Annotated in this window: 54 protein-coding genes (1 of these 54 running past the window's edge); 34 read left to right on the top strand and 20 right to left on the bottom strand. The window is 36.4% G+C overall.

Going from position 1 to position 57,671, the window contains the following annotated elements; translation table 11 throughout:
• Window positions 1-115: 115 nt before the first annotated feature.
• From GN157_RS01915 to GN157_RS01960, 10 genes are all read left to right on the top strand, one after another.
• A complete protein-coding gene (locus tag GN157_RS01915; protein ID WP_157481445.1) occupies window positions 116-724 on the top strand; it encodes a flavin reductase family protein in 609 nt (202 codons plus the stop codon).
• Window positions 724-3,036 carry an oxidoreductase gene (locus tag GN157_RS01920; RefSeq protein ID WP_157481446.1) on the top strand — a complete coding sequence of 771 codons (2,313 nt, stop codon included), beginning with the start codon at window positions 724-726 and terminating at the stop codon, window positions 3,034-3,036. Before GN157_RS01915 ends, GN157_RS01920 begins: the two co-directional genes overlap by 1 nt.
• 15 nt (window positions 3,037-3,051) lie before the next feature.
• Entirely contained in the window at window positions 3,052-4,668 is a 1,617-nt protein-coding gene (locus GN157_RS01925) for an AMP-binding protein (RefSeq protein WP_157481447.1), read from the top strand.
• Window positions 4,669-5,097 (top strand): acyl-CoA thioesterase, encoded by a 429-nt coding sequence (locus GN157_RS01930; RefSeq protein WP_052123202.1) that lies wholly within the window; start codon window positions 4,669-4,671, stop codon window positions 5,095-5,097.
• A 14-nt stretch (window positions 5,098-5,111) separates the two neighbouring features.
• Window positions 5,112-6,083 (top strand): carbon-nitrogen hydrolase family protein, encoded by a 972-nt coding sequence (locus tag GN157_RS01935; protein ID WP_157481448.1) that lies wholly within the window; start codon window positions 5,112-5,114, stop codon window positions 6,081-6,083.
• Between the two features lie 26 nt (window positions 6,084-6,109).
• Window positions 6,110-7,213 carry a cupin domain-containing protein gene (locus tag GN157_RS01940; protein WP_157481449.1) on the top strand — a complete coding sequence of 368 codons (1,104 nt, stop codon included), beginning with the start codon at window positions 6,110-6,112 and terminating at the stop codon, window positions 7,211-7,213.
• A gap of 21 nt (window positions 7,214-7,234) precedes the next feature.
• On the top strand, window positions 7,235-8,152 hold the full coding sequence (locus tag GN157_RS01945) for a fumarylacetoacetate hydrolase family protein (protein ID WP_157481450.1): 918 nt from the start codon (window positions 7,235-7,237) through the stop codon (window positions 8,150-8,152).
• A gap of 26 nt (window positions 8,153-8,178) precedes the next feature.
• Complete coding sequence (locus GN157_RS01950; RefSeq protein ID WP_157481451.1) at window positions 8,179-8,934, top strand: maleate cis-trans isomerase family protein; 756 nt, start codon at window positions 8,179-8,181, stop codon at window positions 8,932-8,934.
• A 63-nt stretch (window positions 8,935-8,997) separates the two neighbouring features.
• Window positions 8,998-9,579: a GDP-mannose pyrophosphatase NudK gene (gene nudK, locus GN157_RS01955; protein WP_157481452.1), complete on the top strand. Its 582-nt coding sequence runs from the start codon at window positions 8,998-9,000 to the stop codon at window positions 9,577-9,579.
• A gap of 85 nt (window positions 9,580-9,664) precedes the next feature.
• Window positions 9,665-10,885 (top strand): DUF763 domain-containing protein, encoded by a 1,221-nt coding sequence (locus tag GN157_RS01960; protein ID WP_157481453.1) that lies wholly within the window; start codon window positions 9,665-9,667, stop codon window positions 10,883-10,885.
• Here GN157_RS01960 and GN157_RS01965 read toward each other — a convergent pair.
• The gene (locus GN157_RS01965; RefSeq protein WP_157481454.1) at window positions 10,882-12,408 is read right to left on the bottom strand and encodes a DEAD/DEAH box helicase; all 1,527 of its coding nucleotides are present in this window, start codon (window positions 12,406-12,408) and stop codon (window positions 10,882-10,884) included. The two genes, GN157_RS01960 and GN157_RS01965, sit on opposite strands and share 4 nt — an antisense overlap.
• Before the next feature lie 162 nt (window positions 12,409-12,570).
• Here GN157_RS01965 and nfi point away from each other — a divergent pair, with 162 nt between their 5' ends.
• Window positions 12,571-13,281: a deoxyribonuclease V gene (nfi, locus tag GN157_RS01970; RefSeq protein ID WP_157481455.1), complete on the top strand. Its 711-nt coding sequence runs from the start codon at window positions 12,571-12,573 to the stop codon at window positions 13,279-13,281.
• Here the strand turns inward: nfi and GN157_RS01975 are convergent, their stop codons facing one another.
• On the bottom strand, window positions 13,282-13,794 hold the full coding sequence (locus GN157_RS01975) for a DUF6155 family protein (RefSeq protein WP_157481456.1): 513 nt from the start codon (window positions 13,792-13,794) through the stop codon (window positions 13,282-13,284).
• A 135-nt stretch (window positions 13,795-13,929) separates the two neighbouring features.
• Between GN157_RS01975 and GN157_RS01980 the strand changes: the two genes are divergently transcribed.
• The 3 genes from GN157_RS01980 to GN157_RS01990 all read left to right on the top strand — a co-directional run bounded on the left by GN157_RS01980 (window position 13,930) and on the right by GN157_RS01990 (window position 15,984).
• The gene (locus GN157_RS01980; RefSeq protein WP_035131016.1) at window positions 13,930-14,304 is read left to right on the top strand and encodes a hypothetical protein; all 375 of its coding nucleotides are present in this window, start codon (window positions 13,930-13,932) and stop codon (window positions 14,302-14,304) included.
• 129 nt (window positions 14,305-14,433) lie between these two features.
• Window positions 14,434-14,721: a DUF3817 domain-containing protein gene (locus tag GN157_RS01985; RefSeq protein WP_157481457.1), complete on the top strand. Its 288-nt coding sequence runs from the start codon at window positions 14,434-14,436 to the stop codon at window positions 14,719-14,721.
• The gene (locus GN157_RS01990; protein WP_157481458.1) at window positions 14,722-15,984 is read left to right on the top strand and encodes a mechanosensitive ion channel family protein; all 1,263 of its coding nucleotides are present in this window, start codon (window positions 14,722-14,724) and stop codon (window positions 15,982-15,984) included.
• Here GN157_RS01990 and GN157_RS01995 read toward each other — a convergent pair.
• From GN157_RS01995 to GN157_RS02010, 4 genes are all read right to left on the bottom strand, one after another.
• Entirely contained in the window at window positions 15,981-16,373 is a 393-nt protein-coding gene (locus GN157_RS01995) for an acyl-CoA thioesterase (protein ID WP_035131030.1), read from the bottom strand. The two genes, GN157_RS01990 and GN157_RS01995, sit on opposite strands and share 4 nt — an antisense overlap.
• Before the next feature lie 331 nt (window positions 16,374-16,704).
• The gene (locus tag GN157_RS02000; RefSeq protein ID WP_157481459.1) at window positions 16,705-17,646 is read right to left on the bottom strand and encodes a cation diffusion facilitator family transporter; all 942 of its coding nucleotides are present in this window, start codon (window positions 17,644-17,646) and stop codon (window positions 16,705-16,707) included.
• A 79-nt stretch (window positions 17,647-17,725) separates the two neighbouring features.
• The gene (locus tag GN157_RS02005; protein WP_157481460.1) at window positions 17,726-18,070 is read right to left on the bottom strand and encodes a hypothetical protein; all 345 of its coding nucleotides are present in this window, start codon (window positions 18,068-18,070) and stop codon (window positions 17,726-17,728) included.
• An 11-nt stretch (window positions 18,071-18,081) separates the two neighbouring features.
• Complete coding sequence (locus GN157_RS02010) at window positions 18,082-18,279, bottom strand: hypothetical protein (protein ID WP_157481461.1); 198 nt, start codon at window positions 18,277-18,279, stop codon at window positions 18,082-18,084.
• 291 nt (window positions 18,280-18,570) lie between these two features.
• Here GN157_RS02010 and GN157_RS02015 point away from each other — a divergent pair, with 291 nt between their 5' ends.
• Entirely contained in the window at window positions 18,571-20,871 is a 2,301-nt protein-coding gene (locus tag GN157_RS02015; RefSeq protein ID WP_157481462.1) for an acyl-CoA dehydrogenase family protein, read from the top strand.
• A 24-nt stretch (window positions 20,872-20,895) separates the two neighbouring features.
• On the opposite strand, the gene GN157_RS02020 is transcribed toward GN157_RS02015, so the two are convergent.
• Genes GN157_RS02020 through GN157_RS02045 form a run of 6 tightly spaced genes read right to left on the bottom strand, consistent with a single transcriptional unit; the run spans window position 20,896 to window position 26,449 of the window.
• Window positions 20,896-21,930, bottom strand: coding sequence for an o-succinylbenzoate synthase (locus GN157_RS02020; protein ID WP_157481463.1), 1,035 nt, complete (start codon window positions 21,928-21,930; stop codon window positions 20,896-20,898).
• Window positions 21,930-22,607, bottom strand: a complete 678-nt coding sequence (locus GN157_RS02025; RefSeq protein ID WP_157481464.1) for a metal-dependent hydrolase — start codon at window positions 22,605-22,607, stop codon at window positions 21,930-21,932. The genes GN157_RS02020 and GN157_RS02025 overlap by 1 nt, the downstream gene beginning before the upstream one ends.
• Before the next feature lie 28 nt (window positions 22,608-22,635).
• Complete coding sequence (locus GN157_RS02030; protein ID WP_157481465.1) at window positions 22,636-23,538, bottom strand: 1,4-dihydroxy-2-naphthoate polyprenyltransferase; 903 nt, start codon at window positions 23,536-23,538, stop codon at window positions 22,636-22,638.
• Between the two features lie 31 nt (window positions 23,539-23,569).
• Window positions 23,570-25,087: a PH domain-containing protein gene (locus GN157_RS02035; RefSeq protein WP_157481466.1), complete on the bottom strand. Its 1,518-nt coding sequence runs from the start codon at window positions 25,085-25,087 to the stop codon at window positions 23,570-23,572.
• Window positions 25,077-25,619: a PH domain-containing protein gene (locus tag GN157_RS02040; protein ID WP_157481467.1), complete on the bottom strand. Its 543-nt coding sequence runs from the start codon at window positions 25,617-25,619 to the stop codon at window positions 25,077-25,079. Before GN157_RS02040 ends, GN157_RS02035 begins: the two co-directional genes overlap by 11 nt.
• Complete coding sequence (locus GN157_RS02045) at window positions 25,607-26,449, bottom strand: 1,4-dihydroxy-2-naphthoyl-CoA synthase (RefSeq protein WP_157481468.1); 843 nt, start codon at window positions 26,447-26,449, stop codon at window positions 25,607-25,609. The genes GN157_RS02040 and GN157_RS02045 overlap by 13 nt, the downstream gene beginning before the upstream one ends.
• 248 nt (window positions 26,450-26,697) lie before the next feature.
• Between GN157_RS02045 and GN157_RS02050 the strand changes: the two genes are divergently transcribed.
• The gene (locus GN157_RS02050) at window positions 26,698-27,894 is read left to right on the top strand and encodes a serine hydrolase domain-containing protein (RefSeq protein WP_157481469.1); all 1,197 of its coding nucleotides are present in this window, start codon (window positions 26,698-26,700) and stop codon (window positions 27,892-27,894) included.
• Between the two features lie 4 nt (window positions 27,895-27,898).
• On the opposite strand, the gene ygiD is transcribed toward GN157_RS02050, so the two are convergent.
• The 4 genes from ygiD to GN157_RS02070 are packed head-to-tail and all read right to left on the bottom strand — an operon-like array spanning window position 27,899 to window position 31,923.
• Window positions 27,899-28,729: a 4,5-DOPA-extradiol-dioxygenase gene (ygiD, locus tag GN157_RS02055; RefSeq protein WP_157481470.1), complete on the bottom strand. Its 831-nt coding sequence runs from the start codon at window positions 28,727-28,729 to the stop codon at window positions 27,899-27,901.
• 11 nt (window positions 28,730-28,740) lie between these two features.
• On the bottom strand, window positions 28,741-29,574 hold the full coding sequence (locus GN157_RS02060; RefSeq protein WP_157481471.1) for a CvfB family protein: 834 nt from the start codon (window positions 29,572-29,574) through the stop codon (window positions 28,741-28,743).
• A gap of 38 nt (window positions 29,575-29,612) precedes the next feature.
• Window positions 29,613-31,268, bottom strand: coding sequence for a 2-succinyl-5-enolpyruvyl-6-hydroxy-3-cyclohexene-1-carboxylic-acid synthase (gene menD / locus GN157_RS02065; protein WP_157481472.1), 1,656 nt, complete (start codon window positions 31,266-31,268; stop codon window positions 29,613-29,615).
• A 49-nt stretch (window positions 31,269-31,317) separates the two neighbouring features.
• Window positions 31,318-31,923, bottom strand: a complete 606-nt coding sequence (locus GN157_RS02070; protein WP_157481473.1) for a glutathione peroxidase — start codon at window positions 31,921-31,923, stop codon at window positions 31,318-31,320.
• Window positions 31,924-32,010: 87 nt separating this feature from the next.
• Between GN157_RS02070 and GN157_RS02075 the strand changes: the two genes are divergently transcribed.
• Window positions 32,011-32,334, top strand: a complete 324-nt coding sequence (locus GN157_RS02075; RefSeq protein ID WP_157481474.1) for a potassium channel family protein — start codon at window positions 32,011-32,013, stop codon at window positions 32,332-32,334.
• A 37-nt stretch (window positions 32,335-32,371) separates the two neighbouring features.
• Here GN157_RS02075 and ccsA read toward each other — a convergent pair whose 3' ends face one another.
• Window positions 32,372-35,593 carry a cytochrome c biogenesis protein CcsA gene (ccsA, locus tag GN157_RS02080; RefSeq protein WP_157481475.1) on the bottom strand — a complete coding sequence of 1,074 codons (3,222 nt, stop codon included), beginning with the start codon at window positions 35,591-35,593 and terminating at the stop codon, window positions 32,372-32,374.
• A gap of 314 nt (window positions 35,594-35,907) precedes the next feature.
• On the opposite strand from ccsA, the gene GN157_RS02085 reads away from it, so the two are divergent.
• The 7 genes from GN157_RS02085 to GN157_RS02115 all read left to right on the top strand — a co-directional run bounded on the left by GN157_RS02085 (window position 35,908) and on the right by GN157_RS02115 (window position 45,094).
• Window positions 35,908-37,839: a M1 family metallopeptidase gene (locus GN157_RS02085; RefSeq protein ID WP_157481476.1), complete on the top strand. Its 1,932-nt coding sequence runs from the start codon at window positions 35,908-35,910 to the stop codon at window positions 37,837-37,839.
• A gap of 63 nt (window positions 37,840-37,902) precedes the next feature.
• Complete coding sequence (locus GN157_RS02090) at window positions 37,903-38,661, top strand: Rossmann-like and DUF2520 domain-containing protein (protein WP_157481477.1); 759 nt, start codon at window positions 37,903-37,905, stop codon at window positions 38,659-38,661.
• The gene (locus GN157_RS02095; protein WP_157481478.1) at window positions 38,645-39,172 is read left to right on the top strand and encodes a KdsC family phosphatase; all 528 of its coding nucleotides are present in this window, start codon (window positions 38,645-38,647) and stop codon (window positions 39,170-39,172) included. The genes GN157_RS02090 and GN157_RS02095 overlap by 17 nt, the downstream gene beginning before the upstream one ends.
• A 40-nt stretch (window positions 39,173-39,212) precedes the next feature.
• Window positions 39,213-40,121 carry a geranylgeranylglycerol-phosphate geranylgeranyltransferase gene (locus GN157_RS02100; protein WP_157481479.1) on the top strand — a complete coding sequence of 303 codons (909 nt, stop codon included), beginning with the start codon at window positions 39,213-39,215 and terminating at the stop codon, window positions 40,119-40,121.
• Entirely contained in the window at window positions 40,114-40,701 is a 588-nt protein-coding gene (locus tag GN157_RS02105) for a Maf-like protein (protein WP_157481480.1), read from the top strand. The genes GN157_RS02100 and GN157_RS02105 overlap by 8 nt, the downstream gene beginning before the upstream one ends.
• 27 nt (window positions 40,702-40,728) lie before the next feature.
• Complete coding sequence (locus tag GN157_RS02110; RefSeq protein ID WP_157481481.1) at window positions 40,729-43,218, top strand: PIG-L family deacetylase; 2,490 nt, start codon at window positions 40,729-40,731, stop codon at window positions 43,216-43,218.
• A gap of 169 nt (window positions 43,219-43,387) precedes the next feature.
• On the top strand, window positions 43,388-45,094 hold the full coding sequence (locus GN157_RS02115) for a sodium:solute symporter (RefSeq protein ID WP_157481482.1): 1,707 nt from the start codon (window positions 43,388-43,390) through the stop codon (window positions 45,092-45,094).
• 46 nt (window positions 45,095-45,140) lie between these two features.
• On the opposite strand, the gene GN157_RS02120 is transcribed toward GN157_RS02115, so the two are convergent.
• The gene (locus GN157_RS02120) at window positions 45,141-45,995 is read right to left on the bottom strand and encodes a DUF2911 domain-containing protein (RefSeq protein ID WP_157481483.1); all 855 of its coding nucleotides are present in this window, start codon (window positions 45,993-45,995) and stop codon (window positions 45,141-45,143) included.
• 153 nt (window positions 45,996-46,148) lie between these two features.
• Between GN157_RS02120 and GN157_RS02125 the strand changes: the two genes are divergently transcribed.
• The 7 genes from GN157_RS02125 (at window position 46,149) to GN157_RS02155 (ending at window position 50,482) form a co-directional block, all read left to right on the top strand.
• Window positions 46,149-46,613: an SRPBCC family protein gene (locus GN157_RS02125; protein ID WP_317163500.1), complete on the top strand. Its 465-nt coding sequence runs from the start codon at window positions 46,149-46,151 to the stop codon at window positions 46,611-46,613.
• A 6-nt stretch (window positions 46,614-46,619) separates the two neighbouring features.
• Window positions 46,620-47,903, top strand: a complete 1,284-nt coding sequence (locus GN157_RS02130; protein ID WP_157481485.1) for a cryptochrome/photolyase family protein — start codon at window positions 46,620-46,622, stop codon at window positions 47,901-47,903.
• 60 nt (window positions 47,904-47,963) lie between these two features.
• Window positions 47,964-48,830 carry a bestrophin family protein gene (locus GN157_RS02135; RefSeq protein ID WP_157481486.1) on the top strand — a complete coding sequence of 289 codons (867 nt, stop codon included), beginning with the start codon at window positions 47,964-47,966 and terminating at the stop codon, window positions 48,828-48,830.
• A 63-nt stretch (window positions 48,831-48,893) separates the two neighbouring features.
• A complete protein-coding gene (locus tag GN157_RS02140) occupies window positions 48,894-49,073 on the top strand; it encodes a hypothetical protein (protein WP_157481487.1) in 180 nt (59 codons plus the stop codon).
• 73 nt (window positions 49,074-49,146) lie between these two features.
• Entirely contained in the window at window positions 49,147-49,437 is a 291-nt protein-coding gene (locus tag GN157_RS02145; protein ID WP_157481488.1) for a hypothetical protein, read from the top strand.
• A 45-nt stretch (window positions 49,438-49,482) separates the two neighbouring features.
• Window positions 49,483-49,677, top strand: a complete 195-nt coding sequence (locus tag GN157_RS02150; protein WP_157481489.1) for a hypothetical protein — start codon at window positions 49,483-49,485, stop codon at window positions 49,675-49,677.
• Between the two features lie 103 nt (window positions 49,678-49,780).
• Window positions 49,781-50,482 carry a hypothetical protein gene (locus tag GN157_RS02155; RefSeq protein ID WP_157481490.1) on the top strand — a complete coding sequence of 234 codons (702 nt, stop codon included), beginning with the start codon at window positions 49,781-49,783 and terminating at the stop codon, window positions 50,480-50,482.
• Between the two features lie 60 nt (window positions 50,483-50,542).
• Here the strand turns inward: GN157_RS02155 and GN157_RS02160 are convergent, their stop codons facing one another.
• Window positions 50,543-52,171 carry an ABC-F family ATP-binding cassette domain-containing protein gene (locus tag GN157_RS02160; protein ID WP_157481491.1) on the bottom strand — a complete coding sequence of 543 codons (1,629 nt, stop codon included), beginning with the start codon at window positions 52,169-52,171 and terminating at the stop codon, window positions 50,543-50,545.
• Window positions 52,172-52,299: 128 nt separating this feature from the next.
• On the opposite strand from GN157_RS02160, the gene GN157_RS02165 reads away from it, so the two are divergent.
• Complete coding sequence (locus GN157_RS02165; protein ID WP_231749033.1) at window positions 52,300-53,709, top strand: TlpA family protein disulfide reductase; 1,410 nt, start codon at window positions 52,300-52,302, stop codon at window positions 53,707-53,709.
• 7 nt (window positions 53,710-53,716) lie between these two features.
• On the opposite strand, the gene GN157_RS02170 is transcribed toward GN157_RS02165, so the two are convergent.
• Window positions 53,717-54,190: a GyrI-like domain-containing protein gene (locus GN157_RS02170; protein ID WP_157481492.1), complete on the bottom strand. Its 474-nt coding sequence runs from the start codon at window positions 54,188-54,190 to the stop codon at window positions 53,717-53,719.
• A 140-nt stretch (window positions 54,191-54,330) separates the two neighbouring features.
• On the opposite strand from GN157_RS02170, the gene GN157_RS02175 reads away from it, so the two are divergent.
• Entirely contained in the window at window positions 54,331-54,888 is a 558-nt protein-coding gene (locus tag GN157_RS02175; RefSeq protein ID WP_157481493.1) for an acetate uptake transporter, read from the top strand.
• Window positions 54,889-54,987: 99 nt separating this feature from the next.
• On the top strand, window positions 54,988-57,671 hold the 5' portion of the coding sequence (gene uvrA / locus GN157_RS02180) for an excinuclease ABC subunit UvrA (RefSeq protein ID WP_157481494.1). 148 nt of this gene lie beyond the right edge of the window; the window shows 2,684 of its 2,832 coding nt (coding positions 1-2,684); the start codon lies at window positions 54,988-54,990; its stop codon lies off the right edge, out of view.

The following is a 57,671-nucleotide window of genomic DNA, read 5'->3' on the forward strand; positions in this document are numbered from 1 at the left end:
AGTCTAATAAAACGTAAATATTAGATATTTATCTATAAAACATATTTTTATAACATAAATCTGTAAAATTTGATAATATTTTTTTCTTTTATTTGCAGTAAATATTACACTTCTAATGATAATTGATCCTTTAAATATAACCCAAAGCGAAGTTTATAAAATACTAAGCGGATCGGTAATACCAAGACCTATTGGCTGGGTTTCCACAATAAGCGAAAACGGTGTCCCAAACTTAGCGCCTTTCTCCTTTTTTAATGTAGTGGGTGAAGATCCGCCACATGTTATGTTTTCTACCGTAAGACCCGGAGATTCTAATAAGGATACTTTAAATAATGTGTTGACTACAAAACAGTTTGTGGTTAATATGGCTACTGAAGATTTGGCTGAAGCAGTAAACAACAGTTCGGCAAGCCTTCCACCTGATATAAATGAGTTTGATTATGCCGGAGTGACTCAGGCTCCCTGCTCTAAAGTTAAAGCTCCCAGAGTGTTAGAAAGTCCTATAAGTTTTGAATGTGAACTGGTACATCATTACTCGCTTGAAGACCATAAACATGGCGGTGCTACTATTATGATAGGCCGCGTAGTAATGTTTCATATAGATGAAAGCGTATTGCTTGATAATTATAAAATTAACCCGGAGACATACAGACCTATTGCCCGACTGGCAGGTTCTAATTATGCAAAACTGGGTGAGATATTCTCAATAAAAAGACCTCAATAATGAAAATAACAGTTGTAGGCGGAGGCCCCGGAGGCTTATATTTTTCGATACTTACAAAAAAGGCAATCCCCGATTGTGATATAACAGTTTACGAACGTAATAAGGCTGATGATGCATTTGGTTTCGGAGTAGTGTTTTCTGATGAAACCCTTAGTGAGTTCCTTACCCGCGATCCGAAATCTTATGATTTAATCAGAAACCGTTTTGCGTATTGGGACGAACTTGATGTTGCCCGAAACGGTGAAAAAGTACGTATTACCGGTAACGGTTTTTGTGGTTGTTCCCGTAAAACATTATTACAGCTTTTGCAGCAACGATGCCTTGAAGAAGGTGTTAACCTTAAGTTTGAAGCCAATGTGGATGATATATCCCAGTTTAAGGATTCAGATATTATAGTAGCTGCCGATGGTATTAACAGTGCGATACGTGAGCAGTTTGCTTCTGATTTCGGTACGAATATAGAACTGCAAAGCAATCGCTTTGTGTGGATGGGATCTACAAAGCCACTGGATGCTTTTACTTACTTCTTTAGAGAAACACCTCATGGTACCTTTGTAGCACATACCTATCAGTATGAAGAAGGAATGAGTACCTGGATTTTTGAAACGACTGATGAAACCTGGAAGAAAGCTGGTTTTAGTGTTACAGATGAGGAGGATACCATCAACAAGATATCTGAGATTTTTAAGGAAGAATTAGACGGTCACGCTCTAATAACTAATAGGTCGCACTGGAGGCAGTTCCCTGTTATAACTAATAAAAAATGGAGTGCAGGTAATATTGTTTTACTGGGTGATTCAAAAGCTACGGCCCACTACTCCATTGGGTCGGGAACTAAACTGGCAATGGAATGTGCCATAGCACTTGCCGATTCGGTAATAAAACATAAAACAGATACCAAAGCTGTTTTTGAGAACTACGAGAAATTACGCCGCAACCGTGTTGAAGTGATTCAGCATGCTGCTAATGTATCTCTGGAATGGTTCCAAAACATGGACAGGCACATACAGCATGATTTTATGCAGTTTGCTTTTAGTGTAATGACTAGGGCTAAAAAGGTAACTTTTGAAAACCTTGCACTACGCGATCCTTCTTTCCCTAAAAAAGTACTGGCAGAATTCAATACCAATGCAGGAAACGAAAACCTGCAAACATCTCCGGCTTTTACATCTTATAAATTAAGGAATGTAAAACTGGAAAACAGGATTGTTATGAGCCCTATGGAACAGTATTCTGCTGTTAACGGACTTGTAAACGACTGGCATCTTATGCATTATGGTTCAAGGGCTGTAGGTGGTATCGGTCTAATTTTAACTGAAGCCACAGCTATTTCACCAACAGGTAGGATTACACCAGGCTGTCCCGGTATTTGGAACAATGAGCAGGTGGAAGCATGGGAAAGAGTAACCGATTTTATTCATCTGAACAGTGCTGCTAAAATCGGAATTCAAATAGGACATTCAGGAAGAAAAGGAGCAGTTAAATTTCCTTGGGAAGGTAATAATGAACCTCTTGATAATGCATGGGGACTAATGTCAGCCTCCCCTATTCCGTTTAACGATAAAATGGCTGTACCTGTAGAAATGACTCAGGAAGATATGGATATCATAACTTCAGAGTTTGTTACGGCAGCCCAAAATGCCGATAAGGCAGGGTTTGATATGATTGAACTACAGGCGCATCATGGTTTCCTGTTGGCTTCATTCCTTTCTCCTTTAACCAATATCCGTACAGATGAATTTGGCGGTAGTATAGAAAACAGACTAAAGTTTCCTTTAAGAGTGTTTAAAGAAATGAGAGCTGCTTTTAACAGTGATAAGCCCATGAGTGTACGTATTTCGGCCTGTGACTGGGCTGAAAACGGTATAACAGAAGCTGATGTAATCGCTATTTCAAAGGCATTTAAAGATGCAGGAGCCGATATAATTAATGTATCTACAGGGCTAACAGTTGCTAATCAAAAACCGGTTGTGGGCAGAATGTGGCAAACACCATTCTCTGACATGGTTAGGAATACAGTACATGTACCAACTATTACAGCCGGATACATTCAGGATATAGACCAGATCAATACTATACTTTTAAACGGACGTGCAGATTTGGTTGCACTGGGAAAAACATTATTGTTAGATCCGTCATTTGTTAGGAATGCACAGGCGTATGAACAGCATAAAGCTGATAATCTTGAAGCTTTAGGCATACCTAAGCCCTACTCTTTTGCAACATCACACTTATATCCATACCGCGGAGGAGAACGTAAAATGCTGGAGGGGATGAAAAAGGCACTAAAACCATTAACGCATAAAAAGTAATTAAGCATTACAGCAATGAAACATTACGAAGATAATTTTGCACACGACCATTTACCAGCTGCTGAGCTACAGGCACAATGCTTTACAGGACATCCTGATTTTGAGTTTCCTGAAGATTTAAATTGTGTAGAAAAACTGCTTGACAGGCATATTACTGAAGGAAATGGCGATAAAATAGCCATTAGGACTTTTGATATGCAATGGACTTATAAAGACCTATATGAAAAGTCTAACCAGATAGCACATGTTTTAGTTGAAAATATGGGACTGGTTCCCGGTAACAGGGTACTTATCAGATCGGCAAATAATCCTATGTATGTAGCATGCTGGTTTGCTATACTTAAAGCGGGTGGTATTGTAGTTGCAACTATGCCCCTACTACGTGAAAAGGAACTTAGTGTAATGGTTGAAAGCGCCGAGATATCGCATGCTTTTTGCGATTATCGCCTTGAAGACGAAATGATGGCAGTTAAGAGTCCGTTCCTGAAACAGGTTATTACTTTTGACGGTTCGGGGAAAGGAGTTTCCAAGTTGGAAACGCTAATGGCTCAAAAACCAAAAGAATTCAGTAATTACAAATCAAAAGCAGATTCACTTTCTATTATAGGCTTTACGTCGGGCACTACCGGAAGACCAAAAATGACTTCACATTACCACAAGGATATATTATTGATATGTGAAGCATTCCCAAAATACTCCTTACAACCTACTCCAAATGATGTTTTTATTGGTAGTCCGCCATTAGGGTTTACCTTTGGTTTGGGTGGTTTGGTATTATTCCCGTTTTACTTTGGGGCATCTACATTTTTAATAGAGAAACCGTCGCCTGATTTGCTCCTACAGGCTATTCAGGATTATAAGGTAACAATATGTTTCACTGCTCCTACTGCATGGAGGATACTTACACAAAAAGCAAACGAATATGATATTTCATCGCTTAGAAAATGTGTTTCTGCAGGAGAAACCCTTCCTGCTAAAGTATGGGAAGACTGGTATAATGCTACCGGACTGAAAATTATAGACGGTATAGGTTCTACAGAAATACTTCATATCTTTATTTCATCTAATGAAGAGAACATGCGTGTTGGTGCTACAGGACTACCTATAAGGGGGTATGAAGCCATGATTGTTGACGAAGACGGGAATGAACAGCCTAACGGAACTCCGGGAAGGCTTGCTGTAAGAGGTATAACCGGATGTAAGTATCTTAATAACCCTGAAAAACAACAGCAGTATGTTCAAAACGGCTGGAATATTACAGGAGACATCTTTAAAAAGGATGACGACGGTTATTTTTGGTTTGTGGCTCGTGGAGATGATATGATTATATCATCAGGATATAACATTTCGGCTATTGAGGTTGAAAACGTACTTATTACACACAGCGATGTTGCCGAATGTGCTGTAGTAGGATTACCCGATGAAAACAGAGGTATGCTGGTTTGTGCCTATCTTGTTCTAAAAGATAAAAATAAAGCCTGTAACGAACTTACCAAAGCCATACAGGATTGGTTTAAAGAAGTTGCAGCTCCTTATAAATACCCAAGAGAAATAAAGTATGTCGATGTGTTACCTAAAACAGAAACAGGTAAAATACAGCGATTTAAATTAAAAAATACAGTTCAGGCTTAAATGGAAAAAGCATTTATTAAGAAAGAGAAAGTACGTTTTCAGCATGTAGATTATGCAGGTATCGTTTTTTACCCGCGTTTTTTAGAAATGCTAAACTGTCTTGTGGAAGATTTTTATGAAGAAGCATTAGAGCTTCCGTTCAAAAACATACATAAAACAGGTGGTATACCTACTGTTGATTTAAAAATACAGTTTAAAAAAGCTGCCCGTCTTGGCGATGAACTTACCAAATACCTTTGGCTAAAAAACATTGGCGGATCATCTATGGTATGCGGATTTAAGTTTGAACATGAAGATGGTTCTACCTGTCTTGAAGGCGAGGTTACACTTGTAAAAGTTGATTTCCTAAATGACAGAGGTGATATAAAAGCGAGTCCGTTTACAGATGCTATGCGAACTGTATTAGAGAGATATAAATCAGAGAATTAATAATTCGAAATATAATGTTAGAATTACCAAAATTTAAAGCTGCTGCCGTACAGGCTGCTCCCGTGTTCCTTAATGTGGAAGCTACGGTAGATAAGGCTTGTTCTATTGTTGCAGAGGCATCGGGTAACGGAGCATCATTAGTTGCTTTTCCTGAAGTGTTTGTTGCAGGTTACCCTTACTGGAACTGGATAATGACTCCGGTACAGGGAAGCAAATGGTATGAAGTTTTATACAAAAACTCTATCGCAGTACCAGGACCTGAAGTAGCCCGAATTTGTGAAGCAGCAAAAGAGCATAACTGCCATGTGGTTATAGGTGTAAACGAGCGCGGACAAAGCCTTGGCGAATTATATAACACCAACCTAATTATAGATAACAAAGGTAACCTTGTAGGGAAACATAGAAAACTGGTGCCTACCTGGGCTGAAAAACTTACCTGGACTGGTGGAGACGGTTCGTCCCTTAAAGTATACAATACAGAAATTGGACCTATAGGTACGCTTGCCTGTGGAGAAAACACCAATACACTAGCACGTTTTACACTGCTTACTCAGGGAGAACTTATACATATAGCCAATTATATTTCGCTACCTGTTGCCCCGCCTGATTATAATATGGCAGAAGCTATTAAGATAAGGGCTGCTGCACACTCATTTGAAGGGAAGCTGTTTACCATTGTATCGTGTTCTACCATTACTCAGGAAATAATGGATGTAATGAAAGAAGATGTTCCAAATGTAGAAGAACTCCTAACAAGAAAGAACAGTGCATTTTCGGGTATTATAGGGCCTAATGGTGCTGTAATAGGAGAGCCGCTGATTGATGATGAAGGTATTGTTTATGCTGATATCGACTTATCAAAATGTATTCAGCCAAAACAAATGCATGATATATTAGGGCACTATAATCGCTTTGACATATTTGATTTAAAGGTAAATACTGCTCCTAAAAAGAATATAACTTTTACCGATAATCTGGAAGAATAAACATTCAACTTAAAAACTATATTAGTATGGATACAAAATACGATGACAGTGTACTGGGCCGTGCAAGAGTACAGGACACTCCGGAATTAGAAGCCTACTATGCCGAACTGAACAAACTTGGCGCCGGTGCTTTATGGACCGTAGCAAACGATATTGAACCATGGGAACCAAAACCTTCGTCGGTACCTATGTTATGGCGTTATGAGGATTTAAGAGAATTGGTTTTAAAATCATCAGAACTCGTAACTCCCGAACAGGCAGGAAGACGTGTAGTTTACCTTGTAAACGATAAACGCAGGGATGTAAGTGCTGCTGTAGGATGGCTTTACACCGGTATTCAGGTAACAAGGCCGGGAGAAAGCACCTCGGCTCACCGCCATAAAGCCTCTGCCCTTCGTTTTATTATGGAAGGAGAAGGTGGTTACACAGTTGTAGATGGTAATAAGATAATGCTGGAAGTCAACGATTTTGTTATTACTCCAAACAGTACATGGCATGAGCATGGCGTTGAAGAAGGCGGAAAAACCTGTATTTGGCAGGACGGACTTGATATTCCGCTTGTAAATGCACTTGAAGCTAACGACTATGCTGTTCTTGACGGTAAACAACCTCTTGAAAAACCGGTTAATTTTTCTCCGCTAATGTATGGCGGTGCAGGACTTGTACCGGCAGATCAGGAGTGGAATAAACCCTACTCTCCCCTTTTCAAATATTCATGGAAACAGGTATACCCTGCCCTGCAGGAAGCTGCAACAGTTAATGAAGGTTCGCCTTATGACGGTGTGCTGATGCATTATAGCAACCCTGTAACGGGTGGCCATGTAATGCAGACTATGGGTGCTTCGATACAAATGTTACGCCCTGGTGAGCATACCAAAGCCCATAAACACACCGGTTCGTTTGTATATCAGTGTGCTAAAGGTAAAGGTTACTCTATAATAGGCGGAAAACGTTATGACTGGAAAGAAAGAGATATTTTCTGTGTACCTTCGTGGGTTTATCATGAGCATGTTAACCTTTCGGAAACAGAAGATGCGTGCCTGTTCTCATTTAATGACCTTCCGGTGATCGAATCACTGGGGCTATATCAGGAAAAAGCACATCCTGACGGGTTCCAGACAGTTGAATAATAATATTACAAACAAACAATAATGAAATTAGTTACTTACAGAATAAACCATACGGCCTCAAGCCTTGGATTTATTGAAGATAATATGATAGTTGATGCCGAAAAACTAGGGCATTTAAAACAGAGTCCGCTTCCTAACAATATGCTTGATTTTATTGATTTAGGTGAAAACGGAATTAAGCAGGCTGTTCAGTTATTAAATACTGCTACTAAAGAGGAACTGGAAGAGTGTTCTATACCAGTGGCAAATGCTACTCTGCTTGCTCCTATTCCAAGACCTAGAAAAAATATATTTGGTATAGGGCTTAATTATACCGAACACGTAGCTGAATCGGCTCGTTCACTGGATACTTCAAAAGATCTTCCGCAACAGCCGGTTATTTTCTCTAAGCCTACAACAGCCGTAACCGGACCTGAAACAGATATTATCCACAACCAAAAAGTAACTCAACAGCTGGACTATGAAGTAGAACTTGCTGTTATTTTAGGTAAAGGCGGGAAAAACATAGCTAAGGAGAACGCTCTTGATTGTGTTTACGGTTATACCATAATTAATGACATTAGTGCAAGAGACTGCCGCCGTGCAGGGCAATGGATTGTCTCTAAAGGTCAGGACACCTTTGCTCCTATGGGGCCTGTACTGGTAACTAAAGATGAGATAAAAGATCCGCATAACCTTAATTTATCTCTTAAACTTAACGGAGTTGAAAAACAAAACTCAAATACTAAATTCATGTTGTTTAATATAAACGACCTGATTCATGATTTGAGTACGGTGTTTACACTTGAAACCGGAGACATAATCGCTACAGGTACACCAGCCGGTGTTGGTGCAGGAAGAACTCCGCAGGAGTTTATGTGGCCGGGTGATGTTGTAGAAGCAACAGTTGAGGGAATTGGTACGCTTAAGAATACCATTGTAGATTCTGAAAGCTTATAATTAAACTTAAAGTATAACTTTAGATAATGAGTAATAAAGTATATAGAATAGGTCAGATAGTTCCAAGTTCAAACGTAACAATGGAGACAGAAATACCTGCCCTGTTACGTTCTCGTGAAACTATAGCACCAGAACGTTTTACATTCCATTCCAGCAGAATGAGAATGAAAAAAGTAACTAAAGAAGAACTGGAAGCAATGGATGCCCAGAGCTTAAAATGTGCTCAGGAACTATCTGATGCACGTGTGGATGTTATGGGATATGCCTGCCTTGTAGCTATTATGAGTATGGGACGTGGTTACCATTGTGTATCGGAAACTAACTTGCATGAAGAGACCGTTAAAAACGATGCCCCTGCCCCTGTTGTTACCAGTGCAGGAGCATTAATAAACGGACTAAAAGTATTAGGTGCTAAAAAAGTAGCAGTTATTACACCATATATGAAACCACTTACCGAAATGGTTGTTGATTATATTGAACATCAGGGATTTGAAGTGGTTGATTATATAGCTCTTGAAATACCGGATAACCTTGAGGTTGCTGCACAAAACCCTAAAAACCTTTTAGATATTTATAAAAGGCTTAATCTTGAAGGTGTAGATGTTATTGTAGCATCTGCATGTGTGCAAATGCCTTCTCTTGAGGCTATTGATGCTATTGAGAAAGAAAGCGGAATCCCGGTAACATCGGCAGCAGTATGTACTACATACGAAATGCTTAAAAAATTGGGATTAGATACCAAAGTGCCTATGGGTGGTGCTTTATTAAGCGGGAAGTACTAAATTTTATCAGTATATTTGAAATGGATTTTCCCCTCCTAGTGAGGGGAATTTATTTTTAGGTATATGGAAGAAAAAAATGTAAAAGTAATATCCTCTGAACTTTTATCAGATAACTGGGGAGTATTACGTAAAGTAAAATACGATTTTAAGCTGCAGGACGGCAGTTGGCAGCAACAGGAGCGCGAAGTATACAATCGTGGTAATGGAGCTGTAATACTTCTTTATAATAAGGAAAAAGGTACTGTTATACTTACGCGCCAGTTACGTATACCTACTTGGTTTAACGGTAATGCAGACGGGATGATGATTGAAGCCTGCGCTGGGCTTTTAGACGAGAATGATCCGGAAGAATGTATTAAACGTGAAACGCAGGAAGAAACGGGTTACAGGATTACCGAGGTTAAAAAGATAATGGAGGTATATATGTCTCCGGGGTCAGTAACCGAAATAATATATTTCTTTACAGGAGCCTATTCTGCAGATATGAAAATCAGTGAAGGCGGTGGTGTTGAAAGTGAGCATGAAAACATAGAAGTGCTTGAAATGCCGTTTACACAAGCCATTGATATGATTAAGAATGGTAAAATAAAAGACGCTAAAACTATAATGCTGTTGCAGTATGCCCAAATTAATGGTTTAGTGTAAAAACAGTATAACTTTAAACAAACAGCCGTGTTTAACATTTTTAAGCACGGCTGTTTTGTATTTTTACATATTCATAATTTATAGCATGAAACACTCCGGATCAGCAGATTTACCATTACATAACGGACATGTGCCTCTTTGGCTTTCCGAAAGGATGTCAAAATTGGGGCTTTCCATTATGGAAACTATTGTAATGGAATTTTCTGCGGCCGAGGCTGTAAATAAATTATCTAATCCGTTTTGGTTTCAAAGTTTTGGTGCTGTTATGGGTATGGATTGGCATTCATCGGGTATAACCACTTCTGTATTGGGAGCTTTAAAACGTTCGGTAAATCCACACGCTAAAGAGTTGGGTATTTACATTTGTGGCGGTAAGGGCAAACACTCCACTAAAACTCCGGAAGAATTACTTGCCGTAGGCTATAAAACCGGACTGGACGGTTCTCAACTGGCTAATTTCAGTAAGCTTACTGCTAAGGTAGATAATACTGCTATACAGGATGGGTATCAGCTTTATCAGCATAATTTTATAGTTACCGATAAAGGAGATTGGTGTGTTATACAGCAGGGAATGAATGACAGTAATGCTATGGCGCGCAGATACCATTGGCATTCAAAAGACTTGCAATCGTTTATTGATGAACCCCATACGTTTATATATGGTAAGAATAAAGGAGAAATTTTAAACCTTACAGCCCATAATGCAGCTTCGGCAAGGGAAAAATCACTGGTTATTGCAAATGAGAATCCCGAGAGGATATTGAAGGAAATAAACCATTTGGTAATGCCCAGTCATCATGATGTACGTATGAAAGACGTAAACATGAAACGTTTAGGCGCCATGCTTTGGGTAGCTCATGAAAATAAGCCTGAAGATTTTGAAAGTCTGTTAATGCTTAAAGGAATGGGGCCACGTTCATTACAGTCGTTGGCATTGGTGAGTGAGGTAATTTATGGCACCCCTACCCGATTTGAAGATCCTGCCCGTTTTTCTTTTGCTCATGGTGGTAAAGACGGACATCCGTTTCCGGTGCCTGTAAATACCTTTGATGAAACAATCAATACGCTACAGACAGCTATTCAAAAAGCAAAAATTGGCAACAGCGATAAAATGCATGCTATCAGGAAACTTTCTGAAATATCATGGGAAGCCGAAAAAGGTTTTAGCCCTAATGAGAATTTTGATGCTTTAGTTCAAAAAGAAAGAGATGAATCGTATAAATATGGTGGCAGAACTGTTTTTGGAGAAGCGCAGCCTCCTAAAAAAGACAAACCTTCTTCAGGAGGACAGCTGTCGTTATTTTAATCTTCTTCCATAGCATATTTCCTAAACAGCTTACCTATGTTAGTACCAAGTCGGGTTCTGTAATCCTCCATAAGCCATTCACGGTAATTTTTTGTAGTTCTTGTAAGAAGGTTAGAATACTGTTTAACCCTGTATTCAATATCAGGTTCCAATAATTTTGCCAGTTTACGGGCTTCGGGTATAGTTTCGCTGTTTTCAACACACATTTGTGCATGTTGCATGATAGACTTATCAATAACCGCTTTCGGTTTCATTTTTAACTCGGCAGCGACTTTAAATTCGTCCTCTACATCAAATTCTACATCGTCAGAATTAGGAAATTTATTCCTTATCTCCTCAGACATAGTGTAAACGTGAAGGCTTTCTATTTCAGCGTCGGTACGAATACTATCCAGGAATAATTCAGGATTTTTAAAAATGTAATGCCAGTCTACCGGGTCACTCCATAAACCGAATCGCTGTGCGTTATTACCTAAATCGATTACAGTAAATGTATCTTTCCCCGGGAGTTTACGTGAGCCACGCCCTATCATCTGGAAATACAACGTTAGCGAACGTGTCGCTCTGTTAAGAATAATAGTTTCTACTGTAGGCTCATCAAAACCGGTTGTTAAGATAGAGACCGACGTTAATATAGCGTCTGGAGTGTTTTTAAACCAGCTTAATATCTTTTTACGCTCCATTTCGGGCGTTCTGTTATCAAGGTGTTTAATAGGTAATCCGGCAGCTTTAAAGGTTTCATATACATATAATGATGTATATATACCGTTGTTAAATATCAGTGTTTTTTTACCTTTTGAGCGATAATCATAAGCCTGTAGCAGCAAATCCTGCATAACGGCACGCGAATACAGTTCGTCAGACGAAGCTACCGTATAGTCACCATTAATACCAAGCTTTAAAGATGTAAGTTCTACATCATAATCATACATTGCTGCTTTAGCCAGATAACCTTTATCAATAAGCGACTGAATAGGTTCTCCTGTTATCAGTTCGCTATAGGTTTCATACATCGGTAAATCGATGTTTGAACTTAGCGGAGTAGCTGTTACTCCCAAAAACAAAGACTTTTTGAAAAATGAGAACAGTTTTCTAAACGAGTTGTAGTGTGCCTCATCAACAATTACAAGCCCTACGTCGTCCATATGGAATTTTTTATCCTTAAGCCTGTTGTTTAAGGTTTCTACCATGGCTACATAGCACGAGTATTCATTGTCATGCGGCAGCTCTTTTACGCTGCTGTCTATAACAGTGTTTTTAACCCCAAAGCTTTTAAGCATTTTTGAGGTTTGTTTACTAAGCTCTATTCTGTGCGTAAGTACTAAAACCTTACGCTTATATTGTTCTAAGTATCTGCGGGCTATCTCAGAAAAGATTACAGTTTTCCCTCCACCTGTAGGTAACTGGTACAACAGATGATAGTTATCAGGCTTGCCTTCAAACTTTTCGAAAATCGTATCTATATCGTTTTTCTGATATTGGTACAGCTCTTTCCTGTCTACTTCCTTAACTTCTCTTTCCATACAGTTCGATAAATACCAAAAATAAGGTGGTTGGAGCCTTATTTTGTGTTTAAAAAATCTTAAACTTTTGCAATCCCTTAATTTAAGGAAACATTAGCAATATACACTATTAAACGGGGAATTTTAATTTGTATTTTAGAAGTTCTTCTTTAAAGGTGTGATATGCTAAATTATAATGCCATTTCGATTGCAGAAGCTACTGCTGTCCAAAATGAACTAAGTCAAAAGTTGATTTTGCAAACATACGATAAAAATATTACTACTATAGCAGGAGGCGACATTTCACATAATAAAGATAGTGATACTGTTTATGCAGGTATAGTTATACTAAGTTATCCGCAAATGGTTTTACAGTCCTATTCATTAATAGAAACCAAAACGAAATTTCCCTATGTACCACAGTATTTAGGTTTTAGGGAGGTGCCGGCATTAATGGAAGCATGGGAACAGATACCTGTAAAACCCGATATGTTGGTTTTGGACGGACAGGGAATTACTCATCCAAGACGTATGGGAATTGCTTCTCATTTTGGTGTTTTACAAGATATTCAAACAATAGGCTGTGCTAAAAGTATGCTTTATGGTCGTTATGATCCGTTAGCAGATGATAAATTTAGCACCAGCCCCATTTACAACGGAAGCGAATTATTAGGTTATGCGCTGCGAACTAAAACAAATGTAAAGCCTGTTTATATTGCCCCGGGGCATAAAGTATCTGTAGAAGATTCATTAAGAATAATGAAACAATGTACCATAAAGCACCGTATCCCCGAGCCCACACGTTTGGCGCATGAAAAAGTTAATCTATTCAGGGTAGGAAAACTCAGAGCAGGATATCATTTAGCAGATATACAAACCAACCTGTTTATGTAGTTATTCGAAATTATCGTAAATACGTTCAAACTCCTTGCGGTTTTCCCATTTTTGCTCAAAAGCTTCGTCATGTATGTTTTTCAGGCGGGTTTTAAAATCAGGAGCCATTCCGTTAGCTACAATATAATCGGCAGCCTGTTTATAGGAGTTAAGCATGCTTTTATAAAATGTAGCCTGTTTTACAAACTTCTCGGCAGAATAACTTTGGGCTATTTCAATATTAAACAGCATAACATCGGCTACCATAAACGGATCAGCCCCCAGTGTAACAAAATGCTTAATATATTTTTGAGCAACCGACCTTCTCATCTTTGCTTTTTTTCCTTTTACAGGAAAATATTCGTTAGATATTTTCAGTTTAGCCTCCTGTTCCAGTTTATCTTCCTTAGGGTTAAAAACAAAATCGTAGTAGGTTTTAACATCACTAAACTTGTCATAAATTTCTAAAAACTGTTCTTCAAGCTGATTTTTAGTAAGTTGAGAGAGGTATTTTTTAAGGTCGCGTTTGCTCATATGTAGGTTTATATCGCTCAAAAATAAGGTTTAATAAGGCTTTTGGCAATTATTTAAAAAAAAGATATGGAAAAATTAGATAAAATAGTATTTTTGCAATCCTTAAACAAGTTCAAAACTAAATCACTTTAAGCTGTGGAGAATCCGAGTGCACAAAAACTGATCAAGAAAATTCAGGTTGATTTGTTTAAAAACGGTTTTGTTGCTGAGACGCTAATAACCGACCTGAAAAAACTGCGTGAATATGCGCTTGAAGAGCAAGTACCTGTATTAGTAAAGGCAATACGTTTAACGTATGAACACCTTGAAGCAAACGGTGCGTTTTTAATACCAATACCTGACGATGAGCCTGTAGATGAAGAAACAGAACTTATTACAGACGGTAACACCGTGAGTACAGAAAACAACATGGAAAGCTTAGAATACCTTATTTCCCTATTTACTGATTTAGGCAACAAAAACAACATGCTTGACTTAAGGGAATACAACAAAGCATTACAGGAATTTTAATAATTTACATCGGTTATATAATTAGGGCTGTTTGGAAACAAACAGCTTTTTTTATTTATACTACACAATTAACTTTTACAGTTTTTTAGAATAATTCTTAATTACTACCTTTGCCGAAAATTAAGCATTATGATCAAATTCTTTAAAACTATAGCTACCCTTGAGGGTATTTCTTTTTTAGCACTTTTATTTATTGGTGTACCTTTAAAGTATACTATGGATATGGAACAGGTTGTGAAAATAATGGGACCTATACATGGTTTTCTTTTTATTGCTTACATAGTTCTTGCCATTATGCTTAACAGCGAGCACAAATGGCCTACAAAGAAATTTGTTATAATTTGTTTGGCTTCTGTTATACCTTTTGGTACCTTTTATATTGAAAACAAATATTTTAAAGAATCTGCTAATTCATAAATGGAAATATTCAACTGGGCATATAAATTATTCAGGGATTTAGATTTTAGTCGTACATCGGCTAGTTATGGCAATCTGGTAGTTAATATTATTGTTATAATAATAGTAGCGTTTATCCTTGATTTTATATCTAAAAGGATACTTGTTGCTGCTTTTACCGTTTTTGCAAAGCGTACTAAAACTGCCTTTGATGATATTTTAGTAGAAAATAAAGCTACAAAGTACGTTGCCCATTTAGTACCTACTTATTTTGTTTATGTAACCATTCCAATTGTATTAAAGAGTTTTGCCTACTGGGAGAAGTTTTTTGAAAAAGGAATGAGCATATTCATGATTTTCCTTTTCCTATGGATTATACGTAGTGTATTACATTCGTTAAAAGATTATCTTAAAACCAAACCTGCATATAGTGACAAACCAATTGACAGCTATATACAGGTATTAATGATTATCCTTTGGATATTTGCCGGTATTTCAATAATACTTACACTGTTTGGTCTTAAAATAGAAACTCTTCTGGGGGCTTTAGGGGCTATTTCAGCAATTATATTATTAATATTCAGGGATACTATTCTTGGTTTTGTTGCCAGTATACAGGTTAGTGTGAATGATATGGTTCGCATTGGTGACTGGATTACTATAGACAAGTATGGGGCAGACGGTGATGTGATTGAAATTAACCTTGCTACAGTTAAGGTTAGAAACTTTGATAATACCACCACTACCCTACCTACTTACAGTCTAATTTCCGACTCGTTTAAAAACTGGAGAGGGATGGTCACTTCAGGAGGTAGAAGGATAAAAAGAAATATTCTTATAAAAACCAATTCAGTTAGATTTGTTTCCGGAGATGAGATTGAAGAGCTTAAAAAGATTCAGCTTATAAAATCCTATATAGATCATCGTCAGGCGGACATTGATAAATTTAACAGTCAGAATTCTGTTGATAAGAGCATACAGATAAACGGTCGTAATATGACTAACTTGGGCTTATTTAGGAAATATATCAATCAGTATATTGAAAACCATCCGGCTATTAATAAGGATATGACCATGATGTGCAGGCACTTGCAGCCCACAGAAAAAGGCATACCTATTGAAATTTATGCCTTTACTACAGATAAACGCTGGGTGAATTATGAATATATTATGGCCGATATATTTGACCACGTTATTGCTGCCGTAAAATACTTTGATTTGGAAATATTTGAACTTCCGTCAAATAACAATACCGTATTTGTAGAGACGGATGGCGACCATTAACGGTTCGCTATCCTGTCTTTTACATATTCTATTTTGGTTTTACCATGTGGACTTGGTCTCCCAAAGCTATCCAGGTTAACCATAGTAATGTTATCTACTGTAATAATCTTTTCGTGAGTCATTTTATTACGCACCTCACATTTTAGTACTATTGATGAATTACCAAACCTTACTACATCAATACCAATCTCTACAATATCACCCTGCTTGGCAGAACTCATAAAATTGATTTCCGACATGTGCTTGGTTACTACACGTTGATTTTCTAACTGTACAATAGAATATAAAGCAGCTTCTTCATCAATCCATGCTAGTAATTTTCCTCCAAACAAAGTTCCGTTTGGATTTAAATCTTCGGGTTTTACCCATTTTCTTGTGTGGAATCTCATTATGGTAATTTTTTACTTAAACAAATTTATAATTTATACTGTTTTAACATCTGTAAAAAACAATATTTAACCGAAAAGCTTTTCGTTGAAACTAACTGTATTGAATCTGTTAATTTTGCACTGCAAAGATACGTATACATTGACTTTTGGCGGTTATAATGCTAAAGGTTTTTCCTATAATGTTATAAGTTTAAATCATGGCTTTACGACTTATAATATTATAATTCTTCGTATATAAAATAAATTACATTCCATGTAAAGGATACAAAAGCAATTGGGAGAATGGAGCTGGTGAAGTGTATTTGAAAAAGAATGATTTATATTTTGATTTTTAACCCATCGTGTCAATTATCCATGGGCGATCCTGTCCGCCAAAGTTCTTGGCCTCTATATATATTTTCTTGACTGTAGGGAATTTTTCCTTTATTTCGTCTTCAAGTTCTTTTATAGTAATAAATAGGTTGTCTACCGTCATGTCACTTTGAAACTCCACATCAAGAGCCAGTAAAATTTCATCGGGAGCAAGATGCATAGTTAAAGGGAAATATAATGTTTTTACCCTTTTATCATTACTAACCAAATCATATATACCTTTTACAATAGTACTGTTAGCACTCTCCCCTACCAGCAACCCTTTACTTTCCCTCACCATAATAATCGCTACAATTATAAGTACAGCGCCAATAAACATAGATGCAAGTGCATCAAAAAACGGATTATTGTAATAATGTCCCAGAAATACACCCAGCAGTGCTATTACCAGTCCGGTTATGGCGGCACTTTCTTCATATATTACAGCAAACAGTCCGGGGTCTTTACTAAGGCTTAGTTCTTTCCAAAAGCCTCTTTTTCCGCTATTCTTATTAAACTGCCTGATGGCATAAATTAAAGAAGTTCCCTCAAAACCTATTGAAGCAAATAATACAATATAATTCCAAAAAGGATCTTTTAGTTCTACAGGATGTTGTAAATGAGTAATCCCTTCGTAGATAGACATACCACCACCAAGTGAAAAAACTAATATAGCAACGATTAGTGTCCAAAAATAAATTTCCTTACCATGTCCGAAAGGATGTGTTTCATCTGCCGGTTTCTGGCTTCGCTTTATTCCTAAAAGCAGTAGTAATGAATTACCGCTGTCTACCGTACTGTGTATACCCTCTGACACCATAGCTGAACTCCCTGTAAAAGAAGCTGCAATAAATTTTACAACTGCAATGGCAAGGTTTGCAGCTAAAGCACCATAAATAGCTATTTTAGAATTTCCTGTCATTAATTGGTTTGGTTTATTATGAAAAATCCCCAATATTATTACAATATAGGGGATTGATATAAAAGGATTACTTGGATTCTTAATTGGTATATCGTTCGTTAGATTCTTCAAAATCGTCATCATCACTGGAAACCGACTTATTTTGATCTTCATCCAAATCGATATTATCACTTAAAACGGAATCATCCTGGTTAAAAGCCTCAGAGTATATGCTGTTTCCTCCTTCTTCGTCCCATTCATCCCTACCGTTAAAATCGTCAGGATTAATATTGTCAGAATCAGTTTCAGTATGCTCTTTGGTGTAAGAAACTCCCGGCTGTTCCATAGCAAGGTACTTATTTGGATTTCCTACAGTTTCAGATTCGTTTTGTTTGTTTTCCTCAGGTTTTTCATTCTCATTATGTTTTCTCTCTTCATTTCCCATAGCAACATTTTTTAGAAAAGTAAAATAGCTGTTATATCATTAATTTTTAAAAGTCTCAAATTCGTTTTAATAAGATTTTTGAGTAGCAGATTACAAGACAGAACTTCATTTACCTGTGCTTCTTTCTCCTGTTGTGCGGCAGCCTCTTCATAAGAAACGGTTCTCATGGCCCCAACACCTCCCGACTGTGTCATAATTATGCGTTCCATGGCAATTTAATTTAATAGATGATTACTCTTTTATTGTTTGTTTTATATAGTCCTAAGTTATTAACTTATTTTCTAATTATTGTGCAATTCAGCATTAAATAATTGCCAATTAGCAAACTTTAACTTTAATACAGTCATTCACACAATGTTATAAAAAAACTTTAACATAATCCCTTTGTTTTTAATGAGTTAAATAATAAGTTTTAACCTGTTTGTTGAGTATACAATTAACACTATTTTAAAAGTAAAAAGTAAGGAATTGCCTATTTTTAATATTCTAATCCAATTAAAATGAATATTACATTTCTTAATGACCCTAAGCTCAATATATTACTGCCTGTTATTTACTTAGCCTGGCAGGATGATATATTAACAAAAGAAGAATATACAGCCCTTAATGATTTTATAAATAATCAGGATAATTTCTCTAAAGCCGAAAAGGATTTTCTAAAATCAAAAATTGATTTGAATAATCCGCCGGGGCGATCTGAACTTTTCTTTTGGAAAGACCTTATTAACAAAGCGCTCAATAACCATAAACCTGAAAATCTTACCGAACTGGGCTTTTTTATTGCTAATGCCGACAGATCTACTTACAGTAAAGAAGATATTAAGGTAATAGAACCGCAACTCTTAAAGTTAGAAGCACAACTTGGTATTATAAGTAATGAGGCTATCTCTTCCCTATGCGAAACTCATGATACCATTACTAACAAGCTTAAAACAGTTGAGAGCTTTAGTAAGGAAAAAATGACTGCACTTCTTGACGGTGATCAGGCAGCGATAATAAACAGGGTTAAAAAAATAATAAGTCAGCCTGAATTTGCTTTCGAAACTTCAACCGATATAACCGTATATAGGGAAAAAGTACTTGAATGGTGTAAAATACTCGCTAAACAAGGTTTTGGTAGCCATGCTTACCCTAAACAGTATGGAGGAGCAGGTGATATTGAAGGATACTTTACCATAATGGAAACCCTTAGTTATCATGACCTGAGCCTTGTTATTAAATTTGGTGTTCAGTTTGGATTATGGGGAATGAGCGTTATGTTCCTCGGCACCGAAAAACATTTTGAAAAATACCTTAAAGATATCGGTACTTTAGATATACCGGGAGGCTTTGCAATGACCGAAACCCATCACGGATCTAACGTTAAAGGGCTTGAAACTACTGCTACCTACAATCATAAAAGCAGAAGTTTTACTATAAACACTCCGGTACCGTTTGCCCGTAAAGAATATATAGGGAACACGGCTTTACACGGTGAAATGGTTACCGTATTTGCTAAACTTATTATAGATGATAAGGATTATGGTGTAAATGCTTTTATTGTTCCTATAAGAGATAGACATAAAAATGTATTATCAGGCGTTCGAATTGAGGACTGCGGACATAAAATGGGCTTAAACGGGGTTGATAACGGGGTTATTTATTTTGATAACGTAGTTATACCTTATGATAATATGCTGGATCGTTTTGCTCAGGTTAATGAAAAAGGTGAATTTGAAACCTCCATACCAAGTGATAACAGGAGATTCTTTACCATGTTGGGGACACTGGTTGGCGGACGTATAGGTATACCGCGTTCGGCATTGGCTGCTGCAAAAACCGGACTAACCATTGCTATTAAGTATGGCGATAACCGCAGGCAATTTGGTCCTAACGGTGGGCTTGAAGTCCCTGTGCTTAACTATAGGATACATCAGCAAAGACTTATGCCTTATCTGGCTAATACTTTTGCGATACATTTCGGACTACAATACCTTACCAAACGTTTTATGAACCGTACCGAAGATGATATGCAGGAAATAGAAGCTCTTGCGGCCGGCATGAAGTCATATTCTACATGGAATACGCGTGATGCTTTACAGGAATGTCGTGAAGCCTGTGGAGGTAAAGGCTACCTCTCTGAAAACCGTATTGATGATTTAAAAAACGATACTGAAATATATACCACGTTTGAAGGTGATAATACAGTACTGATGCAGCTAGTAGCTAAAAATCGTTTAGGAGAATTCCGTAAACAATTTAGTGAGATGAATATAGCTACTATTTTTAGTTATGTGTTAGATCAGGCAAAAACGGCAGTTACCGAAAAGAATCCCTTTGCAACAAGAAACACCGATGACAGTCATTTAAAAGACCCGGAATTCCATTTACATGCTTTTCAATATAGAGAGAAAGAACTGGTGAGTTCTGCAGCACGTCGTTTTAAACGCTTGGTGGATGACGGACTTGATACTTTTGATGCTGCTAATATAATGCACCCACACATGCTGCAAATAGCATTTGCGTATTTGGATAGGGTATTTTTAGAGCAATTCCAGTTGCAGTTAAAATCGGCAGACGAGTCTTTAAAAGAAGTATTAACAAGGCTTTACAATCTGTTTGCTATTAATAAATTACAGGAAAATAAAGCATGGTACCTGGAACAGGGTTATATGGAAGGTGTTAAAACCAAAGCGATAAGAAAACTTTTCAGTCAGTTATGTTGGGAAATAAGACGGGATGCTGTCCCTATTGTGGAGTCTTTTAATATACCTGAAAACTGCCTTGCCCCTATTATAACTACAAATTCAGAACAAGCATAAAAAAAGAGCCGTTAGGCTCTTTTTTTATAAGTTTACTTTCCAATCAAGATCATTTCTATATGTCAGCTCTCCATTTTTCACTTCAAGCGGACAGTCAAAATTGTTGGTATATAATCCGCCGGTTCCTAATCCCTGAGGCATGGTATTACCAAGTGTATAGGTCCATTGCGCTATAGCGTTTAAGCCTACATTACTTTCCAGTGCCGATGTAACCCACCAGTCTATGCCTAATTCTTCAGCAATTTCAATCCATTCAGATGAACCCTTAAAGCCACCAACAAGACTTGGTTTTAAAATAATGTATTGAGGCTTTATTTTTTGAAGTAGTTCACGTTTGTTTTCATACCCGAAAACTCCTATTAACTCTTCATCAAGCGCTATAGGCAGTGGAGTGATTTTACACAAATCGGCCATAGTGTCTTCCTGTTTTTGTTTAACAGGCTGCTCAATACTATGTAATTGATATTTTGAAAGTTGAGTTAGTTTATTTAAAGCTTCAGTTGTATTAAAAGCTCCGTTAGCATCAACTCTTATTTCAATCTGTTCAGGAGAGAAATTCTCACGTATAAAAGCCAACAATGACAATTCTTTATCAAAATCAATAGCACCTATTTTGAGCTTAATACAATCAAATCCCTGTTCAAGTTTGGCATCAATCTGCTCTTTCATATAAGCCTCATCACCCATCCAAACCAGTCCGTTTATGGCAATATTTTTCTCCCCCTTTGTAAATTCTGATGGAAATAAAACAAAAGGATTATTAACTTCAAGAGATTTAAAAGCCATTTCTACACCAAACTGTATAGAAGGAAATTCGACCAACTCATCCCAAAGCTCGTCTACACCCAAATGAATGTTCTCACAGGTCCATTTCAGCTTTTCTTCATAATCATCCCTGTCATCAATACTAAGACTTCTTAATATTCCGCATTCGCCTATCCCCTTTTTACCATTATGTTCAATAATGATAAACCAGGTCTCCTTTTCAGTAAGAACGCCCCGCGAAGTTCCGCTGGGGCGTTTAAAATTTAGTATGTATTTTGTATAAGTAGCTTTCATTACAGCTCTAATGATCCTCCTATTTCCAATAGCATCAAATCCTTGTCCTTATCGTAGAATTTCTTTTTAGCCTCCTCGTGGTTAATTTTAATGTATCCAAAAGTATCGTAGTGATACCCTAATACTTTATCGCACTCAAGGAAATCTGAAGCTATAATAGCATCTTCCACATCCATAGTGAAGTTGCTACCAATAGGAAGTATAGCAAGATCAAGCTTTGTGCGAAGCGGAATAAGTTTCATGTCATAGGTTACAGCTGTATCTCCGGCTATGTATATGTTTTTGTGTTCGCCTTCAATTACAAAACCACCCTGGTTACCGCCATAAGTTCCGTCTGGGAAAGAGCTGGAGTGAATAGCAGTTACATATTTCACTTTACCAAAGTCAAAATTCCAGCTACCACCATGATTCATTGGGTGTGTATTGAAACCTTTTTTCTCATAATACCCAGCAATCTCTGCGTTAGAAACTATAGTTGCACCTGTGTTGTTAGCAATAGCTTCAACATCAAGAATGTGGTCACCATGTGCGTGTGTAATCAGGATATAGTCGGCTTTAAGCTTAGTAATATCAATATGTTTAGCCAGTTCGTTTGCGGTAATAAACGGGTCTACAATTATATTTTTTCCACCTACCTCAATTCCAAGGCTGGCATGTCCGTAATAGGTTATTTTCATAATTTTAAAGTTGTGAGGTTATTATATATTAAAACTGTAATACGATACTTAACAGTACTGAAAGCAGGAATGTTCCTAGTGCTACTTTTTTAAGCTCTGGATCCAATTCCCTTGGTACAGTGTTTTTACTAACTGTTTTTATATGTAGTAAAAACGGTATGTAAGCCAACAGGAACAGGTATTGCACAGGCTTAAAGTTATACAAGATAGCAAATAGCAGTGTTAAAAACAATGCGGTAAGGATTATGAAATAATGATATATTTTAGCACGTTTAGCTCCTAATTTTACTACCAGTGTGTTTTTGCCCGACATGGCATCTGAAACCTGATCCCTCATGTTATTAAGGTTAAGTACGGCTACACTAAGCAGTCCTATAGAAATAGCAGGAAGTAAAATAAGTATATCAAGTTCTTTAGAGAAAAGGAAGTAACAACCCAGTACACTTACAAGGCCAAAGAATATAAATACAAATAAATCTCCTAACCCCCTGTAACCATAAGCAGATTTACCTACAGTATACTTAATAGCTGCAGCTATAGCAGCCAGTCCTAAAAAGAAAAAGAACAATGAGTATACAAGATTATCTTTCCCAAAAGACAGGTATATAAGAGCTATTGCAGCGCCAAGGGTTAGCAACGAGGTTAGTATTATTCCTTTTTTCATTGCTTTAACTGTAATCGCTCCGCTTTGTATGGCTCGTTGCGGACCAATACGGTTTTCGTTATCGGTACCTTTCACTCCGTCTCCATAGTCATTAGCAAAATTTGAAAGTATTTGCAGTCCTAATGTGGTTAATAATGCAAAACCAAAAATACTCCAGTTAACCATTCCCTGAGAAAAAGCATAAAAACTACCTACCAGTATTCCTGATACCGATAATGGTAAGGTTCTTAATCTTGCGGCTTCAAACCACGCTTTAGCATTTGCCATTTATATAAAACTTAATTTTAATCGTTAATTATTACATCCAGTTCTTATCGGTTGTTTCAACCTGATATAACCAGTAGTTAGTAAGCTCTTTTAGCCTTGTATAATCGGTAAGTCCGAAAACAAGATTTCCTCCTGCTGTATGAAGGGTTACAATACCTATATCAGAACTTTTATGCCAAAAATACTGGGTAAGGCTAATACCCTGAATTTTATGAGGCGCCAGTATTTGGGTGTCAACATCCCATGCTCCCCCTTTTTTTATAATGAAATCGTTATTCACAAAAAGCCTGTAATTTCTAAAAGAGAAAAATACAATCAGGCCTACAAAAATAATATATATAGGCAAGAATATTATATAATCCCTCATTTCGGGAGATAAATATGAAATAAAGAAAAATACTCCAATTGGTATTACAAGCGACTTTATTATCATAAATATCAGTTTCCTGATACTTGGTTTAAGCGCTACGCCTTTCTCCGGAATTTTATTAAGGAGAAATTTAAGCAGTGTATCCCTTTCACTATCATCACATCCGGGAATTTCTATAGCCGATTGTAATTGTTTTTTATTAGTACTCTGATTAAATGCCTGACTTATTCTTATATCCTGTATTCCTAGTTTCTTTTGAAAAAAGTTTCTGCCAATAACCAGTAGCTGTACTTTTTCAGGACGTATTATAGTACTCTTAGTGCTTAACAGGCCATGAGATAAAAGCAATGAGTTTTGTTTACGGGTTATTTTGAATCCAAAATAACGTATTATGGTACGCCCAAGATTAATGAATAGTGTAAGGAATAATATGCCTACAATAATAAAGGTGATGAATCTAAGCAGTAGTTCAGGGTCGAAATAACTGTCCAGTGTATCTTCTTCGTAACCTGCGGCTTCAATAAAATCTTCAATATATTGATAAGTTGTTACTACAAAGGCAAAAAGAAGGGCAAAACTACGGGTGTAGTTTGATGTGATTCCGGTTTTAAAAAGCGTAAGAAGACTGATTTGTATAAACGGATGTTCTTTTTCAGTACTTCTCGTTTTTGCTTTTACTTGCCCTTCTTCACTGGTAACATCATCATTTGTTTCATATTCATTTTCCAGAAGTCGTTCTTTTAGCAATAAAGCCAAATCATGATTTATAGCTCTTATGGAAACTTCTTTTTTACTGCTCCCGGCAGTATCTACCTCAAGCGCATAAACATCAATTATACGCTGTATAAGCGATTGATTTATATTTACTTGCTGTATCTTATCTAAAGGAATAGCTAATCTGCTTTTGTTTAGTATTCCGTGACGTATAACAAATTCCTGATTCTTTTCGTCAAGGAAAAAAGTGAAGTTAAGATATTTAAGATAGGCTATAACTGCCACCAAAACAATGATAGCAACCGCCCCTGCTATAACAGAGAATTTATCATAGTCCTTTAGCCTGAATATCCAAACAATAAGTAAAGGCCATAGCCCTTTGATTACACCTCTAAGTGTATCGGCAAACATTACTACAACACCTACAAGTGACTGTCGTTGTGGTTTACTGAAATCACTCTTCATTAGGAGTATTCTGTTTTAATATTTTTCCAACCAAAAGCTGTTTGATGCTTTCGGCCTGTTCTTTTTCAATACCGGCTATTTTTACATCACTACTGTCACCACCTGCTGTAAAAACTTCTACAGCTGCCAGCCCGAACTTGCGTGACAAAATACCCTCATGCAGTGCAACATGTTGCACACGGTTATAAGGTATAATAGTGGTTGTGGTAGCCAGTACACCATTTTTATAAATAACATCATGCGTTCTAAAAGCATATCCCCTGTTTTTAAAACTAAGGTTTACAAACACAATAGTGATTAACAGTAGTAAAAGGTAAACAATTACTGCCGGAACTATATAGGGATGTACTTGTTCGTTAAAATAACATATTGCTCCAATAGCGATAGCCAGCATTAAATAAACAATACCAACATTAAAGTACATTATCTTTTTATAGGCAGGATGTAATGTAGTAAGTACTGCTTCCTCAAACTTAGGCAGGGAAGCAGTATCTATTACATTATTTGTAAAGTCGTTATTTATGGTATCCATTTAATTTCCCTAAAGTTAGGCTTTCTTTTTTCAAGGAAAGCATCACGCCCCTCTTTTGCCTCTTCGGTCATATAAGTTAAACGGGTAGCTTCACCGGCAAATACCTGTTGTCCCACCATTCCGTCATCGGTAAGGTTAAACGCAAATTTAAGCATCTTGATAGATGTAGGCGATTTATCCAGTATTTCCTGAGCCCATTGGTATGCGGTATCTTCAAGTTCAGCGTGAGGGATAACAGCATTAACCATCCCCATTTCATACGCTTCCTGAGCCGAGTAGTTTCTTCCTAAAAAGAATATTTCGCGAGCACGTTTCTGTCCTACCATTTTAGCAAGGTAAGCCGACCCATATCCGCCATCAAAACTGGTAACATCAGCATCGGTTTGTTTGAATATAGCATGTTCTTTACTGGCAAGTGTAAGGTCACAAATTACGTGAAGACTGTGTCCGCCACCTACTGCCCATCCAGGTACTACGGCAATTACCACTTTTGGCATAAAGCGAATTAGTCGTTGTACCTCAAGAATATTTAACCTGTGCATACCATCATCACCTACATAGCCCTGATGTCCGCGAGCCTTCTGGTCACCTCCGCTACAAAAAGAATATACACCGTCTTTAGAAGAAGGGCCTTCTGCAGAAAGTAACACTACCCCTATCGAGGTATCTTCCCTTGCATCAAGAAAAGCTTCAAAAAGTTCGCTTGTTGTTTTAGGTCTGAAAGCGTTACGTACATCCGGCCTGTTAAAGGCTATACGGGCAACGCCATTACATTTTTTATAGGTAATATCTTCAAATTCCTTTACTGTTTTCCAGTCTATAGTACTCATGTGTCTTTAATATTTCCCGTAAAAATACGGGATTTTTTGCATTTGCCAATACATTTAAACAGGCTAAAAAAATATAGTAAAAATGAGAGTTATAAATTACTTTTATTCAGTTTTTTATGCAAAACTCATGTAAAAACCTATTGTTTTAAGTGTTAACCTTTAAAGAAAACAGGGGTAATAATCTAATCTTTAGTTATATTTGCGTTTCCACCCCTATTTAAACAGTTTAGAATACACAGAATAGCATAATGAAGTTTTTAAAATTTATCCCTCTTATAGTATTACTTACCCTAGCCTCCTGTAAAAAGGAAAAACCTACATTGGCACATCATGAAGTTAAAAAAGAAGTAAAAGATACAATTTTAAGGATAAAACCACTGGATGTCACACTTAATAAGGTTCCACAGGCTTTTGTAGATTCAAAATATGAGAGTATTGATAATTTTTACAATCATATTTGGCCAAGGCAAAACCTAAGCGGAGGCTTTCTGGTTGCCAAAAACGGACAGGTACTTTATGAAACCTATGGAGGAATAGCTAACAGAAGTACTAAAGAGGAAATTAACTCCCATACTGCTTTGCATCTTGCCTCTGTTAGTAAAGTACTTACAGCTGCCGTTGTATTAAAACTTATTGATTTTAAGAAACTGGAACTCGATCAGAAAGTTAATGTAATACTGCCTGAATTTCCTTATGAGGATATTACTATAAAAATGCTTTTAAATCACAGAAGCGGACTACCTAACTATGCCTATTTTTGTGATAATGCTGAAATTTGGGACAGAAGCATGCTTAAAAATCAGGATATACTGGATTTAATGGCTAAGCATAAATTTGATTTATACTTTAAACCCGATAAGAAGTTTGGTTATTGTAACACTAACTATGCTATGCTAGCACTGGTTATAGAGAAAGTAACTCATATGAATTACAGGGATGCCATGAAGAAGATAATATTTGAACCTCTTGGCATGAATGACACTTATGTTTTTGATTATGAAAAGCATAAAGACACAGCAAGTCTTTCTTACAAAGGGAATAATGTTTTATATAAGTTTGATTTCCTTGACGATATATACGGAGATAAAAACATTTACTCTACCCCAAGAGATTTACTGAAGTTTGATATGGCAACCTATTCTGATGATTTTTTAAACCCCGACCTTGTAAAAAAAGTATTTAAAGGTTATAGTTACGAACATAAAGGGGTTAAAAATTACGGATTGGGAATCAGGCTACGTGAGTGGAAAACAGGTGAAAAGTTGTTTTATCACAATGGTTGGTGGCATGGTAACACATCGTCTTACGTTACTTTAAAGAAAGATACTGTAACTATTATAGCACTTTCTAACAAGTTTAGCTATAAGCCTTATAAAGTATCTAAGCTGGCACCTTTGTTTGGTACTTACCCTATGAAAGATGCCGACGAAGATCTATTTGATTAAGGAGTTATCCTATTTTTACCGAAGTCATATTTAATGAACCTCCTACAAGCTTATCATTAAAAAAGCTTAGTTCATCTTTATTATCCTGTAATCCCAGTATATACATTAACGGATAATAATGATCTGGTGTTGGGATTGCCAGTTTAGCCGACTTACTGAGTTTTTCATACTCCATAAGCGCTTTGTGGTCGCCACCCTGTATTTTTTGCTTGAAAATATCATTCATTTCAATAGCCCAGTCAAAACCATAGTTTGGCTCATTAAGCTTGCGCCAGTCTATCATACGAAGGTTGTGCACCATATTACCGCTACCTATAATCAATACGCCTTTCTTTCTTAATGCTGAAAGTTGTTTTGCCAGATTATAGTGATATTCAGCAGGCTTACCATAATCTATACTTAACTGTAAAACCGGAATATCAGCATCCGGATACATATGTCTTACTACTGTCCAAGTACCGTGGTCAAGCCCCCAGTCGTGATCCAGTCCAACATCTGTACTTGTGATTAAGCTAGCTGTTTCCTTTGCCAGCTCAGGACTACCCTTAGCAGGATATTCCACATCAAATAAAGCCTGAGGAAAACCACCAAAATCATGAATAGTTTTAGGTTCTTCCATAGCTGTAACGTGAGTGCCACGTGTTAACCAGTGGGCAGATACTACTATTACAGCTTTGGGCCTTGTAACTTCTTTTCCCATTTTGGCCCAGGTTTGCGAAAACTCGTTATCCTCAATACCATTCATGGGAGAACCATGCCCTATAAACAATACAGGCAGTTTTATATCTTCTTCCGTTAAACTGTCAGTCCAGTTTTTAAAGTTGTGTAGTGACATGGTAGTATGTTTTATTCTTTTATAAGATGAATACCATCTTCTTTAATCTCAATAAGTCTTTGCTTGTATAAAGAACCTATTGCCTTTTTAAATGCTTTTTTACTCATTTTAAGCACTGTTTTTATATCCTCAGGATGGCTGTTATCATTCAGCCTGATAAAGCCTCTGCTCTCACGAAGCTCTTCCAGTATATATTGAGCATTTGGCTCAATACTATCGGCACCGCCTTTTTGAAGCGTAATGTCTATTTTATTATCAGGACGAATAAGTTTTACATAACCGATAACCCTATCACCCGTACGCAAATCCTGATATACTTCATCTTTATATAAAAGACCTTTGTGTTTACCATTAATAATGACATTGATGCCCATCTCAGTAATGTGCGAAATAATTAAATCTACTTCCTCACCCTCATCAACAGTAAGTGTCTCATTATTCAGAAACTTACTGGTTCTGCTTGAACCTACTAAGCGACCTGTTTTATCATCAATATGCATATGGATTAGGTAGCGTTTGCTTTTTTCCATAGGTCTTGCCTGTTCCTTAAAAGGTACAAACAAGTCTTTTTCAAGTCCCCAGTCTACAAAAGCACCAAATTTATTGATATAACTTACTCTTAAATATGCAAAATCATTTAAAGTAATATATGGCTTTAATGTCGTAGCTACCAGCCTTTCCTCATGATCAAGATATACAAAAACAGCCAACTCATCCCCTACTTCAAATTTACGGGGTACATACTTATTAGGTAATAAAACATCCTTACTACCATCGGTTAAGTATAAACCAACGCTGGTATCTCTTTGTATTTTTAACGTATTATATTGTCCTATCTCAATCATCCTATGTGGTTTATTATATAAATGTACGAAGTTTTAGCTTAGGCTAATTCTTTAAAATATTGTTTTAATATCTGGTCGTTCTCTTTTACAGGGGTAAATACTTCAAGTAATTTCGGACTGTCAGATTTACTGAAAAATGCTTCAAGGTTTTTGTTAAGTTCTTCCAGGTTATGTGCCTCAGAATATTCAAAATCAAACATTTTGGCAAGATGTTCTCCTGTCAGGTTGTGTTCGGTCTCAAAATAGGTATTAAACACAGCTGTTTCCTTATGTCCCGGTAATATTCTGAATATACCCCCACCACCGTTATTGATAAGCAGAATTTTAAAATCTTTTGGGATATAACTGTTCCAAAGCGCATTACTGTCGTAAAAGAAACTTACGTCTCCGGTGATAAGAATATTTTCTTTACCACTGGCTACGGCAGCACCAATAGCGGTAGATGTACAGCCGTCTATACCACTGGTTCCTCTGTTGCAGAACACTTCAACCGATGGTTTCATATCAAAAAGCTGCATATATCGTACGGCAGAACTGTTACTTATCTGTACCTGCGAATTTTCGGGTAATGAAGTAAGAACCGATTCAAATACCTTGAAATCACTAAACGGAATCTGAGTCATGTATTCATCATGTTTCAGTTTCCTGTATGCTTTTATTTCCTGAGCTCTGTGATTATAACTACTCTCTACAAAATGTGTAGCCGGTAAAAAACGATTTAAAAATGGATTTGGTTCAGCTAAAAAATGCTTGGTAAGTACTCCAAAGGTATCATAAGCCCTTAATGTATCAATGTGCCAGTGATCGTGAGGTTTGTATTTTCTTAAAAAGGCTTTAATCCTTTTTGATACTACCATTCCGCCAAAGGTAACCAGGATATCGGGGCAAAATGCTTTAAAGTCCTCTTCCTTAAACGGTGTGATTATAACATCAATACTGTTTAAAAACTTTTTATGATGGATATTTGAAGTCGATTCTGTCATTACCACTACAGAAGGATCTTCTGCAAGCCGCTCCAGTATTTCTTTATCAATTGAGTTTGGTTGGTTTACACCTACTAAAACCAGTTTCTTTTTAGCAAGATTCCATTTTTCTACAAACGGACTCAAATCCTCACTAAAAGAATTTTCAAAAGAAACATCAAGTATTTTAGGCTCAACAGTAAGCTGGTCTGTAGTATCATATAAAGGCTCTTCAAACGGAGCATTTATATGTACAGGACCTTTTTCGCTAATGGCCTTTTCAATAGCTACATTAATCTTATTATCATTTTCGGCAGAAGCCTCTTCCTGAAGGTTAGCTGAATAAACGATATGATTGGCATATACATTTTCCTGACGAATGGTCTGTCCGTCCCCTATGTCAATTTTATCATGCGGCCTATCGGCAGATATTATTACAAGTGGAATTTGGCTGTAAAAAGCCTCTGCCACGGCAGGATAATAATTAAGTAATGCAGAACCCGAAGTACACAGTACAGCTACAGGTTTTTTAAGCTGTTGTGCCATACCTGTAGCAAAAAATGCTGCACAGCGTTCATCGGCTATACTATAGCACTTAAAAGCCGGATTAGTTGCAAAACCTATAGTTAGAGGTGCATTGCGCGACCCCGGAGATATTACAATATCAGTGATTCCCTTAGCACAGCATATTTCAATAATGCTTTGTGCCAAAGGTATTGTTGGGTACATCATTATGTGTATATTCTAGATTATAAATGCGGGTGTAAACTAAAACAACCCGTTATGAGTTAATCCAGTTTACAATTTCAGGATCTTTTGGAGTAGTACGCGGGCTAACCACTTTTTCCAATTCTCCGTTAGTATTGATAAGGTATTTTTGGAAGTTCCATTCCACCTCACTATCCTGAAGTCCGTTTTTATCCTTTTGTGTAAGGAACTGGTATATTGGAGCCATATCCTCCCCTTTTACAGATACTTTAGACATCATAGGGAAGCTTACACCATAGTTTTGCTTACAAAAAGTAGCAATCTCCTCATTAGTACCCGGTTCCTGGCTGGCAAAGTTATTTGCAGGAAAACCTACAATAACAAGACCTTTATCCTGATATTCTTTATAAAGAGCTTCCAGTTCTTCATACTGCGGAGTCAATCCACATTTTGAAGCGGTGTTTACTACAATTACTTTTTTACCTTTAAGTGTAGAGAAGTCAAACTCTTTACCATAAAGATCTTCTACTTTAAACTGGTATATGTTTTTTTTAGACATGTTTGTTGGATTTTCAACTGCCTGTGCAGTCTCGGTTGTTTCAGTTGTTGTATCCTGTGTGTTGTTCTTGCAGGAAGCAAAAAGTACAATTGAACAGGCTAATATTGCTATTTTTTTCATGGTTTTATTTTACTGTAAAATTAAATAAAAATTCGCTTAAGCTAAAGAATTGAGTATATTTAAAGTCTATATATAAATATACTAAATATGTTGTTTTTTAATACCATTACCAGTTTTTTAAAAAACAGGGAATACAGGGATTTACTGTATACCACAACCATAATACTGATAGTTGGTACAATATCTTACCATTTTATAGAAGGCTGGAGCCTTGTTAACTCTCTTTATTTTTCGGTAATTACCCTAACGACTATAGGTTATGGTGATTTTGCGCCACAAACCGATTTAGGCAAAATGTTCACTATAGTTTATATACTAATGGGGCTTGGTATAATACTCCAGTTTATCAATACCGTGAAAAACCATTATAGTGAAACCCGAAATAAACATCATCATAAAAAAGACCGATAAAAAAAGCCTCTTTTTAAAGAGGCTTTTTTGTTATTAATTATTTCTTAGAATAATGTTTTTTGTACTGTACAAACGATATTGCTCCTATTATTAATGCTCCAAGAGCCATCCAGAAGAAATATGCCGGTGTTCTCACCTCTCCGCTTGCATAAGAATGTAACCCTGTAAGATAGAAGTTAACACCAAAATAAGTCATTAATACAGAAGCATAGGCTAAGATACTAAAGAAGTTAAATATCCATGTTCCTCTAAGTTTAGGTACAAAACGCATGTGTATTACAAAGGCATAAACCATAATACTTACCAGTGCCCATGTTTCTTTAGGATCCCAGCCCCAGTAGCGTCCCCAGCTTTCGTTAGCCCATTGACCGCCGAGGAAGTTACCTATAGTAAGCATAACTAACCCCAGGGTTAAAACCATCTCGTTTACATAGGTAATCTCTTTTATATTTAAATCCATTTTTTGCTTATTCTTAGAGTTTGTAAAAATTATAAGCAATAATGAAATAAGTCCTAAAATCATACCTAGAGTAAACGGGCCATAACTACCCACAATAACTGCCACGTGAATCATTAACCAATACGAATTAAGTACAGGTACAAGGTTGCCTATTTGCGGGTCTGTCCAGCTTTGGTGTGCTACCCAAAGTATCATTGCAGCCACAAATGCCGATCCGGCCACTGTAAGTTCTGATTTGTTTTCTTCAGATATTTTGAACATTCCTTTAAAAGTCCAGTTTACTAAAAGCGGGCGGAAACCAAAACCAAAGGCTAAACCAAAGAACATAGTTGACCACCCTACAAAAATCACCGACTCATATGCATTGCTCCAAGGTGCGTGACCTGATATGTACCAACGTGCAATAAGTCCTGCCGTATGTAGTAAAAATAAAACCGCTATTAAAACATTAAGCACTTTAAGAGACTTAACAGTCCATTTATATGGGTTAAATATTTTAACAACAGCCAGTAACATCATCAATAAACCGGCAAGCATATAATAGCGATACAGTTTTTTGAAAATATCATACTTGTTGTAAAAAATCTCAGCTTCAACTCTTTTATCTGCCGGCATAACTTCTCCACCAAATTTATGCTGATAGTTTATTAAACCTTCAATCAGGCTGTTTGGCATAGTATAGTCATTTTTTTCTGCTGCTGCCTCAAGTGATTGTGCATAATAAGGAAGGATATTCTTTATTTTTTGTAAATCTTCATTTTGAATTTCTGAAGCTTCTAAATAAGAAACCCATTTATTATTAGGATCATTAGGTACTGGGAAAACCTTTAAAATACTTCCACTAAGTGCAGAATACAGAAGATTAATTTTTTTATCAATCTCCATATAATCAGTATCAAACTGATTTGGTACAGGTTCTCTGTAAGCTCTTTCAAGTGTGTGGGATAATTTGTAGTTACCTTGATTGTCAAAGAAATCGGCAAGAGAAGCATATTCAGCTTTCTTATCAACACCCGCAACTATACGTAAACTGTCGTTTCCTCTTCTAAGAGCGATAATAGGCACATTATACCATACTTCAGGTAAATGTGTAATTGATATAAAAACCTGATCGGCGTTCATATCCTTATACGTATCACTTTTACTTACCTTTCTTAAAAGTTCTGAAGCAAAAGTATTTACAGGCTTCATTCTACCACCTGCATCCTGAATAATAATACGACTAAATTTAGCCGCATGTTCTTTACTTACCTTATATTTCTCAATTATAGAGTCTAACTGCTTTTCAGTTGGTTTATCATGAATGTGTTGTGAATACCCGCTTAAACCAATAAATAACACCAGTACTGTTATTAGTTTAGCTTTTTTAGCTTTAATTTTTTTCAGCTTTAGCCTTAAGTCACCAAAACGGGTATTTTTATCACCAAGTATAACCATTAATCCTATGTATAAAAGAAAGTATCCTATATAACTTATCCATGTTCCCCAAAAATCATGATTAACCGAAAGATTTGTGCCCAGTTCATCAGGATCAAATCCTGCCTGGAAAAAACGGTAACCACGGTAATCCAGAATATTATTCATAAAGATACGGGCGTCAAAAGTATTGTTTTCTTCTTCATCTATAACCGTAACCTTACTTTCGAAAGCAGAATAACTAGATTCTGTTCCCGGATATTTGTCGGCAATAAAATCATTAAGTTTTACACTAAATGGAAGCTCATATGTTTTACTTCCATATATAAAAGTATATTCAAGACTACCTATTTTAATTGATTGAGGTACCCCCATTTTTTTAGCACCTCCTACAAGAGTAACTTCTTTTTCTACCCCCTCATTTTTAACTACAATAGTAAGAGCACCATCTTCTTTAGTCTTATAATCTTCGTTTGATTTATAAACCATCTTACCTTTAATAGGTGCTTCAGGGAATACAAATCGGGAACCGCCAACATTATATAATGACCTAAACATTAATGGTTGTATAGAGTCGGCATATACTGTACCCTCCATCCTATCGGCCATACGCATAAAATCACCTCCAAAAGATGACTGCAGCATATATACATCATTTACAGAAGTTATGTTTACAGCACCCTGTGTAGGCTTGTTAAAAGCATAAAGTATATTGTGAATACTTTGTACTTCACCCTCTTTAAGGTAGTGCTCATGGCGACCGCCGTCTCCGGCTTCAACCATCTTTATATAGTTAACACCATCTTTATCTTCTACTATAGTATCTTTAGCACCAAGTATATAATCTTTATACTCAATAGTAAAAGGAATACCATTAAACTCTTCGTTCATGGTAAAGTGATTACTACCCAGCATACCTATAAACCAAGGTTTATCACCTTCGGGAGTCATTAACAAATGTTTCTCAAAAGTTCTTCTTCTCATTTCACCCTGATATTCACCATCAACCATTACAGTTAAATAGGTCTTATCAGAATAAAAATGACTTTCGGTAGCACCTTCTCTAATTGGCATCATACCTTCATAGCTAATATATCTGGTTATGCCGGCACCCAAAATAATGAAGATAAATGAAAGGTGAAGTAAAAGAGTAGCCCATTTCTCTTTTTTATGTAATTGATAACGCTTTATGTTACCAATAAAGTTAATTACAAAAATGAGCATAATGGCTTCAAACCATTTTGCATTGTAAATGTATAATCGGGCTGTTTCGGTATTATAAGCATCTTCTATAAACGTGCCTATCCCCATTGCTAAAGCAAAGACTATAAAAAGGACGGCCATTAAACGCGTAGAAGAAAGAAAGGAAATAACTTTATCCATGTTGTGAAGCGGAAAAATGGTTTTTAAATTGATGCAAAAGTACTCAAAACTTCATTTTTAAACTTTATTTTAACGATTAAAAATTAAGGAAATTTCTGCCTGAGACTGTTTTTATGAAATCTCTTTAATTATTTTCGTCTTAAAGACATTCAAAAAACAAAATTCTTTAAAATTATACTGTCGCAATATTGAATTACAATGTATTGCATTAACTTTATGACTTTTTACAATTTTTTGTTTTAAAGGCATGGCTTTTGTGAAATAAAAATCAAAATTAAACACAAACTAAAAGAAAACTAAACAACCGTATTTTAATGAAAAGAATTTATTGTACTCTTTTAGCCGGCTTTTTGGGTATTACTGCTTTTGCTCAGGAAGTTGACGATAACAACCAAAATAAGTTTGACGATTTTATGTACAGGCGTGGTAATGTATACCGCTCTGCATCGGGTATTCCCGGACCTGAATACTGGCAAAACAGTGCCGACTATGTTATTGAGGCCGAACTCGATGATGTAAACAATATACTTAAAGGTAAAATGACAATGACATACCATAATAATAGTCCGCAGGAACTGGAGTATGTATGGATGTATGTAGAACAAAACCGTTTTACCGAAGATTCAAGAGGTACACTTACCACCCCTATTGCCGGAAACAGATATTCGGGCGATACTAATGGCGGACTTACAATTACCAATCTTATAGCAAAGTCTAAGGGTAAAGAATCAGGGAAATACCTGATTAGCGATACCCGTATGCAGGTATTTTTTGACAACCCAATCAAAGCAAACGGTGGTAAAGCAACTGTTTCCATGAATTTTGAATTCAAAATTCCTGAAGAAGGAATGGACAGGATGGGGCAATATAAAACCGAAGACGGTACTACATACTCTATGGCACAATGGTATCCAAGGGCTGCTGTTTATGATGATGTTGTAGGTTGGAATACCGAACCTTATCTTGGAGCTGGTGAATTTTATGTTGAATACGGTAACTTTGATTATAAAGTAACTGTTCCTTATAATTTTATCGTAGTAGGATCTGGAGAACTCGTTAATGCTAAAGATGTACTTACAAAGAACGAAATAAACAGACTTGAACAGGCTTCTAAGAGTGATAAAACAGTTTATATCATATCACCAGAGGAAGTTGGAAATACCAGTATTACACGACCTGTACAAAACGGGAAGCTAACCTGGCATTTTAAAATGGAAAACACGCGTGATGTAGCTTTTGCGGCTGCTAAAAACTTTATTTGGGATGCAGCACGTATTAATTTACCAAGCGGTAAAAAAGCAATGGCACAGTCGGTTTACACAAAAGAAAGCGATGGTAATGACAGATGGAGCCGTTCTACAGAATATACCAAAGCGTCAATAGAGCATTATTCTGCTATGTGGTATGATTATCCTTATCCAAATGCTGTTAATGTAGCCTCTAATGCAGGAGGTATGGAGTATCCTGGTGTTTCTTTTTGTCATGCAAAAAGTTGGGGAGCTGATTTGTGGGATGTAACCGATCACGAATTCGGGCATAACTGGTTTCCCATGATTGTAGGTTCTAACGAGCGTCGTTACGCATGGATGGACGAAGGTTTCAATACTTTTATAAACTATTACAGCACTGTTAATTTTAATAATGGTGAATATACTTCAGATGTAGCGAAAAGCCGTAACAGGGTAATGTGGTTTAGATGGAAAGGAAGAGAAAGTATCTCTACCTACCCTGATGTTGCAAAAGCAATGAACCTTGGTTATACGGCTTACTATAAGCCTGCAACCGGACTTATAATGCTTCGTGAATATATTTTAGGACACGAGCGCTTTGACAATGCCTTCGAAACTTATATAAGAAATTGGGCATTTAAACATCCACAACCATCTGATTTTTATAACTGCATTGAAAATGTAGCGGGAGAAAACCTAAACTGGTTTTGGAAAGGATGGTTTGTAGGTAACGGTAATGTGGATTTAGGGATAACTAAAGTTTCACAGTATGATGACAATTCTACCATTATTACATTTGTAAACAAAGGTGATATACCAATGCCTGTAGTGTTTAAAATTTTCTATGAAGATGATTCAAGCGAAATAAAAACACTTCCGGTAGAGGTATGGCAAAGAGGTAACGAATGGAAATACCTGCTTAAATCACCTAAAAAAGTAAAAATTGTAGATATAGATCCTGGACGTTTTTTACCGGATATCGATTCTACAGATAACACATGGATTAAAGAAGAGTAAACACAATAATATATAAAGCTGGCATTTTTTTTAAGCCAGCTTTTTTTTAATAATTTAGCCTCCATGTTAAAAGTAGTCGTTATAGGTAGCGGTAATGTGGCGCAGCATCTCATATCTGTCTTTAAAGACAGTGAAGCTGTACAGTTGGTTCAGGTTTATGCCCGTAATCCGGAAAGTTTGTATCATATTATTGATAAAGAGAAAACTACCACCTCTTTTGAGGATATAATTGATGCCGATATATATATCATTTCGGTAACAGATGATGCTATTGCACAGGTATCCTCCTCCCTACCGTTTACTAACAAACTTGTAGTACATACCTCCGGAAGTGTATCTTTAGAGCAGTTAAATAGTAAGAACAGACGCGGAGTTTTTTATCCGTTACAAACATTTTCTAAAAATAAGGCTGTAAATTTCAAAACTGTTCCGTTATGTTTAGAGAGTGAATTTGTGAAAGATTACAGCATTTTGGAACAACTTGCCAACAGTATTTCTCAAAGCGTATACGATATAAGTTCAGAACAACGAAAAGCATTGCATGTTGCTGCCGTATTTGTGAGCAACTTTGTAAATCATATGTATGTACAGGGTAAAAACGTATGTGATGAACACAACATTCCGTTTGATATACTGAAGCCTCTTATTTTTGAAACGGCAGATAAAGCACAGCAAATGGACCCAATAGTAGCTCAAACAGGTCCGGCTGTAAGAAATGATAAGCAGACTATTGATAAACATATCGATTTTATAAATAACGATACACAAAAAGAAATATATAAGTTAATTACACAATCTATACAGAATGTCAAAAAGTTATAAAGAGATAATGAACGATATTACCACATTTGTTTTTGATGTGGATGGCGTACTAACCGATGGTACAATACATGTAACCCCTACAGGAGAAATGCTAAGAAATATGAATATTCGTGACGGTTATGCCATGAAGGCTGCTGTAGAAAACGGATACACGGTTTGTATCATTTCGGGGGGAAGTAATGAAGGTGTAAGGGTAAGGTTAAGAAATTTAGGAATTACAGATATTCATCTGGGTGTACCAAATAAAGTAGAAACTTTTGATGAGTTTACCGATATTTACAACATTAAGCCCGAAAATATACTTTACATGGGAGACGATATCCCTGATTATCATGTAATGAAGCTGGTAGGCTTACCCACATGTCCGCAGGATGCTGCTCCCGAAATTAAGGAGATTAGTAAATACATATCTCATAAAAATGGAGGTACAGGATGCGTAAGAGATGTTATAGAGCAAGTAATGAAAGTACAGGGTAAATGGATGGAACATTTCAACGCCAAATACGATTAATAAATTAAAAACCAACACCAAACAGGAATAAATAAGCTTGATGAAAACAGCCCGACTTATACGATACGGAAACCTTTTACTTATTGCATTTGCCTTTTGTACATTCAGATATGGATTTTTAGAACTGCAGGCTGGTCTTCCGCTTGCATTAAATAACCTTCAGTTTTTACTGTTAACCATATCGGCTGTATGCATAGGAGCCGGTGGCTTTCTTATCAATAACATAATTGATAATGATGTAGAAAAAAAGTATGGTATAACCGAGGGTATGGCCTATAACCTGTATATGGGGCTTAATATTATAGGTGTAGGAATTGGTTTTTATATATCTAATTATATAGGCACTCCAAGTTATACACTTATATTTATATTATTATCAGGAACTATGTATTTGTACGCTACAAGCTTAAAATATACTATTGTAATTAATAATATTATAGTTTCGTGTATTGTAGCAGTTAGCGTAGTGTTAATTGGTGTATTTAATTTATATCCTTCAATAACGCCGGAAAATAAGCCATATATGGCTACTATATTCAGTATATTTCTGGATTATGCTGCTTTTGCTTTCATAATCAGTTTTATAAGAGAGATAATAAAAAATCTTAGAGATACTGATAAAGATTATAATAACGGAATCAATACGCTACCCATTGCCTTAGGAAAAAGCAGAATAGCTAAAATAACGGTAGCACTTACCCTTATACCTGTTGCTATGATACTTTACTATATTGATGCATATTTTGTTAATGAAAGCGGAATGCTTTTATATGCTTTACTTTATGTACTTATATTTGTATTGGGTCCACTTATTTACTTTATGATAAAACTATGGACAGCCAAAGCTACCAGGGATTTTGACAGACTAAGCCTTACATTAAAGGTAGTTCTTGCTTTTACTGCACTATCTATAGTAGTTATAACTTTTAATATTCAAAACAATGCTTAACGATAAACTGAAACATTACAATATTATACTTGCTTCAGGATCACCCCGAAGGCAAAAGTTTTTAAAAGAACTTGATATTGACTTTGAAATACGCCTTAAAGATGTTGAGGAAATATACCCAGACCATTTAAAGGCAGAAGAAATCACCGATTTCCTGGCAGAACTTAAAGCTGCAGCACTTACAGATACACTGTCTGATAATGATATACTTATAACCAGTGACACCATTGTCTGGCATAAGGATAAGGCTTTAGGAAAACCAACTGATAAGGAAGATGCTTTTGAAATGCTAAAATCATTATCGGGTAATACACATGATGTAATTACATCGGTATGTATTAAAAACAGTTCAAAATCAGTAACATTTAATGAAACTACAAAAGTTACCTTCAATACACTGACAGACGAGGAAATAAACTATTACCTTGAAAACTATAGGCCTTATGATAAAGCCGGAGCTTATGGTATACAGGAATGGATAGGCCTTGTCGCTATTGCAAAAATTGAAGGTTCATATGTAAACGTTGTTGGTCTGCCTGTAGATAAGGTATATCAGCATTTAGTTTCTTTTACAAAATAATTATAAGGCTAAATGCCTACTTTAACCATGCATAAATATTTTAGTTACATCCTTCTCTTCTGTTATGTTTCTGTGTTTGCACAGCAGCCACAAAAACCATCATCGGTAGAGATTTATCATAAAATTGAAAAACTTAACTTTTTAGGTACAGCATTATATATAGCTGCTCACCCTGATGACGAGAACACAAGGCTTATTTCGTTTCTTTCAAACGAAAAAATGGCTCGTACCGGCTATCTTGCTTTAACTCGTGGTGATGGCGGACAAAACCTTATAGGACTTGAATTAAGGGAGTTATTAGGTGTTATCCGTACACAGGAACTGATTGAAGCCCGAAAGATTGATGGCGGCGAACAGTTTTTTAGTCGTGCCAATGATTTCGGCTTCTCAAAAGTACCAGATGAAACCTTACAAATATGGGATAAGGAAGAAGTATTACAGGATATGGTATGGATTATAAGGAAATTCAGACCGGATATTATTATTAACCGTTTTGATCACCGTACACCTGGTACTACACACGGGCATCACACTTCATCTGCAATGTTAACTCAGGAGGCTTTTGGTTTAGCGAATGATCCTAACTATGCTCCCAGCCAACTTAAATTTGTAAATACATGGCAAACTCAACGTGTATTTTTTAATGTGTCATGGTGGTTTTTTGGCGGAAAAGAACAGTTTGATAAAGCCGATAAGTCAAAATACATAAACCTTTCTACAGGAGTGTACTACCCTATGCTAGGTAAATCCAATCAAGAAATAGCAGCACTTAGCCGTAGCAGGCACCGTTCACAGGGGTTTGGTACTACTGGAGCACGCGGGGATGATATGGAATACCTCGAACTAATAAAAGGTGACAACCTAAAGGATAAACAAAACCTTTTTGAAGGAATAGACACTTCATGGAACAGGGTTAAAAACGGAAAGAAAATCAGTAAAGCAGTACAAAACATACTGGATAACTACGATTATAAAAAACCTTCAGCATCATTACCAGCATTAATTGCTGTTTATAAAGATATACAGGCTCTTGATGATGAATACTGGAAGGAGATAAAAACAAAAGAAATAAAAGATATTATTGCCGCTTGCAGCGGACTGTTTGTTGAAGCATTAGCCAATAGCCAGTCGGCAACACCGGGTAGTGAAATAACCATAAACTGGGAAGCTATTAACCGTAGTGCAGTACCAATGACTTTAAAGTCTGTTACGGTTTATCCTGATGATGAGACCTTTATTCATAATATTCCGTTACAAAACAATGTAGATAAAGGTGATAGCTTTACGGTTATCATTCCTCAGGATATAGAATATACTTCACCTTATTGGCTTAAAGAAAAAGGAAATAAGGGTATGTATACTGTGAATGATTTGCAGAAAATAGGTATACCTGATATTATAAGGGAACTATACGTAAGCTTTGAAGTTGAAATTGACGGTATAATAATTCCTTTTAAAAGAGAACTGGTATATAAATACAATGACCCTGCTTTTGGCGAAGTGTATCAGCCTTTTGATGTAGTTCCGGCTGTAACAACAAAAATCCTTAATAAAGTTCAGCTATTTAAAGACAACAAAAAGCAGACTGTACAGGTTAGGATAAGTGCCGGTAGAGATAACTGTAGTGGTGAACTTCAATTAAAATTACCTAACACATGGAAGGTAAGCCCTGCTGTAATTCCGTTTAATATGGAAACTAAAGGAAGCGAACAAATAGTATCATTTGAGGTTACTCCTCCGTCACATCCCGAAGAAGCTTTAGCTGAAAGTATTGCTTTAGTTAATAATAATCAATATGATAAAGAACAGGTAATTATAGATTATCCACATATTGCAAAGCAACAGGTTTTACTACCATCTACAGCTAAGTTTACAAAAGCAGATATTGAAATTAAAGGCAGAAAAATTGCCTATATAATGGGTGCGGGAGATAACGTTCCTGAAAGCCTGAGGCAAATGGGATATGAAGTAAGTTTACTAAGTCCGTCGTTAATTAGTTCTGATATACTTAAAGATTTTGATGCTGTTGTTGTAGGTATTCGTGCCTATAATGTACTTGATGATTTGGTATACAAACAGCAAATTCTTTTTGATTATGTAAAAGAAGGTGGTAACATGATTGTACAATACAATACTACAGGTCATTTATCAATCAGAGATTTTGCTCCTTATCACCTTCGTATATCAAGGGACAGGGTTACTGAAGAAGACGCCGAAGTTACCTTTTTAGCTCCTGAAAGTCCTGTTTTAAACAAACCTAATAAGATAACTGAAAACGATTTTAAAGGCTGGGTACAGGAACAGGGATTGTATTATCCTGACGAATGGGGAGCTGAATTTACTCCTATCCTATCGTCTCATGATAAAGGTGAATCGCCTAAAAAAGGAGCACTGCTTATAGCAAAGCACGGAAAAGGTTATTATATTTATACCGGATTGAGCTTTTTCAGAGAGTTACCTGAAGGGGTATCCGGGGCTTACAGGCTCATGGCAAACATAATTGCACTGGGCAAATAAAATTAATGGCTGGTGTAACAAATATGATGTTTACCAGTCCTATTTAAAGCTAAAAAAGAATTGTATGAAAGATAATCCCAATGCTTGGAAAAAAAGTTATTCGTTAGTAATACTACTTAACGTTATCTACATACTAGTGTTTTATTTTATAATGCAAATATTTACATAGATGCAGGCAATAGACTGGATTATACTTTCGGTTACACTACTTTTTATTGTTGTTTATGGTGTTATGAAAACCCGTGGCAGTAAAAACGTAGAGGAATTTATACTTGGAAATAACGAAACACCGTGGTGGACAGTAGGGCTATCGGTTATGGCTACACAGGCCAGTGCCATTACCTTTTTATCTACACCCGGGCAGGCCTACCATGATGGTATGGGCTTCGTGCAGTTTTATTTTGGTATGCCTTTGGCAATGGTGGTTATTTGTATCACCTTTATTCCGTTATATCATAAACTAAAGGTGTTTACTGCCTACGAGTTTTTAGAACAACGATTTGACCTTAAAACCCGTTCGCTTGCCTCAATAATATTTTTAATTCAAAGAGGACTAGGTACAGGGCTAACCATTTATGCGCCGGCCATTATACTATCATCACTTTTAGGATGGAATCTTAACCTCATGAACCTTGTAATAGGTGTATTGGTTATTATCTATACCTTTTCCGGTGGCACAAAGGCTGTAAATGTTACCCAAAAACAACAGATGTTTGTAATCATGTCGGGCATGATAATTACTTTCTTTATCATATTAAGTTACCTGCCAGATGAGCTTAGTTTTGCCAATGCATTACATATTGCAGGCGCTAACGATAAAATGAACATTGTTGACTTTTCATTTGATCCTGCCGAAAAATATACTATTTGGAGTGGTATTGCCGGAGGTTTCTTTTTGATGCTGGCTTATTTCGGGACCGATCAGTCGCAGGTACAACGTTACTTATCCGGTAAGTCTATCAGGGAAAGCCAGATGGGACTTATAATGAACGGACTTTTAAAAGTACCTATGCAGTTTTTTATACTGCTTATAGGTGTAATGGTTTTCATTTTCTTCCAGTTCCACTCGGCACCACTACACTTTAACCCTAATAACGTTAAGGTTTTAAAGGAGTCACAATACAGTGATGAGTATGCCGGACTGGAAAAACAGCTTGAAGACCTTGCTCTGGAGAAAAAAGAAATAAGCATGATTTATGTAGATCAGCTTAATCAGGACTACGACAATAAGGAGCTTCACAATAAGATGGTTACCCTTAATGCAAGGGAAAAAAGCCTAAGGGATAAAGCAAAAGGATTAATAAAAAAGGTAAACGAGAAAGCTGAGACCAACGATAAGGATTATGTTTTTCTATACTTTATATTGAACTTTTTGCCAAGAGGCCTTGTAGGTTTACTGCTTGCTGTAATATTCTCGGCAGCAATGTCATCGTCGGCTTCAGGTCTAAACGCCCTTGCCTCTACTACAGCAATAGATATTTACAAGCGTAATGTAGGCCAAAAATCAGAGAAGCATTATGTAAATGCTACTAAAATGTTTACCCTTTTATGGGGAGTCATAGCCATACTGTTTGCCTGTGTGGGTACCTTGTTTGAAAACCTTATCCAGCTGGTAAACATAATCGGTTCTATTTTCTACGGAACCGTACTGGGTATTTTCCTTGTTGCTTTCTATATTAAATACATAAAAGCGCAGGCAATATTTTGGGGAGCTTTAATAACACAAACAGCAGTTATTTATATATGGTACGATTATGTACGAACAGATCATATAGGTTACCTGTGGCTTAACTTTATAGGTGCTATGTTGACTATATTCTTATCATTGATATTACAACCGTTTTTGGATAAAAATAAACAAGTACAGGAAGCATAAAAAAAGGCGGGTTCAAAACCCGCCTTTTTTATATAATTTTGAAAAATTACTTTCTGCTCCATTCAAGGATAGAGTCCTTATTCATTTTCACATAATCGTAGTTATTAGCTTTTTCAGCTCCTGCTAACGATTGTTTTGCTGTTTCAATAGCACCTTTCTTATCTCCCATTTTAGCCTGTATAAGAGATTTTTGTCTCAATATGTAAAAAGGAGCATCCTGTCCGCTTGGTGTTTTAGCTATAGAATTATTAATCCACTCTAAAGCTTTGTTCATATCTGCGTTAGACTGGTAGTAATATTGAGCTGCAGAGAAATAATCGCTAGCGCTTGGCCCTGCCATAGCCGTTTCAATACTTTCAATAGCTTTTTCTTTAGTAGGAGCAACGAACTTTAAAGTAACCTTAGTTCTCTCCCATGACAGTTCAAGGTTAGCAAAGTCATTATCAAGATCAGCAATGTTAATAGTAAACGTTTCTATATTTTTAGGAAGAAATTCCGGTTTAACAGTAGTTCTTAAAACCTCTTTTTTCTCATCCCATTTTTCAGGTAATCCCCAGTTGTGTGTATCACCATAAAAAATTATATCCCAGCTGTCTGCTTTTGGTAAAGTATATAATGCATACTCACCTTTTGGAAGTGTTTTACCATCAATAACTACATCATCACTAAAAGTAATAACAGTGTTGGTATTTGCACCGGTTCTCCATAATTTCCCAAAAGGAACTAATTCTCCGTAAACTGATCTTCCTCTGGCACTTGGACGAGAATAATCAATTTTAACATTTGTAAGACCCACAGTCTGTTCAATTTTTGCTGACGGACTAGCCATTGGAGTCTGCACCTGAGCGTTTGTTGTTAAGCAGCCCAGCATTATAGCACCTGCAATAAGTAATTTTTTCATTTTAACCTGTTTTTGTTTTGTATATTGATACTGCGAAATTAATGATTATGCGTTTTACGATTGTTAAAAAATACTAAAAATAAGGTTCAACAAAGCTTAAAATTCCCTTGTGTTTCCTAACTTCACACAGTTTAACACCTAAAATATAGTCTCATTTTGTATACACTACATAAGACACAAAAAATACCTGTAAGTTTAAATGAAGCCTGGAACTTTATTTCTACTCCCAAAAACCTTGCCGTAATTACCCCACCCTCAATGGGTTTCGTAACATTATCGGGTGATGATAAGGAAATGTTTGCCGGACAGATTATACACTACCATGTTAGTCCGTTACTGGGATTAAAAATGGAATGGGTAACCGAGATAACCCATGTTGAGGATAAACGTTTTTTTGTTGATGAACAACGTTTTGGCCCTTATAAATTTTGGCATCACAAACACTTTTTAAAAGAAATACCCGGAGGTGTTGAAATGGAAGACATTATACACTACAAACTTCCTATGGGTATATTAGGTAAAATGGTGCATCCGTTTATGGTGAAACCTAAACTCGAAGAGATTTTCGAGTACAGGAAAAATAAACTAATTGAACTTTTTGGCGAATTTAACGACTAATTATACATGAACATATTCTGGTTTAGAAGGGATTTACGAATAGATGACAATACCGGACTCTACGAAGCATTGAACAGTGATGAAAAAGTGCTTCCTATATTTATTTTTGATAAAAATATTCTGGATGAGTTACCAAAAAACGATGCAAGAGTAACCTTTATACATGAACTTCTTAGTGACCTGAATAAAGCTTTCAAATCACATAACAGTTCACTTGCGGTATTTCATGATACTCCCGAAAAAGTATTCAAAAAACTGGTTTCCGAAAATAAAATAACAGCTGTTTATACTAACCATGACTATGAACCTTACGCTTTAAAAAGAGATAAAGCAATACTTCAATTGTTTAAGGATAATAATATTGTATTTAAGCATTTTAAAGATCAGGTAATATTTGAGAAAAATGATGTAGTTAAAGACGACGGAACTCCTTATGTAGTATATACACCATTCATGAAAAAGTGGAAGGATAAGTTTACCGAAAGTCATATCAGGCAACATCATCCGGAAAATAAACTTGATAATTTAGCTTCACATTCCTATCCGTTTTTAGAGTTAAAGGATATTGGTTTCTCTAAAAGTCACATAAAAGTTAAACCCTACAATACAACTCCTACCCTAATTGATAATTATGAGGATACCCGAAACATTCCCTCTATAGAAGGAACTTCGTTTTTGAGTCCGCATTTACGTTTTGGTTCGGTGAGTGTTCGTCAGTTAGTTAAAAAGGCATTAGAAAGTAAAAATCAAACCTTTTTAAACGAACTGATATGGCGAGAATTTTTCATGCAAATATTATGGCACTTCCCCGAAACGGTTAGTAAGAGCTTCCGCCCTAAATATGACAATATCAAATGGCGTAATAATGAAACGGAATTCAAAGCATGGTGTGAAGGTAAAACCGGATATGCTATGGTAGATGCCGGCATGCGTGAGCTAAACAACACTGGCTATATGCACAACAGGGTGCGTATGGTGGTAGCTAGTTTTTTATGCAAACACCTGTTAATTGACTGGCGTTGGGGAGAAGCTTATTTTGCCGAAAAATTATTGGATTACGAACAATCCAGCAATGTAGGCAACTGGCAGTGGGCTGCCGGAAGCGGTGTAGATGCTGCTCCATACTTCAGGATATTTAACCCTGTAGAACAGGCCAAAAAGTTTGATCCTGATTTGAAATACATCAAAAAATGGGTTCCTGAATATCAGGAAATAAGCTACAGGGCAATTGTAGATCATAAAGAAGCGCGCGAAAGAGCACTTAAAGTTTATAAGGAAGCTGTACAATAATGTTTGGCAAAACATAAACTTTAAATACATTTGTGTAGCAAACATTATACAACCTAACAGATGATAGCATACAACCCAAAAGAGTGGTTTTCATTCATATTCCGTTTTCATAAAGCCGATACATTCAGGAAGTTACTCCCTTTAATGCTTGCTATTGGGGTATATTCATTAGGCGTAGCTTATCTTGAACTGGAATACTGGAAAGTATCTGAAAGCAGTCATGTTAAAAATATCACCGTGATGCATACCCTCTTAGGGTTTGTTATATCATTATTACTGGTATTTAGGACTAATACTGCTTACGATCGTTGGTGGGAAGGCCGAAAAGCCTGGGGAGCGTTAGTAAACAATAGTAGAAACCTGGCTATGAAAATAGCTGTAATGGTAAAAAGTGATGAGGATAAAGAAATCTTCAGGAAACTTATTCCGGCCTATTCTGCCGTTTTAAATCTACACCTTAAAAATGTAGACGTTAAACATGAACTTTTTGACAATGCTACCCTATCTGACGATCATTATAAACATAAGCCAAATCAAATAGCAAAAACTATAATTGCTAAAATCAATGAGCTATACGAACAGGGAAAAATTACCGGAGACCAGCTTATTGTGCTTAATGCCGAAATGCAGTCATTAACCGATATATGCGGTATTTGTGAAAGGATTAAAAACACTCCTATTCCCTACTCTTACAGTGCTTTTATAAAGAAATTTATATTTATATATGTAATGTCATTACCATTTGGTTATGTGTTTTCACTTGGCTATTTGGTAATACCTGTTGTTATAGTCATTTTTTATGTATTAGCGAGTTTAGAACTTATTGCCGAAGAAATTGAAGATCCGTTTGGTTATGACCCTAACGATCTGCCAACAGCAAGACTTGCCGAAATGATGCAGAAAAATGTAGAGGAGCTTATCTATTAATTTAGTTCCCTGTTAACATTTTCACATCTGTTATTTCCTTAATATTATACTTAAAAAAATACTATGGAAGCAGACGATAAAAAAGAAAACGATAATGACGGTGTTACACAGTATACTGATAGTGTAGACACTAATGCGCATTACGATAAATCAGGTAAAATAACCCGAGAGGATTTTAGGGATGAAAAAGACAGTATTAATAACTGGGATGCCGAGAAAAACCGTTCAGGAAGGCATAAATAATTAATAATTTCTCACGAAGCTTTACCTAAATCTACTCCTTAAATTTACCTCATAGTGAAAATGATGTATACATATGACAGTAAGTAAGTTATCTGTAAAAGAAATAGAACATGAAGACGTAAACTTTATTGCAGACTATTGGTTTAATTCTGATAAAGAATATCTTTTAAACATGGGAGTTGATGTTGAGAAACTTCCAGCCAGAGAAGATTTTATTACAATGCTTCAAACCCAGATTACCTTACCCTATAATGAGAAAAAAGTGTATGGAGTAGTTTGGTATATAGATGATAAACCTATAGGTCACAGCAACCTAAATCCGTTTGTTTACGAAGATCATGGTTATATGCATTTGCATATATGACACAAAGAATACAGAAACAAAGGCTACGGTATTGATTTTATTAAAATGAGTACGGCAGCATATTTTAATAACCTTAAACTAAAAAAGCTATACTGCCAGCCTAACGCCTTTAACCCATCTCCAAACAAAACACTCGAAAAAGCCGGATTCAGATTTGTAAAAGAATACATTACTACACCAGGTTCCATTACGTTTGAACAGGCTGTAAAACTATGGGAAATAAATGAAGCAATAATATAAACGGAATACCCGTTTTTGTAAAAGCTGATTTATTTTTACTTAATTTGTACAGTAATATTTTAGGCACGCTAATTGCAGCTTAGGTTAAAAGAATAAAATTGACATGAAATACCTTTGTACCCTTTTGCTTATACTTTGCTTTACTCCAAAGCTAATGGCTCAGGGTGGCGATAAGCCACGCGGAGGTATTGCCATACCACGTGAGGAAAATCCGCAAACATCACCAGAACCGGAAACTGATGATGAGATTCCGAGTATGTTTAGTTTTGAACCTCCAAAAAAAGAACTTGATCCACGTTTCCAGATTGGGGTTGACAGAACAGACACGTCCCCTATGTCTACAGAAAGCCAGTTTGCTGATAATACTGATCAGTATGAAGACAGAGTGAAAATTAAAATGGGAGGCGAGTCGAACGAAGCCTATCGTGGCGATATGTTTTTAGGTGAGGTACGAACTGATGCAGAGTATGTAAACTCTTTTGCTGCCGACTTTGGTTTACAGGATGGTGACAGGATAAGGATTTGGCTTAACGGAAAAATAGTGATTAGTAATTTTGTACTTGCTAATAATCCATCGGCTATACAAATACGACTTTCACCAGGCTTTAATAAAATTGACTTTGAAGCATTAAATCAGGGTACAACAGGTCCAAATACGGCAGATATAAGAATATATGATGATAACCGTAAACTTCTTACATCTAATCAGTGGAATTTGGCAACCGGATTTAAAGCTACAGTAATTATAGTTAAGGAGGATAAGCCTACCACAACTACCCCACCTACTACAAATAAATCAGAATAATATTTAATTACAACACAAAAAAAAGCCCGAAGATTCGGACTTTTTTAGTTTATTTATCTGTTAGCTTGAAGCATACATTTTCTTTCTTAATTCTTTGATTTTATCATCGTCGAGATAATCATCAAATGTCATGTAACGGTCAATAACTCCGTTTGGCGTAATTTCAAGTACTCTGTTACCTACAGTTTGTGCAAACTCGTGGTCATGAGTAGTGAACAGTACAGATCCTTTAAAGTTTTTAAGCGAGTTGTTAAACGCTGTGATCGATTCAAGATCAAGGTGGTTTGTAGGTTCATCAAGCATTAAAACGTTGGCTCTTAACATCATCATTCTTGAAAGCATACAACGTACTTTTTCACCTCCCGATAATACTTTTGAAGATTTTAAAGCCTCCTCACCACTAAATAACATTTTCCCTAAGAAACCACGGATATAAACCTCGTCACGCTCTTCTTCGGTAGTTGCCCATTGGCGTAACCAGTCTACAAGATTAAGGTCGGTATCAAAAAACTCATGGTTTTCTGCCGGAAGGTATGACTGTATAGTGGTAACACCCCATTCAAACTTACCGCTATCCGGTTTCATTTTACCATTTATAATTTCGTAGAATGCAGATGTAGCACGAGAATCTCTTGACACGACTACTATTTTATCACCTTTAGCCATGTTAAGGTTAAGGTCTTTAAACAGAAGCTCTCCGTCTATCGAAGCACTTAAATCGGTTATATTTAATATTTGATCTCCTGCTTCACGCTCCTGTTCAAAAATAATTGCAGGATAACGTCTGCTTGAAGGTTTAATATCATCAACTTTAAGTTTCTCAAGCATTTTTTTACGGCTGGTAGCCTGTTTAGATTTAGCCACGTTAGCACTAAAACGCATGATGAACTCCTGAAGTTCTTTTTTCTTCTCTTCAGCTTTTTTGTTTTGCTGTGCTCTTTGTTTAGCAGCCAGCTGACTTGACTCATACCAGAAGGTATAGTTACCTGAGTAGTGGTTAATCTTACTAAAGTCAATATCTGAAATATGTGTACATACAGCATCCAGGAAGTGACGGTCGTGAGATACAACAATTACAGTATTCTCGTAGTTAGCCAGGAAATTCTCTAACCATGAAATCGTTTCAAAGTCAAGGTCGTTGGTAGGCTCATCCATAATAAGTACATCAGGACTACCAAATAAGGCCTGTGCTAATAACACACGTACTTTCAGCTTGCTGTCCATATCTCCCATAAGGGTATAGTGAAACTCATCACCAATACCTAAGCTTGATAATAAGGCTGCAGCATCAGAGTCAGCATTCCAACCGTTCATCTCTTCAAAAACAACCTGAAGCTCACCTACTCTTTCACCATCTTTATCAGAAAAGTCAGGCTTAAGGTAAATTTCATCCATCTCCTTTTTAACAGCAAATAATGTCTTGTTACCCATCATTACGGTTTCAAGTACAGTATGCTCGTCAAACATATTGTGGTTCTGATTAAGTACCGACATACGTTTGCCCGGTTCAAGGAACACATGTCCTGAAGTTGGATCTATATCTCCTGCAAGTATTTTTAAGAATGTAGACTTACCGGCACCGTTAGCACCAATAATACCATAACAGTTACCCTGAGTAAAAGAGGTGTTTACTTCGTCAAATAAAATTCTTTTACCAAACTGAACTGATAAATTTGAAACTGAAAGCATTTTAAAAAATTTTTGGCAAAAGTAAGAAAAATAGAAGCAGTATCCTATTGACCTATGTTATAATAAACATTAAAATATTTTAACGGTGTTTTAACAGCATGCATACATAAGAACAAATATTTTTGTTAATGTACGGGAAAAACACAATGACAAACAACTTTAAAAAATTACTACTGTTATTTACAATAATTGTTACCATATCCTCATGTGGAAACCGCAACAATTATGAAGCTTATTTTGGAGGTGAAATAACCAGTCCGAAATCAGACCATATTTATTTTTGTCGTAACAATAAAGTAATCGACACTATAAAATTAGACAAGAATAACCGATTCTTTATAAAATTTGACTCCCTCACTCCCGGAATGTATAGTTTTAAACATGAGCCTTACTATCAATATGTATACTTTGATAAAAACGACAGCTTAATGGTTAATATAGATACAAGGCATTTTGATGAATCTATAGTTTTTAGCGGAAAGGGTAATGAAAAAAATAATTTCATGATGGAATTATATCTGGCTAATGAAAAAGACCGTAACAGTTGTTTCTCTGTTTTTGATTATGATTTTGATAAATTCTCAAAATGTATAGATTCTACCTACCAAAAAAGAGTAACCTATTATAACGAAGAAAAATCAAGACTGGACTGGAGTAATGGTTTTGACTTTTATGTAAAAGCCCGATTAGACTTTAGTTACTTCTCCAAAAAAGAATACTATCCTTATGCACATGCCTTAAAAACCGGAAAAAAAATCAATAACCTAATTCCTAATAATTATTATGAATATAGGAATGAAATAGAGTTCAATAACCCTAAACTTACTAACTATACGCCATTTGTAAGATATTTTACTACTATGCTTAATAATATGGCACTAAGCAAACACCAGCCATATAGTGTTTCGGAAGATGATGCTCTTGAAGAAAGCATTACCAAACTAAACCTTGCCGACTCAATATTTATAAATGAAGATGTAAAAAACCAGGTACTAAATACACTAGCGTTTAATTACCTCCTTGAAGATAAAAATATTGTAAATCATGAAGCTTTTCTGGAGCGTTTTACCGAACTCTCTACAGATAACGATGAAGGAAACGAAATTGTACGTATAGGACAAGCTGCAACAGATCTTAAAGAGGGAAAAAAACTACCGGAAATAGAACTTGTGGATAGCTACGATAACCCTGTAGATATAAACAATGGTATTAATGAAAAAACTGTTATATTTTTCTGGACAAGCTGCTCTAAATCAAGACTTAAAGATATTGATAGGAAAATAGATTTACTCAAACAGCAATATGGAGAAATAGATTTTATAGCTATAAATGTTGATGAAGACAAAGAATGGAAAAAAACAATGAAGGAATATAGTCTTGAAAATGCCTGCCAGTTACGAGCCTCAAACTTCAAAACACTAAAAGATAAATGGGCTTTTACTAAAATAAACCGAACGATTGTGCTTAACCCCGATGGTACCATTAAAAGAGGCTTTGCCAATATAATGGACTCAAACTTTAAACAGCACCTTAACTAATTACCAATTACCTTATTGGTATCCATATTTCTTCTTCCGATTCGTCACTGCCATTTTTATACTTCTCCCCTAACACTTCAAAATGCGGACGATTATCTAAAACATAGCCTGATTGCGGCAACCATTCTTTCATTATATAGCCAAATACCTGTGCTGCATTAGCAGGATTCCCTTTATAATAAAACACAGCATACATACCGCCTTCCAAATCAAATGTTTCCATACCTTCGGGAACAGTATTAAAATCAGTTATTTCAACAAGTGCCCATTTTTTAAATTCGGTAGCAGGATTAAATTGTGAAAAGAAGTTTTCATCATACATCTGTAACGAATACATATCATTGCTAATAGTATTAGTAATCTCTTTTCGCCTTGGTATAAAACTCCGCCATAATTCAGCCGTTTTATTATCAATAAACGACATATTTAGGTTAAGACCAATCAGTTTTTTAGCAGAAATAGTTTTTATCTCAAAAATCATACTTCAAAGATATAAACCTGGCTGAATTAACCACATGTAAATCCACTACAAAACTTTGACAGAATAATATATTAAATATTTTAACTATTAATTTATTAAAATCATATTTTTGATAGTGTAATAAAATTAAAAATATATTTATGGAAGGGAAATTAGGAAATCCGGCACCGCTAGGTCTTATGGGCTTTGCAATGACAACCATACTGCTTAATATACATAATATGGGGTTCTATCCGTTAAGCTCGGTAGTACTGTCTATGGGGATATGTTACGGAGGGATTGCTCAGGTAATAGCCGGTTTGCTATCTTTCAAAAAAGGAAACACTTTTGCTGCTACAGCCTTTACTTCATACGGATTCTTCTGGCTATCACTTGTAGGGATATGGATGCTACCCGCAACAGCTATTGAAAACGCTCAGGCCACCCCACCCGATTTTTTAGGATGGTACTTAGCTTTATGGGGGCTGTTCTCTGCTTTTTTATGGGTAGGCACTTTTAATAACAGTAAAGTACAGCAGTTTGTATTCTTGTCTTTAACCATATTATTTTTCCTATTAGCCACAGCTATCTGGACTAAAAACGGCGACTTACATAAAATAGCAGGTGTTGTAGGTGTTATTTGTGGTAGTAGTGCTTTTTATCTCGCTATGGCCGAACTACTTGAAGAAGTAAAAGGCAGGAGGGTTTTGCCTTATTAATAAGGTTTACTAGTTATCTTTTTTAACAATTTCTTACTCCTACTTCCACTATAAAAATACCTTTAAAATCAGTATCTTTGCGTTTTGCACCAATTTGCTATGCTTAATAACGAAGAAACGATTGAAGTAATGGGCGCCCGTGCCCATAACCTTAAAAATATAGACGTAACCATACCAAGGGAAAAGCTTGTTGTTATAACAGGACTTTCGGGTTCAGGTAAATCATCATTGGCGTTTGACACCATTTATGCCGAAGGCCAGCGCAGGTATATTGAAACCTTCTCGGCTTATGCGCGTCAGTTCCTTGGCGGACTGGAACGCCCTGATGTGGATAAAATTGACGGGCTCTCCCCTGTTATCGCCATTGAGCAAAAGACTACCAGTAAGAGTCCGCGTTCTACCGTAGGTACCATTACAGAGATATACGATTTCCTGAGGCTTTTATATGCGCGTGCCGGCGAAGCCTACAGTTATGTTACCGGAGAAAAAATGGTAAGCTACAGCGACGACCAAATCAAAGAGCTTATTGTAGAGAAATTTAATGGTAAACGTATAACCATACTGGCTCCTATTATCCGTTCCCGTAAAGGGCATTACCGTGAACTTTTTGAACAGATTTCCAAACAGGGATTCCTAAAGGTTCGTGTAGATGGTGAAATAAAGGATATTGAAAGCGGTATGAAACTGGACCGTTACAAAACCCACGATATTGAAACGGTTATAGACCGTATGCAGGTTGACAGCGGTGATGATTTAGACAAACGTATTAGCGAAAGTATCAAAACTGCCATGTATCACGGTGACGATGTAATGATGGTTATAGAACACGGTACAGATGATGTTCGTTATTACAGCCGTAATTTAATGTGTCCTACATCGGGCATATCCTACCCTAACCCTGAGCCGAATAACTTTTCGTTTAATTCCCCTAAAGGAGCGTGCGACAATTGTAACGGTCTAGGTACAGTAAACGAAATCAACATCAAGAAAATAATCCCTAACCCTAAGCTATCTATCAAACAGGGAGGTTTTGCTCCCCTTGGAGAATATAAAAACTCTTGGATATTTAAACAGCTTGAGGTTATAGGTGAAAAATACGGGTTTAAACTTACCGATGCCGTTGAGACCATTTCGCAGGAAGCGATGGATATGATAATGAATGGTGGTAATGAGAAGTTTACAGTAAATTCTAAAACTCTTGGTGTAAACCGTGAATATAAAATTGATTTTGAAGGAATTTCAAGCTTTATTCAAAACCAGTATGACGAAAGTGGCTCAACTTCTATAAAACGATGGGCAAAAGACTTTATGGACGAGGTAGAATGCCCTGTTTGTAACGGAACCCGACTTAAAAAGGAATCACTATACTTTAAGATAGACGGTAAAAACATTGCCGAACTGTCCTTTATGGATATATCAGACCTTGCCGAATGGTTTGAAAACCTAAACGACAGACTGTCTGAAAAGCAAAAAATTATTGCTTCGGAAATTGTAAAGGAAATCAAAGCCCGTTTAAGCTTCCTTCTGGATGTAGGATTAAATTACCTGGCACTTAACCGTAGCTCTAAATCACTTTCGGGTGGTGAGGCACAACGTATAAGACTTGCTACACAAATAGGCTCTCAGCTTGTAGGGGTTTTATATATTCTTGATGAACCAAGTATTGGGCTACATCAGCGTGATAACGAAAAACTGATTCATTCTCTTGAGCAGTTAAGGGATATAGGGAACTCGGTTATCGTTGTTGAACACGATAAAGATATGATAGAGCGTGCCGATTATGTAATTGACATAGGCCCGGCAGCAGGACGTTTTGGCGGACAGATAGTAAGTAAAGGTACCCCGCAGCAATTACTTAAAGAACATACTCTTACGGCAGGTTACTTAAACGGAGAAAAAGAAATTGCCATACCTAAAAAACGTAGGGAAGGAAACGGTAAAACCATAAAACTTAGTGGAGCAACAGGTAACAACCTTAAAAATGTTACTGTAGAATTCCCGCTTGGTAAACTCATATGTGTAACCGGAGTATCGGGTAGCGGTAAATCGACCCTTATAAACGAAACCCTATACCCTATTCTTAACGCACACTTTTTTAATGCGGTTAAAAAGCCACAGCCGTATAAAAAAATAGAAGGACTTGAGCATATAGACAAGGTTATTGATATAGATCAGTCACCTATCGGAAGAACACCACGTTCCAACCCGGCTACATATACTGATGTTTTCTCTGAAATACGCAGGCTGTTTACCCAAACACCTGAGGCTATGATAAGGGGTTACAAACCTGGACGCTTTAGCTTTAATGTTAAGGGCGGACGCTGTGAAACCTGTGAAGGATCGGGTCTAAGAGTTATAGAAATGAACTTCCTTCCTGATGTTTATGTGGAATGTGAAACCTGCCAGGGTAAACGTTTTAACAGAGAAACACTGGAAATCCGTTATAAAGGAAAATCAATATCAGACATACTGGATATGACGGTTGATGAGGCTGTTCCGTTTTTTGAGAATATCCCTAAAATTTTCCGCAAAATAAAAACCATTCAGGATGTAGGGCTTGGTTATATCACTTTAGGTCAGCAAAGTACTACCCTTTCGGGCGGTGAAGCACAAAGGATAAAACTGGCTACCGAGCTTTCTAAAAAAGATACCGGAAACACCTTCTATATACTGGATGAACCTACAACCGGACTGCATTTTGAAGATATAAGGGTGCTAATGGAAGTAATAAACAGGCTTGTTAAAAAAGGAAATACTATACTTATTATTGAACACAATATGGA

This window comes from Flavobacterium rakeshii (genome assembly GCF_009741375.1).
GTDB lineage: Bacteria > Bacteroidota > Bacteroidia > Flavobacteriales > Flavobacteriaceae > Flavobacterium > Flavobacterium rakeshii.

What these genes read in the sequence shown, in the direction of transcription:
- GN157_RS01920 (WP_157481446.1), top strand. Translation starts at nt 724, where the DNA reads ATGAAAATAACAGTTGTAGGCGGAGGCCCCGGAGGCTTATATTTTTCG.
- GN157_RS01995 (WP_035131030.1), bottom strand. Translation starts at nt 16,373, where the DNA reads ATGAGATTCCACACAAGAAAATGGGTAAAACCCGAAGATTTAAATCCA.
- GN157_RS02030 (WP_157481465.1), bottom strand. Translation starts at nt 23,538, where the DNA reads ATGGCAAATGCTAAAGCGTGGTTTGAAGCCGCAAGATTAAGAACCTTA.
- GN157_RS02085 (WP_157481476.1), top strand. Translation starts at nt 35,908, where the DNA reads ATGAAAAGAATTTATTGTACTCTTTTAGCCGGCTTTTTGGGTATTACT.
- GN157_RS02140 (WP_157481487.1), top strand. Translation starts at nt 48,894, where the DNA reads ATGGAAGCAGACGATAAAAAAGAAAACGATAATGACGGTGTTACACAG.
- GN157_RS02025 (WP_157481464.1), bottom strand. Translation starts at nt 22,607, where the DNA reads ATGAAAATAACCTATTACGGACATGCCAGCCTTGGAATTGAGGTAGGT.
- GN157_RS01965 (WP_157481454.1), bottom strand. Translation starts at nt 12,408, where the DNA reads ATGGAAAGAGAAGTTAAGGAAGTAGACAGGAAAGAGCTGTACCAATAT.
- GN157_RS02100 (WP_157481479.1), top strand. Translation starts at nt 39,213, where the DNA reads ATGAAAACAGCCCGACTTATACGATACGGAAACCTTTTACTTATTGCA.
- GN157_RS01950 (WP_157481451.1), top strand. Translation starts at nt 8,179, where the DNA reads ATGAGTAATAAAGTATATAGAATAGGTCAGATAGTTCCAAGTTCAAAC.
- GN157_RS01990 (WP_157481458.1), top strand. Translation starts at nt 14,722, where the DNA reads ATGGAAATATTCAACTGGGCATATAAATTATTCAGGGATTTAGATTTT.
- GN157_RS02035 (WP_157481466.1), bottom strand. Translation starts at nt 25,087, where the DNA reads ATGAAGAGTGATTTCAGTAAACCACAACGACAGTCACTTGTAGGTGTT.
- GN157_RS02105 (WP_157481480.1), top strand. Translation starts at nt 40,114, where the DNA reads ATGCTTAACGATAAACTGAAACATTACAATATTATACTTGCTTCAGGA.
- GN157_RS02010 (WP_157481461.1), bottom strand. Translation starts at nt 18,279, where the DNA reads ATGGAACGCATAATTATGACACAGTCGGGAGGTGTTGGGGCCATGAGA.
- GN157_RS02115 (WP_157481482.1), top strand. Translation starts at nt 43,388, where the DNA reads ATGCAGGCAATAGACTGGATTATACTTTCGGTTACACTACTTTTTATT.
- GN157_RS01925 (WP_157481447.1), top strand. Translation starts at nt 3,052, where the DNA reads ATGAAACATTACGAAGATAATTTTGCACACGACCATTTACCAGCTGCT.
- GN157_RS02045 (WP_157481468.1), bottom strand. Translation starts at nt 26,449, where the DNA reads ATGAGTACTATAGACTGGAAAACAGTAAAGGAATTTGAAGATATTACC.
- GN157_RS01985 (WP_157481457.1), top strand. Translation starts at nt 14,434, where the DNA reads ATGATCAAATTCTTTAAAACTATAGCTACCCTTGAGGGTATTTCTTTT.
- menD (WP_157481472.1), bottom strand. Translation starts at nt 31,268, where the DNA reads ATGATGTACCCAACAATACCTTTGGCACAAAGCATTATTGAAATATGC.
- GN157_RS02060 (WP_157481471.1), bottom strand. Translation starts at nt 29,574, where the DNA reads ATGATTGAGATAGGACAATATAATACGTTAAAAATACAAAGAGATACC.
- GN157_RS01960 (WP_157481453.1), top strand. Translation starts at nt 9,665, where the DNA reads ATGAAACACTCCGGATCAGCAGATTTACCATTACATAACGGACATGTG.
- GN157_RS02000 (WP_157481459.1), bottom strand. Translation starts at nt 17,646, where the DNA reads ATGACAGGAAATTCTAAAATAGCTATTTATGGTGCTTTAGCTGCAAAC.
- GN157_RS02095 (WP_157481478.1), top strand. Translation starts at nt 38,645, where the DNA reads ATGTCAAAAAGTTATAAAGAGATAATGAACGATATTACCACATTTGTT.
- GN157_RS02070 (WP_157481473.1), bottom strand. Translation starts at nt 31,923, where the DNA reads ATGAAAAAAATAGCAATATTAGCCTGTTCAATTGTACTTTTTGCTTCC.
- ccsA (WP_157481475.1), bottom strand. Translation starts at nt 35,593, where the DNA reads ATGGATAAAGTTATTTCCTTTCTTTCTTCTACGCGTTTAATGGCCGTC.
- GN157_RS02160 (WP_157481491.1), bottom strand. Translation starts at nt 52,171, where the DNA reads ATGCTTTCAGTTTCAAATTTATCAGTTCAGTTTGGTAAAAGAATTTTA.
- GN157_RS02050 (WP_157481469.1), top strand. Translation starts at nt 26,698, where the DNA reads ATGAAGTTTTTAAAATTTATCCCTCTTATAGTATTACTTACCCTAGCC.
- GN157_RS02005 (WP_157481460.1), bottom strand. Translation starts at nt 18,070, where the DNA reads ATGGGAAATGAAGAGAGAAAACATAATGAGAATGAAAAACCTGAGGAA.
- ygiD (WP_157481470.1), bottom strand. Translation starts at nt 28,729, where the DNA reads ATGTCACTACACAACTTTAAAAACTGGACTGACAGTTTAACGGAAGAA.
- GN157_RS02110 (WP_157481481.1), top strand. Translation starts at nt 40,729, where the DNA reads ATGCATAAATATTTTAGTTACATCCTTCTCTTCTGTTATGTTTCTGTG.
- GN157_RS01945 (WP_157481450.1), top strand. Translation starts at nt 7,235, where the DNA reads ATGAAATTAGTTACTTACAGAATAAACCATACGGCCTCAAGCCTTGGA.
- GN157_RS02155 (WP_157481490.1), top strand. Translation starts at nt 49,781, where the DNA reads ATGAAATACCTTTGTACCCTTTTGCTTATACTTTGCTTTACTCCAAAG.
- GN157_RS02015 (WP_157481462.1), top strand. Translation starts at nt 18,571, where the DNA reads ATGAATATTACATTTCTTAATGACCCTAAGCTCAATATATTACTGCCT.
- GN157_RS01930 (WP_052123202.1), top strand. Translation starts at nt 4,669, where the DNA reads ATGGAAAAAGCATTTATTAAGAAAGAGAAAGTACGTTTTCAGCATGTA.
- GN157_RS02135 (WP_157481486.1), top strand. Translation starts at nt 47,964, where the DNA reads ATGATAGCATACAACCCAAAAGAGTGGTTTTCATTCATATTCCGTTTT.
- GN157_RS02020 (WP_157481463.1), bottom strand. Translation starts at nt 21,930, where the DNA reads ATGAAAGCTACTTATACAAAATACATACTAAATTTTAAACGCCCCAGC.
- GN157_RS01915 (WP_157481445.1), top strand. Translation starts at nt 116, where the DNA reads ATGATAATTGATCCTTTAAATATAACCCAAAGCGAAGTTTATAAAATA.
- nudK (WP_157481452.1), top strand. Translation starts at nt 8,998, where the DNA reads ATGGAAGAAAAAAATGTAAAAGTAATATCCTCTGAACTTTTATCAGAT.
- GN157_RS02040 (WP_157481467.1), bottom strand. Translation starts at nt 25,619, where the DNA reads ATGGATACCATAAATAACGACTTTACAAATAATGTAATAGATACTGCT.
- GN157_RS02130 (WP_157481485.1), top strand. Translation starts at nt 46,620, where the DNA reads ATGAACATATTCTGGTTTAGAAGGGATTTACGAATAGATGACAATACC.
- nfi (WP_157481455.1), top strand. Translation starts at nt 12,571, where the DNA reads ATGCTAAATTATAATGCCATTTCGATTGCAGAAGCTACTGCTGTCCAA.
- GN157_RS02090 (WP_157481477.1), top strand. Translation starts at nt 37,903, where the DNA reads ATGTTAAAAGTAGTCGTTATAGGTAGCGGTAATGTGGCGCAGCATCTC.
- GN157_RS02145 (WP_157481488.1), top strand. Translation starts at nt 49,147, where the DNA reads ATGACAGTAAGTAAGTTATCTGTAAAAGAAATAGAACATGAAGACGTA.
- GN157_RS01935 (WP_157481448.1), top strand. Translation starts at nt 5,112, where the DNA reads ATGTTAGAATTACCAAAATTTAAAGCTGCTGCCGTACAGGCTGCTCCC.
- GN157_RS02175 (WP_157481493.1), top strand. Translation starts at nt 54,331, where the DNA reads ATGGAAGGGAAATTAGGAAATCCGGCACCGCTAGGTCTTATGGGCTTT.
- GN157_RS02075 (WP_157481474.1), top strand. Translation starts at nt 32,011, where the DNA reads ATGTTGTTTTTTAATACCATTACCAGTTTTTTAAAAAACAGGGAATAC.
- GN157_RS02165 (WP_231749033.1), top strand. Translation starts at nt 52,300, where the DNA reads ATGTACGGGAAAAACACAATGACAAACAACTTTAAAAAATTACTACTG.
- GN157_RS01940 (WP_157481449.1), top strand. Translation starts at nt 6,110, where the DNA reads ATGGATACAAAATACGATGACAGTGTACTGGGCCGTGCAAGAGTACAG.
- GN157_RS01975 (WP_157481456.1), bottom strand. Translation starts at nt 13,794, where the DNA reads ATGAGCAAACGCGACCTTAAAAAATACCTCTCTCAACTTACTAAAAAT.
- GN157_RS02120 (WP_157481483.1), bottom strand. Translation starts at nt 45,995, where the DNA reads ATGAAAAAATTACTTATTGCAGGTGCTATAATGCTGGGCTGCTTAACA.
- GN157_RS02150 (WP_157481489.1), top strand. Translation starts at nt 49,483, where the DNA reads ATGAGTACGGCAGCATATTTTAATAACCTTAAACTAAAAAAGCTATAC.
- GN157_RS02170 (WP_157481492.1), bottom strand. Translation starts at nt 54,190, where the DNA reads ATGATTTTTGAGATAAAAACTATTTCTGCTAAAAAACTGATTGGTCTT.